This window comes from Mesorhizobium sp. P2_C7, assembly GCF_056404515.1.
In genome coordinates, this window is record NZ_JBFUDW010000001.1 from 674494 (window position 1) to 731820 (window position 57327).

At 64.1% G+C, this 57327-nt stretch carries 49 protein-coding genes (2 of these 49 cut by a window edge); 22 read left to right on the plus strand and 27 right to left on the minus strand.

Going from position 1 to position 57327, the window contains the following annotated elements; genetic code table 11:
• Positions 1–720: the 5' portion of a GntR family transcriptional regulator gene (locus tag AC1D2G_RS03220; RefSeq protein WP_477411972.1), read on the minus strand. It extends 63 nt beyond the left edge of the window; only the first 720 of its 783 coding nucleotides appear in the window; it begins with the start codon at positions 718–720; its stop codon lies beyond the left edge, outside the window.
• The gene (locus AC1D2G_RS03225; protein WP_477411974.1) at positions 717–1598 is read right to left on the minus strand and encodes a glucosamine kinase nucleotide-binding domain-containing protein; all 882 of its coding nucleotides are present in this window, start codon (positions 1596–1598) and stop codon (positions 717–719) included. The genes AC1D2G_RS03220 and AC1D2G_RS03225 overlap by 4 nt, the downstream gene beginning before the upstream one ends.
• 198 nt (positions 1599–1796) lie before the next feature.
• On the opposite strand from AC1D2G_RS03225, the gene AC1D2G_RS03230 reads away from it, so the two are divergent.
• From AC1D2G_RS03230 to AC1D2G_RS03255, 6 genes are all read left to right on the plus strand, one after another.
• Positions 1797–2756: an N-acetylmuramic acid 6-phosphate etherase gene (locus tag AC1D2G_RS03230; RefSeq protein WP_477411976.1), complete on the plus strand. Its 960-nt coding sequence runs from the start codon at positions 1797–1799 to the stop codon at positions 2754–2756.
• A gap of 2 nt (positions 2757–2758) precedes the next feature.
• Positions 2759–4018: an ABC transporter substrate-binding protein gene (locus AC1D2G_RS03235; protein ID WP_477411978.1), complete on the plus strand. Its 1260-nt coding sequence runs from the start codon at positions 2759–2761 to the stop codon at positions 4016–4018.
• A 256-nt stretch (positions 4019–4274) separates the two neighbouring features.
• A complete protein-coding gene (locus tag AC1D2G_RS03240) occupies positions 4275–5204 on the plus strand; it encodes a carbohydrate ABC transporter permease (protein ID WP_477411980.1) in 930 nt (309 codons plus the stop codon).
• Positions 5205–5214: 10 nt separating this feature from the next.
• Positions 5215–6054 (plus strand): carbohydrate ABC transporter permease, encoded by an 840-nt coding sequence (locus AC1D2G_RS03245; protein WP_477411982.1) that lies wholly within the window; start codon positions 5215–5217, stop codon positions 6052–6054.
• Positions 6051–7112, plus strand: a complete 1062-nt coding sequence (locus AC1D2G_RS03250; RefSeq protein WP_477224937.1) for a Gfo/Idh/MocA family protein — start codon at positions 6051–6053, stop codon at positions 7110–7112. Before AC1D2G_RS03245 ends, AC1D2G_RS03250 begins: the two co-directional genes overlap by 4 nt.
• Before the next feature lie 15 nt (positions 7113–7127).
• Positions 7128–8126, plus strand: a complete 999-nt coding sequence (locus AC1D2G_RS03255; RefSeq protein ID WP_457150532.1) for an ABC transporter ATP-binding protein — start codon at positions 7128–7130, stop codon at positions 8124–8126.
• 105 nt (positions 8127–8231) lie between these two features.
• Here the strand turns inward: AC1D2G_RS03255 and AC1D2G_RS03260 are convergent, their stop codons facing one another.
• From AC1D2G_RS03260 to AC1D2G_RS03280, 5 genes are all read right to left on the minus strand, one after another.
• Positions 8232–9077 carry a fumarylacetoacetate hydrolase family protein gene (locus AC1D2G_RS03260; protein ID WP_477411984.1) on the minus strand — a complete coding sequence of 282 codons (846 nt, stop codon included), beginning with the start codon at positions 9075–9077 and terminating at the stop codon, positions 8232–8234.
• 25 nt (positions 9078–9102) lie between these two features.
• On the minus strand, positions 9103–9834 hold the full coding sequence (locus tag AC1D2G_RS03265; RefSeq protein WP_477411986.1) for an SDR family oxidoreductase: 732 nt from the start codon (positions 9832–9834) through the stop codon (positions 9103–9105).
• A 278-nt stretch (positions 9835–10112) separates the two neighbouring features.
• On the minus strand, positions 10113–12485 hold the full coding sequence (locus AC1D2G_RS03270) for an aldehyde dehydrogenase family protein (protein WP_477411988.1): 2373 nt from the start codon (positions 12483–12485) through the stop codon (positions 10113–10115).
• Positions 12486–12550: 65 nt separating this feature from the next.
• Positions 12551–13606 (minus strand): deoxyribose-phosphate aldolase, encoded by a 1056-nt coding sequence (deoC, locus tag AC1D2G_RS03275; RefSeq protein WP_184872888.1) that lies wholly within the window; start codon positions 13604–13606, stop codon positions 12551–12553.
• 244 nt (positions 13607–13850) lie between these two features.
• A complete protein-coding gene (locus AC1D2G_RS03280; RefSeq protein ID WP_095083643.1) occupies positions 13851–14678 on the minus strand; it encodes a ferredoxin--NADP reductase in 828 nt (275 codons plus the stop codon).
• A gap of 220 nt (positions 14679–14898) precedes the next feature.
• Here AC1D2G_RS03280 and AC1D2G_RS03285 point away from each other — a divergent pair, with 220 nt between their 5' ends.
• From AC1D2G_RS03285 to AC1D2G_RS03300, 4 genes are all read left to right on the plus strand, one after another.
• Positions 14899–16983, plus strand: coding sequence for a hydantoinase/oxoprolinase family protein (locus AC1D2G_RS03285; RefSeq protein ID WP_477411990.1), 2085 nt, complete (start codon positions 14899–14901; stop codon positions 16981–16983).
• Positions 16984–16999: 16 nt separating this feature from the next.
• A complete protein-coding gene (locus tag AC1D2G_RS03290; protein ID WP_477412431.1) occupies positions 17000–18742 on the plus strand; it encodes a hydantoinase B/oxoprolinase family protein in 1743 nt (580 codons plus the stop codon).
• Between the two features lie 116 nt (positions 18743–18858).
• Positions 18859–19635, plus strand: coding sequence for an ABC transporter substrate-binding protein (locus AC1D2G_RS03295; protein WP_457150539.1), 777 nt, complete (start codon positions 18859–18861; stop codon positions 19633–19635).
• 68 nt (positions 19636–19703) lie between these two features.
• Positions 19704–20819: an aminomethyl transferase family protein gene (locus AC1D2G_RS03300; RefSeq protein WP_477393216.1), complete on the plus strand. Its 1116-nt coding sequence runs from the start codon at positions 19704–19706 to the stop codon at positions 20817–20819.
• Between the two features lie 68 nt (positions 20820–20887).
• Here AC1D2G_RS03300 and AC1D2G_RS03305 read toward each other — a convergent pair whose 3' ends face one another.
• Entirely contained in the window at positions 20888–22723 is a 1836-nt protein-coding gene (locus AC1D2G_RS03305) for a BTAD domain-containing putative transcriptional regulator (RefSeq protein WP_477411992.1), read from the minus strand.
• Positions 22724–22909: 186 nt separating this feature from the next.
• Between AC1D2G_RS03305 and AC1D2G_RS03310 the strand changes: the two genes are divergently transcribed.
• A complete protein-coding gene (locus AC1D2G_RS03310; RefSeq protein ID WP_477411994.1) occupies positions 22910–23116 on the plus strand; it encodes a hypothetical protein in 207 nt (68 codons plus the stop codon).
• A gap of 119 nt (positions 23117–23235) precedes the next feature.
• Here the strand turns inward: AC1D2G_RS03310 and AC1D2G_RS03315 are convergent, their stop codons facing one another.
• From AC1D2G_RS03315 to AC1D2G_RS03325, 3 genes are all read right to left on the minus strand, one after another.
• Positions 23236–23892, minus strand: coding sequence for a methionine ABC transporter permease (locus tag AC1D2G_RS03315; RefSeq protein ID WP_477411996.1), 657 nt, complete (start codon positions 23890–23892; stop codon positions 23236–23238).
• Positions 23873–24961: a methionine ABC transporter ATP-binding protein gene (locus AC1D2G_RS03320; protein ID WP_477411998.1), complete on the minus strand. Its 1089-nt coding sequence runs from the start codon at positions 24959–24961 to the stop codon at positions 23873–23875. The genes AC1D2G_RS03315 and AC1D2G_RS03320 overlap by 20 nt, the downstream gene beginning before the upstream one ends.
• A 90-nt stretch (positions 24962–25051) precedes the next feature.
• Positions 25052–25906, minus strand: coding sequence for a MetQ/NlpA family lipoprotein (locus AC1D2G_RS03325; protein ID WP_477412000.1), 855 nt, complete (start codon positions 25904–25906; stop codon positions 25052–25054).
• On the opposite strand from AC1D2G_RS03325, the gene AC1D2G_RS03330 reads away from it, so the two are divergent.
• Positions 25905–26057: a hypothetical protein gene (locus tag AC1D2G_RS03330; RefSeq protein ID WP_477412002.1), complete on the plus strand. Its 153-nt coding sequence runs from the start codon at positions 25905–25907 to the stop codon at positions 26055–26057. The genes AC1D2G_RS03325 and AC1D2G_RS03330 overlap by 2 nt on opposite strands.
• 99 nt (positions 26058–26156) lie before the next feature.
• On the opposite strand, the gene AC1D2G_RS03335 is transcribed toward AC1D2G_RS03330, so the two are convergent.
• Positions 26157–27644: an aldehyde dehydrogenase gene (locus AC1D2G_RS03335; RefSeq protein ID WP_477412004.1), complete on the minus strand. Its 1488-nt coding sequence runs from the start codon at positions 27642–27644 to the stop codon at positions 26157–26159.
• A gap of 81 nt (positions 27645–27725) precedes the next feature.
• Entirely contained in the window at positions 27726–29174 is a 1449-nt protein-coding gene (locus AC1D2G_RS03340) for an APC family permease (protein WP_095083626.1), read from the minus strand.
• Between the two features lie 169 nt (positions 29175–29343).
• On the opposite strand from AC1D2G_RS03340, the gene AC1D2G_RS03345 reads away from it, so the two are divergent.
• Genes AC1D2G_RS03345 through AC1D2G_RS03370 form a run of 6 tightly spaced genes read left to right on the plus strand, consistent with a single transcriptional unit; the run spans position 29344 to position 35806 of the window.
• A complete protein-coding gene (locus tag AC1D2G_RS03345) occupies positions 29344–30114 on the plus strand; it encodes an IclR family transcriptional regulator (RefSeq protein ID WP_477412006.1) in 771 nt (256 codons plus the stop codon).
• Complete coding sequence (locus AC1D2G_RS03350) at positions 30114–31400, plus strand: Tm-1-like ATP-binding domain-containing protein (protein WP_477412008.1); 1287 nt, start codon at positions 30114–30116, stop codon at positions 31398–31400. Before AC1D2G_RS03345 ends, AC1D2G_RS03350 begins: the two co-directional genes overlap by 1 nt.
• An 8-nt stretch (positions 31401–31408) precedes the next feature.
• Positions 31409–32065 carry an HAD family hydrolase gene (locus AC1D2G_RS03355; protein ID WP_477412433.1) on the plus strand — a complete coding sequence of 219 codons (657 nt, stop codon included), beginning with the start codon at positions 31409–31411 and terminating at the stop codon, positions 32063–32065.
• Between the two features lie 20 nt (positions 32066–32085).
• Positions 32086–33435: an aminotransferase class III-fold pyridoxal phosphate-dependent enzyme gene (locus AC1D2G_RS03360; protein ID WP_477412010.1), complete on the plus strand. Its 1350-nt coding sequence runs from the start codon at positions 32086–32088 to the stop codon at positions 33433–33435.
• Positions 33436–33464: 29 nt separating this feature from the next.
• Positions 33465–34787, plus strand: coding sequence for an aminotransferase class III-fold pyridoxal phosphate-dependent enzyme (locus AC1D2G_RS03365; protein WP_477412012.1), 1323 nt, complete (start codon positions 33465–33467; stop codon positions 34785–34787).
• The gene (locus AC1D2G_RS03370; protein ID WP_477412014.1) at positions 34784–35806 is read left to right on the plus strand and encodes a phosphotransferase enzyme family protein; all 1023 of its coding nucleotides are present in this window, start codon (positions 34784–34786) and stop codon (positions 35804–35806) included. The genes AC1D2G_RS03365 and AC1D2G_RS03370 overlap by 4 nt, the downstream gene beginning before the upstream one ends.
• A gap of 18 nt (positions 35807–35824) precedes the next feature.
• On the opposite strand, the gene hpaH is transcribed toward AC1D2G_RS03370, so the two are convergent.
• The 5 genes from hpaH to AC1D2G_RS03395 form a co-directional block, all read right to left on the minus strand.
• Entirely contained in the window at positions 35825–36625 is an 801-nt protein-coding gene (hpaH, locus tag AC1D2G_RS03375; RefSeq protein ID WP_477412016.1) for a 2-oxo-hept-4-ene-1,7-dioate hydratase, read from the minus strand.
• Positions 36622–37494 (minus strand): fumarylacetoacetate hydrolase family protein, encoded by an 873-nt coding sequence (locus AC1D2G_RS03380; RefSeq protein ID WP_477412018.1) that lies wholly within the window; start codon positions 37492–37494, stop codon positions 36622–36624. Before AC1D2G_RS03380 ends, hpaH begins: the two co-directional genes overlap by 4 nt.
• A 232-nt stretch (positions 37495–37726) precedes the next feature.
• A complete protein-coding gene (hpaD, locus tag AC1D2G_RS03385; protein ID WP_477412020.1) occupies positions 37727–38707 on the minus strand; it encodes a 3,4-dihydroxyphenylacetate 2,3-dioxygenase in 981 nt (326 codons plus the stop codon).
• A 16-nt stretch (positions 38708–38723) separates the two neighbouring features.
• Complete coding sequence (gene hpaE / locus AC1D2G_RS03390; RefSeq protein ID WP_477412022.1) at positions 38724–40241, minus strand: 5-carboxymethyl-2-hydroxymuconate semialdehyde dehydrogenase; 1518 nt, start codon at positions 40239–40241, stop codon at positions 38724–38726.
• An 11-nt stretch (positions 40242–40252) separates the two neighbouring features.
• Positions 40253–40639 carry a 5-carboxymethyl-2-hydroxymuconate isomerase gene (locus AC1D2G_RS03395; protein ID WP_477412024.1) on the minus strand — a complete coding sequence of 129 codons (387 nt, stop codon included), beginning with the start codon at positions 40637–40639 and terminating at the stop codon, positions 40253–40255.
• 222 nt (positions 40640–40861) lie between these two features.
• Here AC1D2G_RS03395 and hpaR point away from each other — a divergent pair, with 222 nt between their 5' ends.
• On the plus strand, positions 40862–41257 hold the full coding sequence (gene hpaR / locus AC1D2G_RS03400) for a homoprotocatechuate degradation operon regulator HpaR (RefSeq protein ID WP_245331082.1): 396 nt from the start codon (positions 40862–40864) through the stop codon (positions 41255–41257).
• A 29-nt stretch (positions 41258–41286) separates the two neighbouring features.
• Here hpaR and AC1D2G_RS03405 read toward each other — a convergent pair whose 3' ends face one another.
• Both AC1D2G_RS03405 and AC1D2G_RS03410 read right to left on the minus strand, forming a co-directional pair.
• Complete coding sequence (locus AC1D2G_RS03405) at positions 41287–41796, minus strand: flavin reductase (protein WP_095083603.1); 510 nt, start codon at positions 41794–41796, stop codon at positions 41287–41289.
• 6 nt (positions 41797–41802) lie between these two features.
• Positions 41803–43347, minus strand: a complete 1545-nt coding sequence (locus tag AC1D2G_RS03410) for a 4-hydroxyphenylacetate 3-hydroxylase N-terminal domain-containing protein (RefSeq protein ID WP_477412026.1) — start codon at positions 43345–43347, stop codon at positions 41803–41805.
• 93 nt (positions 43348–43440) lie between these two features.
• Here AC1D2G_RS03410 and AC1D2G_RS03415 point away from each other — a divergent pair, with 93 nt between their 5' ends.
• Entirely contained in the window at positions 43441–44310 is an 870-nt protein-coding gene (locus AC1D2G_RS03415) for a helix-turn-helix domain-containing protein (protein ID WP_477412028.1), read from the plus strand.
• A 46-nt stretch (positions 44311–44356) separates the two neighbouring features.
• Here AC1D2G_RS03415 and AC1D2G_RS03420 read toward each other — a convergent pair whose 3' ends face one another.
• Together AC1D2G_RS03420 and AC1D2G_RS03425 are read right to left on the minus strand one after the other, a co-directional pair.
• Positions 44357–45754, minus strand: coding sequence for an RtcB family protein (locus tag AC1D2G_RS03420; RefSeq protein WP_477412030.1), 1398 nt, complete (start codon positions 45752–45754; stop codon positions 44357–44359).
• A 1148-nt stretch (positions 45755–46902) separates the two neighbouring features.
• Entirely contained in the window at positions 46903–48462 is a 1560-nt protein-coding gene (locus AC1D2G_RS03425) for a vWA domain-containing protein (protein ID WP_477412032.1), read from the minus strand.
• 207 nt (positions 48463–48669) lie between these two features.
• Between AC1D2G_RS03425 and rtcR the strand changes: the two genes are divergently transcribed.
• Positions 48670–50268, plus strand: a complete 1599-nt coding sequence (gene rtcR, locus AC1D2G_RS03430) for an RNA repair transcriptional activator RtcR (RefSeq protein ID WP_477412034.1) — start codon at positions 48670–48672, stop codon at positions 50266–50268.
• A gap of 63 nt (positions 50269–50331) precedes the next feature.
• Here the strand turns inward: rtcR and AC1D2G_RS03435 are convergent, their stop codons facing one another.
• A complete protein-coding gene (locus tag AC1D2G_RS03435) occupies positions 50332–51840 on the minus strand; it encodes a winged helix-turn-helix domain-containing tetratricopeptide repeat protein (protein WP_477412036.1) in 1509 nt (502 codons plus the stop codon).
• 261 nt (positions 51841–52101) lie between these two features.
• Between AC1D2G_RS03435 and AC1D2G_RS03440 the strand changes: the two genes are divergently transcribed.
• Positions 52102–52356 (plus strand): DUF1127 domain-containing protein, encoded by a 255-nt coding sequence (locus tag AC1D2G_RS03440; RefSeq protein WP_477412038.1) that lies wholly within the window; start codon positions 52102–52104, stop codon positions 52354–52356.
• Between the two features lie 182 nt (positions 52357–52538).
• Here AC1D2G_RS03440 and AC1D2G_RS03445 read toward each other — a convergent pair whose 3' ends face one another.
• The 4 genes from AC1D2G_RS03445 to AC1D2G_RS03460 form a co-directional block, all read right to left on the minus strand.
• The gene (locus AC1D2G_RS03445; protein ID WP_477412040.1) at positions 52539–53519 is read right to left on the minus strand and encodes a 2-dehydropantoate 2-reductase; all 981 of its coding nucleotides are present in this window, start codon (positions 53517–53519) and stop codon (positions 52539–52541) included.
• Positions 53520–53521: 2 nt separating this feature from the next.
• The gene (locus AC1D2G_RS03450) at positions 53522–55048 is read right to left on the minus strand and encodes an acyl--CoA ligase (protein WP_477412042.1); all 1527 of its coding nucleotides are present in this window, start codon (positions 55046–55048) and stop codon (positions 53522–53524) included.
• Between the two features lie 90 nt (positions 55049–55138).
• The gene (ggt, locus tag AC1D2G_RS03455) at positions 55139–56725 is read right to left on the minus strand and encodes a gamma-glutamyltransferase (protein WP_477412044.1); all 1587 of its coding nucleotides are present in this window, start codon (positions 56723–56725) and stop codon (positions 55139–55141) included.
• Between the two features lie 29 nt (positions 56726–56754).
• Positions 56755–57327, minus strand: the 3' portion of a protein-coding gene (locus AC1D2G_RS03460) for an ABC transporter permease (RefSeq protein ID WP_457151103.1). It continues 228 nt past the right edge of the window; the window shows 573 of its 801 coding nt (coding positions 229–801); the start codon falls outside the window, past its right edge; its stop codon occupies positions 56755–56757.

Here is a 57327-nt window from a genome sequence, read left to right on the forward strand (position 1 = left end):
GCCTCTGTAGATGGAACGGGTGAATTCGATCACCTTGCCGCTCGCCAGATAGGAAATGCGTTCGATGTGCAGGCCGGCAATGCCCGGCGGCACCTCGAGCAGGCGCGCGTCGCCGTCGCCGAGGTTGGCGGCGGAGATGCGCTGCACCGCCCGCACCGGCCGGTTGCCGGTCAATTCCAGCGCCGCATAGAGCGAGGAACCTATTCCCGCCGGGTCGGGCAGCACGCTGGCCGACAGCGAGGCGCGTTCGATCGCCAGCGGCGTGTCGTTGGCGATACGCAGGCGCGCCACCCGCGCCACCAGTTCGTTCGACGACAGGCCGAGCACCATCATCTCGTCGGGCGAGGGCGCGTAAAGGCCGCGGTCGAGCCAGGCCGAACGCACCGCCATGCCGCGCCGCGCCATGTCCTCGGTAAACGAGGTCAGCCGCGACAGCGACTGCTCGACGCGCTCCATGCGCGGCGCCACGAACGTGCCGGAGCCACGGCGTTGCACCAGGATGCCGCCCTTGACCAAATCCTGCACCGCCTTGCGCACGGTGACGCGCGAAATGTCGGCCTTGCTGGCGATGTCGCGCTCCGAGGGCAGTGCGTCGCCCGGTCCGATCAGGCCGCGATTGACGGCGTCCTCGATGCTTTTCCTGAGTTGCAGATAAAGTGGCGCACCACTTTGCGACGACTGTTTCAGCATGGCGAAGATCTGGTCGGCGGCATCGTTCATCGAGCCGCCTCCGCTGTCCCGGCGAAAAGCCGGGCCGCCATCTGCACGGCGCCGCCCAATGCATCGCCGATCGGCGGCTTCAGCAGCGCCCGGTAACGGGCCGACAGCCGCGGCGCGTATAGCGGCGCCAGCCCGCCGAGCAGGCACAGCGGCGCGTCGTCCGCAAGGTCGAGCGCGCCGAGTGCGGCTTCGACATCGGCGACCACCCTGTCCAGGATCCAGTTGGCAACGCTGTCGCCCTTTTCGGCATGCTCGAACACCTTGGGCGCGAACCCACCAAAATCGCCGGGCTTGGCATTGGTGGTGAATTCGACCACGTCCTGCGGATTGTTGCGGAACACCGCCAGCATGCTGTGCGTCAGCGGCGAACCTTCGCGGACGCCGTCATAGGCAAGCAGCGTCTGTTCGAGCAGGTCGCGGCCGATGCGGGCGCCGCTGCCCTGGTCGCCGACCTGAAAGCCCCAGCCACCGATGGCGCGCGACTTGCCGTTCTTGCGCGCCATATAGGCGGTGCCGGTGCCGAGGATGGCCATGGCGCCGTCGCCGGAGCCGACGGCACCTTCCAGCGCGATCTCGGCGTCGGTCTCGACGCGGCTGATGCTGAACGGCAGGATCGCTTCGAGCTGCTGCCGGTAGGTGCCGACATTGGCGCCGGCAAGGCCGAGAATGGCCGGTGTCTGCGGGATCTGCTCGGGATCCTGCCCGGCGGCAATGAACGCCTGCCGTGCCGCCTCGACGATGTTCGACCGGGCGCCGGTGAGATCGGTGCGGATGTTTGCGGCGCCGCTCTTGGCGCGGCCAATGACGGCACCATCCGCGGTTGCCAGGGCGGCCCTGCAGCTGGTGCCGCCGCCATCGATACCGAGCACGAAATTCACGCGATTTCTCCTCCAGGCGGATAATACCAATAAAATACCAATAGCCAAGAGTTAATTTCCGTTTCAAAAAGATTAAGCCGTATTTTATTGAAAAACCTAGGCATTTCGTCGGCTGAGCAATTTCCGACCAGCGAATTCGTTAATGCATGTGGACAAGTGGTATTTTTTTGGTATTGTTTCCGCATTGGAGGAACCGGGATGGCCGAAACGCGCACCGAAGCGCTTCACCAAAATGCCGAGGGGCTGGATATCCAGGCCCCGGACGCCATCCTTTCTTATTTGGCCGACGCGCAGATCGAGGCTGCAAAAGTCGTGCGCCACGCCATTCCCTCCATCGCCAAGGCGGCCGAGATCATCGCCGGCAGGTTGAACGGCGGCGGCAAGCTTGCCTATGCCGCGGCCGGCAGTTCAGGCCTGATGGCGCTGGCCGATGCGCTTGAACTTCCGGGCACCTTCGGCATTCACCGCGACCGCATCGCCATCCTGATCGCCGGCGGCGACGAAGCCTTCCGGACATTGGCCGGCGGTCCAGAGGACGACACCGAGGAGGCGGCAGCAGCCGTCATCAATGCTGGCATCGGCAAGGGCGATTGCCTGATTGCCATTTCGGCCAGCGGCACGACGCCCTATGCGGTCCGGGCCATGGAGGAAGCCGCCCGTCGCGGGGCCGCCACCATCGGCATCGCCAACAACCGGGACTCGGCCCTGCTGCGGCAGGCCGAAACCGCCATCCTGCTCGAAACGCCGCCGGAACTGATTGCCGGCTCGACGCGCATGGGCGCCGGCACCGCCCAGAAGATCGCGCTCAACATGCTGTCGACGCTGACCGCCGTCCATCTCGGCCATGTGCATGACGGCTACATGGTCAACCTGATGGCCGACAACATCAAGCTGCGCGACCGGGCGGCTCGCATCGTCGCCGCCGTCAGCGGGCGCGGCAGGGACGAAGCGGCGCGCCTGCTCGAGAAGAGCGGCGGCGCGGTCAAGACCGCCATTCTGCTCGCCGCCGGCGCCGACAGCGCCGATGCGGCGGAGAAACTGCTGGAAGGAACCGGCCAGAAGCTGAGGCCGGCGCTTTCCGCGATCGAGGGGAGCAAGGGGCGCGCTGCCTCTGTTCTCATCAAAACCGAACCTGAAAAAGGTCAACAGGGAGACTGAGCATGACAACGAAACTACTGACGGCACTGCTTCTGGGCACCAGCATTCTCGGCTCGGCCGGGGTGGCTAATGCTGCAGACGTAACGCTCAACATCGAAAGCTGGCGCGGTGACGACCTTGCCATCTGGAAGGACAAGCTGATCCCGGCCTTCGAAGCCAAGAACCCGGGTATCAAGGTGGTGTTCGCACCGTCGGCGCCGACCGAGTATGACGCCGCCCTTGGCGCCAAGCTCGCCGCCGGCTCGGCGGGCGACCTGATCACCTGCCGCCCGTTCGACAAGTCGCTTGAACTGTTCAAGAAGGGCAACCTTGCCGACCTCTCGGCGCTCTCCGGCATGGAGAACTTCTCGCCGGTGGCCAAGTCCGCCTGGGAGACCGACGACGGCAAGGCGAGCTTCTGCGTGCCGATGGCCTCGGTCATCCACGGCTTCATCTACAACAAGGACGCCTTCGACAAGCTCGGCATCAAGGTGCCCGAGACCCGCGACGAGTTCTTCGCCGCACTCGACAAGATCAAGGCCGACGGCACCTACATCCCGATGGCGATGGGCACCAAGGATCTCTGGGAAGCCGCGACCATGGGCTACCAGAACATCGGCCCCAACTACTGGAAGGGCGAGGACGGCCGCGCTGCCTTGATCAAGGGCGACCAGAAGCTGACCGACAAGGACTGGGTCGCGCCGTATGAGGAACTGGCCAAGTGGAAGCCGTATCTAGGCGACGGCTTCGAAGCACAGACCTATCCGGACAGCCAGAACCTGTTCACGCTTGGCCGCGCCGCCATCTACCCGGCCGGTTCGTGGGAAATCGGCCTGTTCAACACCCAGGCCCAGTTCAAGATGGGCGCCTTCCCGCCTCCGGTCGAGAAGGCCGGCGACACCTGCTACATCTCCGACCATACCGATATCGGCATGGGCCTGAATGCGGCGTCGAAGAATGCCGATGCGGCCAAGACCTTCCTGTCGTGGGTCGCCTCGCCGGACTTCGCCACCATCTACGCCAACGCGCTGCCGGGCTTCTTCAGCCTGAACTCCTCGCCGGTGAAGATGGCAGACCCGCTGGCGCAGGAATTCGTTTCCTGGCGCGGCAAGTGCAAGTCGACGATCCGCTCGACCTACCAGATCCTGTCGCGCGGCACGCCGAACCTCGAAAACGAGACGTGGGTTGAATCGGCCAACGTCATCAACGGCACCGACACCCCGGAAGCTGCGGCCAAGAAGCTGCAGACCGGCCTCGACAGCTGGTACAAGCCGGCGAAGTAAAGAGCTCAGGCAACGAGATCGGCCGGGCGTACGCCTGGCCGGTCTCGGACTACCCTGGTTCTTCAGATTGCGACCGTTCAGATAGCGATTGTCGGCACCGCCTCTCGGCCTTACCCTTGCTTTTCTTGGGGAAGGCTAGCTGATCAGTCGCAGGCCTTTGTTCTTGCCGCACCGGGCAAGAATGTTCGGGCCGTGCATCGAGGCATCATCTAGATCAACACCCATTTGGAACCGAGAGACGGCGGGGACCGAACTCATGGCCGCAGACACACGACCGAAAAGACCGTTCCGTTGGCACATTGGCGTCTTCCTGGCGCCGGCGGTGCTTGTCTATACGGCGATCATGATCCTGCCGCTGGCCGGCACGCTGCAGCTGTCGCTGTTCCGCAACATCGAGCAGCACCAGGTCTTCGTCGGGCTGGAGAACTTCCGCACGCTGTTCGGCGACCCCAACTGGTCGGTGAATTTCTGGAACGCGCTGAGAAACAATGTCTGGTTCTTCATCATCCACATGCTGGTGCAGAACCCGATCGGCGTCATGCTGGCTGCACTTCTGTCCAGCCCGAGGCTGAGATTTGCCGCCTTCTACCGCACGGCGATCTTCGTGCCGACCATCCTGTCCTTCGTCATCGTCGGCTTCGCCTGGAAGCTGATCCTGTCGCCCCTGTGGGGCGTGGCGCCGCATCTCCTCGATCTCGTCGGCCTGAAAAGCCTGTTCACGCCGTGGCTGGGCAAGGAAGAATACGCGCTGACGGCGCTCAGTCTGATCTCGGTATGGCAGTTCGTCGGCATCCCGATGATGCTGATCTATGCTGCCCTGCTGTCGATCCCCGAAGAGGTGATCGAGGCCGCCGAATGCGACGGCATCACCGGCATGTCGCAGTTCTGGAAGATCAAGCTGCCGCTGATCCTGCCGTCGATCGGCATCATCTCGATCCTCACCTTCGTGGGCAATTTCAATGCCTTCGACCTGATCTACACCGCGCAAGGCGCGCTCGCGGGGCCGAACTATTCGACCGATATTCTCGGCACTTTCCTCTACCGCGCCTTCTTCGGCTTCCAGCTGCAGGTCGGCGACCCCAACATGGGCGCGGCGATCGCCACGATGATGTTCCTGATCATCCTCGGCGGTGTCTGCGTCTATCTCTTCCTCGTGCAGACGCGCCTGCGTCGCTACCAGTTCTGAGGAGCAAGAGATGAGCACCGCCACCCATTCCCTGCCCCGCACCATCGGCGCCCACGCGATCCTGCTGACCTATACGGCGATCGCGCTGTTTCCCGTGATCCTCGTCATCATGAATTCGTTCAAGTCCCGCGCCGGCATCTTCGGCGCGCCACTGACGCCGCCGACGCCAAAAACCTTCGACCTGATCGGCTACACCACCGTCATCGGCCAGGGCGATTTCATCCACTATTTCCAAAACAGCCTCGTCGTCACCGTCGCTTCGCTGTTCTTCGTGCTTCTGTTCGGCGCCATGGCCGCCTTCGCGCTGTCGGAATACCGGTTTCGCGGCAACTCGTTGATGGGGCTCTATTTGGCGCTCGGCATCATGATCCCGATCCGCCTCGGCACCGTCGCCATCCTGCAGCTGATGGTGGCGAGCGGGCTGGTCAACACGCTGACGGCGCTGATCCTGGTCTACACCGCGCAAGGCCTGCCGCTCGCCATCTTCATCCTGTCGGAATTCATGAAGCAGGTATCCGACGACCTGAAGAACGCCGGCCGCATCGACGGCTTGTCCGAATACACCATCTTCTTCCGGCTGGTGCTGCCGCTGGTCAGGCCATCGATGGCGACCGTCGCCGTCTTCACCATGATCCCGATCTGGAACGACCTGTGGTTCCCGCTGATCCTGGCGCCGTCGGAAGAGACCAAGACGGTGACGCTCGGCGCGCAATTGTTCCTCGGCCAGTTCGTCACCAACTGGAACGCCATCCTGGCCGCACTCTCGCTGGCGATCATGCCGGTGCTGATCCTCTACGTCATCTTCTCGCGGCAGCTGATCCGCGGCATCACCTCGGGAGCCGTCAAGTGAGTTCGCAGACACCCCTTCGCGTCGTCGTCGCCGGACTTGGCAATATGGGCCGCAGCCATGCGCTGGCCTATCACACCAATCCGGGCTTCGAGATCGCCGCTCTGGTCAACCGCTCCGACGTGCCGCTGCCGGAAGGGCTTTCCGGCTATGGCATCAGGCGCTCCTTCGACGAGGCGTTGCGCGACGAAAAGCCCGATGTCGCCTGCATCGCCACCTATTCCGACAGCCATGCCGACTATGCGGTGAAGGCGTTCGAGGCCGGCTGCCATGTCTTTGTCGAAAAGCCGTTGGCAACGACGGTGGCCGATGCCAAGCGCGTCGTTGCGGCGGCAAAGGCCAACGGCAGGAAGCTGGTGATCGGCTACATCCTGCGCCATCACCCGTCCTGGATCAGGCTGATCGCCGAGGCGCGCAAGCTCGGCGGCCCCTATGTCTTCCGCATGAACCTCAACCAGCAATCCTCCGGCCATACCTGGGACACGCACAAGCAGTTGATGCAGACGACGTCACCGATCGTCGACTGCGGCGTGCACTATCTCGACGTGATGCTGCAGATCACCGACGCCAGGCCGGTCGAGGTGCGCGGCATGGGGTTGCGGATGAGCGAGGAGATCGCGCCGTCGATGTACAATTACGGCCATCTGCAGGTGCTGTTCGATGACGGTTCGGTCGGCTGGTACGAAGCCGGCTGGGGTCCGATGATTTCGGAAACGGCCTTCTTCGTGAAGGACGTCATTTCGCCCAATGGCTGCGTGTCGATCGTCATGAAGGAGGGTGTGAAGTCCGATGACATCGACACCCACACCAAGACCTCGACCATCCGCCTGCACAGTGCCGCGACCGGCCCGGACGGCAAGTTCGCCAAGCCGGACGAAATGCTGTCGATGGCGGGCGAGCCCGGCCATCAGGATCTCTGCGATCTCGAACAGGCCTTCGTATTGAAGGCGATCCGCGAGGATATCGATCTCACCAGGCACATGGACGACGCGGTGAAATCGCTCGCCGTCTGCCTTGCCGCAGACGAGAGCGTGCGCAGCGGCGCAGCCGTCAAACTCTAGAACAGGGACGAAGCCGTGGGCTCGCTGAACATCGAGAACGTGAAGAAGGCCTTCGGGCCGGTCGAGGTGCTGAAGGGCATCAACCTCGAGGTGACGGACGGCGAATTCGTCGTCTTCGTCGGCCCGTCGGGCTGCGGCAAGTCGACCTTGCTCCGGGTCATTGCCGGACTGGAGGATTCGACCTCGGGCCGGGTCGTCATCGACGGCCAGGACGTGTCCGTCACGCCGCCGGCCAAGCGCGGCATCGCCATGGTGTTCCAGACCTATGCGCTCTACCCGCATCTGACGGTGAAGAACAATATGGGCCTCGGGCTGAAACAGGCGGGCACGCCGGCGGCCGAGATCGACCGCCGCATCGGCATTGCCTCCTCGATGCTGTCGCTGGAGCCCTATCTCGAAAGGCGGCCGGCCGAACTTTCCGGCGGCCAACGCCAGCGCGTCGCCATCGGCCGCGCCGTGGTGCGCGAGCCCAAGCTGTTCCTGTTCGACGAACCATTGTCTAATCTCGATGCGGCGCTGCGCGTCAACACGCGGCTGGAGATCGCGCAGCTGCACCGTCGGCTGAAGGCGACGATGATCTACGTCACCCACGACCAGGTCGAGGCGATGACGCTGGCCGACAAGATCGTGGTGCTGAACGCCGGCAGGATCGAGCAGATCGGCGGCCCGATGGAACTCTACAATTCGCCGGCGAATGAGTTCGTCGCCGGCTTCATCGGCTCGCCGAAGATGAACTTCGTCGACGGCGCCAGGCTTGGTGAAACCGCCAAGACCATCGGCGTGCGGCCGGAGCATCTGACCGTCGATCCGAAATCCGGCGCCTGGAAGGGCACGGTCGTCCACGCCGAGCATCTCGGAGCCGACACCAATCTTTATCTCGACTGCGAGAAGGCCGGCCTGATCACCGTGCGCATCTTCGGCGTCTACGACGCCGAACCGGGCGCCACGCTCTATGCGACGCCGGACCCGGCCAAGACCTATCGGTTTGGCGCGGATGGGAAGGTGCTGAAGTAATATCGCTGCAGAGGGCAGCGTTGGTTCCCTTCTCCCCGTTACTATACGGGGAGAAGGTGCCGGCAGGCGGATGAGGGGCGTCGCAAACTTATCGAACTTAAGTGCTCAAGCGTCAGCCTTGAACGTCTGCTTCTGCTGGCCCAGGCCCTCGATGCCGAGCTCGACAACATCACCGGCCTTCAGGAACACCGGCGGCTTCATGCCCAGCCCGACGCCGGGTGGCGTGCCGGTCGAGATGATGTCGCCGGGGTGTAGCGACATGAACTGGCTGAGGTAGGAAACAAGGTATGCCACGCCATAGACCATGGTCTTGGTCGAGCCGTTCTGCATCGTCTTGCCGTTGACGGTCAGCCACATCTTGATGTTCTGCGGGTCGGTGACCTCGTCCTTTGTCACCAGCCACGGGCCGATCGGACCGAAGGTGTCGCAGGACTTGCCCTTGGTCCACTGGCCCTGCCGCTCGGCCTGGAAGGCGCGTTCGGAGACATCGTGGGCGACGCAATAGCCGGCGACATAGTCGAGCGCGTCGGCTTCGCTGACATATTTTGCCGTCTTGCCGATGACCACGGCCAGTTCGACTTCCCAGTCGGTCTTCACCGAGCCGCGCGGGATCAGCACGTCGTCGTCCGGCCCGACGATGGCCGAGCTTGCCTTCATGAAGATGATAGGCTCCGGCGGCACGGTGGCGCCGGTCTCGGCGGCGTGGTCGGAATAGTTGAGGCCGATGCAGATGAACTTGCCGGTGCCGGCAACGCAGGCGCCGATGCGGGGCTTGCCGGAAACCGCCGGCAGCGACTTCGGATCGACCTTGGCCAGCGTCGCCAGCGATGCCGGATCGAGTGCCTTGCCGCCGATGTCGGCGACATGGCCGGTGAGATCACGGATCGTTCCATCCGCATCGAGCAGGCCGGGGCGTTCGCTCCCCGCCTCGCCATAGCGCAGCAGCTTCATGGTATGTCTCCTCAGTCGGTTTGGTTCAGATCGACCAGCCGCCGTCGATATTATAGGCCTGTCCGGACGTATAGGTAGCGCCGGCCAGATAGACGGCGAGATCGGCGATTTCCTCCGGCGTGCCGAGCCGGCCCATCGGCTGGCGGGCGATGAAGGCGGCGCGGGCGGCATCGTAGTCGCCCTGCGCATGCATACGGTCCTGCAGCGACGGGCTCTCGACCGTGCCGGGGCAAATGGCATTGCAGCGAATGCCCTTGGCGACATAGTCGGCGGCGATTGCCTTGGTCAGGCCGATGACCGCGGCCTTGGTGACTCCATAGGCGAAGCGGTTCGGCACGCCCTTGCCGGCGCCGGCAACCGACGACATGTTGATGATCGATCCGTCGCCGCGCTCGAGCATGCTGGGCAGCACCGCCTTGATGGTGCGTATCATGGCGCGGACGTTGAGGTTGAAGGCGAAATCGAGATCGGCGTCCTTCATCTCGAGGATCGAGCCGGAATGGACGAAACCGGCACAGTTGAACAGCACGTCGACCTTGCCGATCTCGGCAAAGGCGGCGTTGACGGCCTCGTCRTTGAGCACATCGAGCTTGCGGGTCTTGATGTCGGAGGTCTTGGCGAGTTCCGCCAGCAGCGCCTCGTTGATGTCGGTGGCGTAGACGACGGCACCCGCCTTGGCGAAGGCCAGCGCGCTCGCCTTGCCGATGCCTTGCGCCGCTGCCGTGATGACAACGACCTTGCCTGCCAGATCCGCCATGCTCTTCTCCTCGTCCGCTTGGGATCGTCCGGGTCTACCGGTGGTCGGCCACGGCGTCATGGGCCAGTCGGACGCCATCATGCGGCCTGCGCGCCGGTCAGCCCACAGATAAAGATGTTTTTTCTCGTTAAAGAACATGCATCCGGGCGTCAAGTCCGAACACGATCACCATCGCGGCAGCGGCGTCGAAACTGCCCAAAGCACACGACGCGCTTTGGTTCCCTGTCTTCATCCATGTCGTGTCCCAAAACCTGCTGACGCTTTTTGGGCGACATGCATCAGTCGCCGTAAGGCACCCAGACGTTCTTGACCTCGACGGCGCGGCGCAGGAAGGCATCGCCGGCCGCCTCGTCGGACGCCCAGTCGAGGCCGCGGCCATTGCCGCTCCAGACGCGCTTGAGGTTGCCGATCGACTCGGCTTCCGCCTTGGCGCAGGTGTCGGCATCAGCAAACACCCAGAGCCCGTCGACATCGTCATGCTTGGCCAGCACAGCGGCGAGTTCGGCCGTGCGGCCGGTGACGATGTTTATGGCGCCGGCCGGAACGTCGGAATATTCGATGACCTGATAGAGGTCGGTGGCGACCAGCGGGTATCGCTCGGACGGCACCGCGACCACGGTGTTGCCCATGGCGAGCGCCGGTGCGACGAGCGAGATCAGGCCAAGCAGCGGTGACGCGTCGGGGGCGACGACGCCGACAACGCCGACCGGTTCGTGCAGCGCCAGCGTCACGGCGCGTGCCGGCGGCTGGTGAACGCGGCCCTCGAATTTGTCGGCAAGGCCCGCATAGAGGAACAGCCGTTCGATCGACTGGTCCACCTCGTCGCGCGCTGCCTTGGGCGTAGCGCCGGTCAGCTCGGTGAGGCGGGCGGCGAACTCGCCGGCGCGGCCGGAAAGATTTTCGGCCAGATAGTAAAGCACCTGCGAGCGGTTGTACGCCGTCGCCTCCGGCCAGGCTTTGCAGGCCCGGGCGGCCGAAACGGCATCGCGGATATCTTTGCGGCTGCCGAGACCGACCTCGCCGGCGAGCTTGCCCTTGGCGCTGGCGACAGCCAGCGAATAGTTGCCGTCCGGCCGCACCTGCTTGCCGCCGATGAACAGCTTTGCCGTGCGGTCGATCGTATCGCCGTCGGATTGCTCGGCAGGTTGCGCAGAGACTGCCGCCGGCTTGATCACCGGGCCAAGTGGCAATTTGGCCGTCAGATATTCGAACATGCCTTCGCGCCCGCCTTCGCGGCCGAAACCGCTCTCGCGGTAGCCGCCGAAACCGCAGGCGGCGTCGAACATGTTGGTGCCGTTGACCCAGACAACGCCAGCCTTCAATTGCGGCGCGACATGCAAGGCGAGGTTGACGTTCTCGCTCCACACCGAGGCGGCCAGCCCATAGCGCGTGTTGTTGGCAAGCTCGATCGCTTCCTCGGTGTTGCGGAAGGTCATGGTCGCCAGCACCGGCCCGAACACTTCCTCTTGCGCTAGAATGTTAGCCGGCGAAATGCCGGTGGCGAGCGTCGGCAGGTGGTAGTAACCCGACGTTGGCAGCGCGGCGTCCGGCTGCCAGCACACGGCGCCCTGTCTGGCGCCCTCGGCAACCAGGCCCTTGACCCGGTCGAGCTGTGTGGCATCGACCAGCGGGCCGATATCGGTGTTCTTGTCGAGCGGGCTGCCGACCCGCAACCGGCTCATGCGTGTCTTGACCTTGGCGATGAGGGCATCGGCGATGCCTTCCTGCACCAGCAGCCGGGAACCGGCGCAGCAGACCTGGCCCTGGTTGAACCAGATGCCATCGACCAGGCCTTCGACGGCGCTGTCGAGATCGGCATCTTCGAAGACGATGAAGGCCGACTTGCCGCCAAGCTCCAGCGACAGTTTCTTCCCTGACCCCGCCGTGGCTTTCCGGATGATCTTGCCGACTTCCGACGAACCAGTGAAGGCGATCTTCTGGATGCCGGGGTGGTTGACGATGGCCGCACCGGCCTCCGGGCCGCCTTGGACGATGTTGACGACGCCCTTCGGCACGCCGGCACGTTCGCAGATTTCGGCGAACAGGATGGCGGTCAGCGGCGTGAATTCGGCCGGTTTCAGCACCACGGTGCAGCCGGCGGCGAGTGCCGGCGCGATCTTCCAGGCCAGCATCAGCAGCGGAAAATTCCACGGGATGATCTGGCCGACGACGCCGACACCCTTGTGGCCGGGGAAATCCCTGTCCAGCGCCTGCGCCCAGCCGGCATGGTGGATGAAATGGCGGATGGCCAGCGGCACGTCGATATCACGGCTTTCGCGGATCGGCTTGCCGTTGTCGATCGATTCCAGCACCGCGAACAGGCGCTGGTGGCGCTGCATGGCGCGGCCGATGGCATAGAGCACTTTCGCCCTGATATAGCCTGAAGACGCCGACCATTTCGGCAGCGCCTTGGCCGCGGCCGAAGCCGCCGCGTCGATTTCGGCGGCATTGGCGTCCGACACTTTGGCCAGCAGCTTGCCGGAGGAGGGCTCACTGGTCTCGAATGTCTTACCGCCAGAAGCGGCTTTCCAGTCGCCGCCGATGAACAGCGCCTTGCCGAAGTCGCGCGCCGCAAGCCAGGCGTCGGCCTCGTTGCGGGCTTCCGGCGCCGGGCCGTACTCCATGGCGTGATAGCGGTCGAGAATGTTCATGGGGTTCCTCCTTCACCTCCCCTCGTGGGGAGGGTCGATCGGCAAAGCCGATCGGGGTGGGGCGTTCAAGCCATCGCGTGGCGATGATTGGCCGAATAGTGCCCGGTCAGATGGTGTTCGAGCTGGCGCTCGATGTCGGTCAAAAGGCTCGAGGCGCCGAAGCGGAACAGCTCGGGCTCCAGCCATGGCCGGCCGAGTTCTTCCTTCATCAGCACTAGCCAGTCGAGCGAGGCTTTTGCCGTGGAGATGCCGCCAGCCGGCTTGAAGCCGATGAGATAGCCGGTCTCCTCGAAATAGGCGCGGATGGCGCGAACCATGGCGAGGCCAACCGGCAGCGTGGCGTTCACGCTTTCCTTGCCGGTCGAGGTCTTGATGAAGTCGGCGCCGGCCATCATAGCGACCATCGAGGCGAGCATGACATTGCGTAGCGTGGCGAGGTCACCGGTGCCGAGGATGACCTTCAGATGCGCGTCCCCACAGGCCGCGCGCATCGAGACGATCTCGTTGTAAAGCTCCCGCCACTTGGCGCCGAACACCAGCCCGCGTGGAATGACGACGTCGATCTCGTCGGCGCCGTCCTTCACCGAGGCTTCGATCTCCTGCAGGCGGGTGGAAAGTGGGGCAAGGCCGTGCGGGAACGCGGTGGAAACGGCGGCGACGTGGATGCCGGTGCCGCGCACGGCATCGACCGCCGTGGCGACGAAGGGATGGTAGACGCAAACGGCGGCCGGGCGAATGACCTCGCCCGCAATACCGAGACCCTCGACGATATCGCGGCGGAACGGATTGATCGCCTTGGCGCACAGCCGGCGCACGCGCTCTTCGGTGTCGTTGGAATTCAGCGTCGTCAGGTCCATGCAGGCGACGGCGCGCAGCAGCCAGGCCGCCTGATTGTCGGCCTTGATAGAGCGCCGCTTGGTCAGGCTCGCGACGCGGCGTTCGAGCGCCGAGCGGTTGACGCTGCGCACCGACTCCATGAAGCCGAGGTCGAGCTTCATGCCGGGGTTGCGCGCGATGCGATGGTCCAGCGGAACGGGGGTATTGGCGGCGGCGCGCGCCGGCAGTGGCGTCACCTTCGACGCGCCGGCACCAAGCTCGGCTTCGCGGATTGTGCTGCTCATCTCCTGCCCTTTCATTCAGCGACTTGCGCCGAAGATAGCCCGTGAATTGACGCTTCACGAGTCCCTTAATGCATGCCGCCCAAAAGTGCGCAGCGGTTTTGGGACAACGGCATGCATCGACAAAAAACAAAAAGCGCGTCGCGTAAGGCGACGCGCTTTTGCGCTCATAGCTTAAAAAGGCCGCGAAAGCAGCTAGTTTTTTGACCGAAAGGTCAAAACTTGATTTCTGAGTGTGTTGGTCAGCTCAGCCGACGAAGGCGCGTTCGACGACAAAACTCGCCGGATGATGCAGCGAGCCCTCCTCGAAGCCGAGGCTTTCGGCCAGCTCCTTGACGTCCTTCAGCATGTGCATCGAACCGCAGATCATGATGCGGTCGGTTTCCGGATTGAGCTTGTCGATGCCGAGATCGGTATAGAACTTGCCGGATCCGATCAGCGCGGTGATGCGGCCCATGCGCGCCGAGTCTTCGCGGGTCGTCGAATTGTAGAGGGTGACACGGCCACCGGTCAGCTCGCCGATCAGCGGATCGCTTTCGAGCCCGGCGACCAGCTCCTGGCCATAGATGAGCTCGGCAGTGTCGCGGCAGGTGTGAGTCAGGACGACCTGCTCGAACTTCTCATAGGTGTCGGGGTCGCGCAGCAGGCTGGCGAAGGGCGCGATGCCGGTGCCTGTCGAGATCATGAACAGGCGTTTTGCGGGCGTCAGCGCGTCAACGACCAGCGTGCCGGTCGACTTCTGGCGCATGATGACGGTGTCGCCGACCTGGATCTTCTGCAGTTCCGAGGTCAGCGGGCCGTCCGGCACCTTGATCGAGAAGAATTCCAGCTCGTCGTCCCAGGCCGGGCTCGCCACCGAATAGGCGCGGAACACCGGCTTCTCGGCATTGGGCAGGCCGATCATGACGAACTCGCCGGAACGGAAGCGCAGCGACTGCGGCCGGGTGATGCGGAACGAGAACAGCCGGTCCGTATAGTGCTTTACCGAGACGACGGTCTCGGCATAGACATTGGCCGGAATCGGAAACTGCAGCGGGCGGGCGCCTGCGGTATTGAATGCGGTTGTGGTGTTCATCAAATCCAACCTTCTGGCCCAACTGCGAACGCGGGCACCAAACCTTCACCTGCGCGCCCGAACCGTTCAGGTTCCGGCGTGCTGCCTGCACACTCCAAAGCAGTAAGCTCTTGTGTCCGGAATTTATTAGTATACAAACGATATTTGCGTCAAGATACCGCCGCGAAACACCTTTCCAAACTGTGACATATCCGTAGTCCGCGCATTTCGGGTTTCGACAATGAAAGAGAATTTTTCGGTGCAGCAGCCGGATTCCCTGGGCAGCGTCGTCGCCGGTATCGATGTCGGCGGGACCTTTACCGACCTGCTTCTGATCGACGGCCGAGACGGTGGCCGGGTGCATATCGCCAAGACCCCGACCACAGTCGATAACCAGGCTTTCGGCGTCGTTTCGGCGCTCGGCGCCACCGGATTTCCGATCGACGGCATCGACCTCATCGTGCATGGTACGACCACCACCACCAATGCGGTGCTCGAACGCCGGCTGGCGAAAACCGGCATGATCACCACGCGCGGCTTTCGCGACGTGATCGAGCTTGGCCGGCGCACGCGGCCGCAGGCCTATGGCATGACCGGCAGTTTCGTGCCGATCATCCCGCGCAATCTGAGGCTCGAAGTCTCGGAGCGCGTCGAGGCGTCGGGCACGGTGCGCACGCCGCTCGATGAAGCCGAAATGCGCAACGCCGTGAGGGCGCTGATCGACGCCGGTTGCGAATCCCTCGTCATCCACTTCCTGCATTCCTACGCCAACCCGGCGCATGAGCTCCGCGCCGCCGAGATTGCCGCCGAGCTCTGGCCGAACGGCTACATCACGTCGGGCCACGCGCTGCTGTCGGAAGCGCGCGAATTCGAGCGCGGCGTCACCGCTTCGGTCAACGCCTCGGTGCAGCCGATCCTCGAGCGCTATGTCGAGCGGCTGCGCAAGGAGTTGGGCGCGAAAGGCTATGCCCGCGACTTCCTGATCATGAACGGCAATGGCGGCATGATCTCGGCCCGCTTCGTCACACGTGAATCGGCCAAGACCGTCATGTCCGGTCCGGCCTCGGGCGTCATCGCCGCCGCCTATACGGGAAAACGCGCCGGCTACGAAAACCTCGTCACCTACGACATGGGCGGCACCTCGACCGACGTGGCTCTGATCCGCAACGCCGAGCCGGCTGTCTCGAACGAGATCGAGATCGAATATGCCATGCCGATCCACGTGCCGATGGTGGCGGTGCACACGGTCGGCGCCGGCGGCGGCTCGATCGCCCGCGTCGACGCCGCCGGCCTGATCCAGATCGGTCCGGAAAGCGCCGGCGCCAATCCCGGCCCGATCTGCTACGGACGCGGCGGCCTCGAGCCGACCATCACCGACGCCAATCTGGTGCTCGGCCGGCTGGCCCCGAAGAAGCTGCTGGCCGTCGAAAACCCGGTCACAGTCGAGCGCGTCACCGGTATCTTCGAAGACAGGATCGGCAAGGCGACTGGCCTTTCCGGCGTCGAGGTGGCGGGCGCGGTACTGCGGCTCGGAAATATGAAGATGGCCGGCGCCATCCGCATGGTTTCTGTGTCACGCGGCCATGATCCGCGCGATTTCGCACTGTTCGCCTTCGGCGGCGCCGGGCCGCTGCACGCAACCGCCCTGGCGCGCGAACTCGGCCTGCCCAAGGTGCTGGTGCCGGCGCGGCCAGGTATCACCAACGCGCTCGGCTGCGTCGTCGCCGATCTGCGCCACGACTTCGTCAACACCGTCAACCAGCCGGTGGCGGTGCTCGACGAGACCCAGCTTCACGCTGTATTGGAACGGCACCGAAACGAAGGCGAGGAGCTCATCGGCAAGGAAGCGGTGAAGCCTGAGACGATCCGCGTCACTCACTCCGCCGACATGCAGTTCGTCGGCCAGACCCACATCATCAACGTGCCATTGCCATCCTCCTCGGTGACCCGGCACGAGCTGCAAACACTGTTCGAAAAGGCCTATTTCGCCCGCTTCAAGGTCGAGCTGCCGGAAATCCGCGCCAACCTCGTCAACCTCAACACTTCGGTGACGGGTGTGCGGCCGGCGATCGACCTGTCGCGCTTGATCGACCCGGCTGGGCGCGGAAAAACGCTCGACGAGGCACGGCGCGAGATCCGGCCGGTCTGGTATGGCGGGCGCTGGCACGACACCCCGGTCTACGCACGCGAAAAGCTGCCGCTTGACGCGGTCATCGAAGGCCCGGCGATCCTCGAACAGATGGATGCGACCACCGTGCTCGAACCCGGCGACCGCGCGCGTTCGGACGCCGACGGCAACATCATCATCGATATTGGCGAGGCCTGAGATGCCTGACATTGATATGGCAAAGCTCGACGCCATTACCCTTTCGGTCCTCCAGGCGGCCTTGCAGCAGGTCTGCGACGAGATGGACCTGACCTTCTCCCGCGCGGCATTCTCGCCGGTCATCGCCGAGGCCAACGACCGCTCCGATGGCATCTATTCGGCTGTCGATGGCTCGCTGATCGCGCAGGGGTCGCAGGGCCTGCCGGTGTTCGTCGGCGTCATGCAATACTCGACCAAAACGGTGATCGAGATGATCGCCGATGGCCGCTGCCTGCCGCCGGAGCCCGGCGACATCTACATCGTCAACGATCCCTATCTCGGCGGCACCCATCTGATGGATGTGCGCTTCGCCATGCCGGTCTACCGGGACGGCAAGATTTTCTGCTGGCTGTCCAACACCGGCCACTGGCCTGACATTGGCGGCTCGGTGCCGGGCGGTTTCTCGGCTTCCGCGACCGCGGTCGAACAGGAAGGCCTGCGGCTGCCACCGGTCAAGCTGTTCAAGAAGGGCGTACTCGACCCCGAAATCTACGCCATCATCTGCTCCAACATCCGCGTCGCCGACCAGCGGATCGGCGATATCCGCGCCCAGGCCGCCGCGTTGCTGATCGGCCAGGATCGGCTCAATGGAATCCTGGATCGTTACGGAGACGAAACCGTTGTCGTGGCGATCGCCGAACTGCGCCGGCGGGCCGCCGAACAGATGCGCGCCAACATATCCGCCATCCCCAATGGCACCTACCATTCCAAGGCCTTTGTCGATTCCGACGGGGTGGTCAACGAGCCACTGACCATCGCGCTGGCTGTCGAGAAACGGGGCGACACGCTGACCTTCGATTTCGCCGGCTCGTCAAAGCCCTGCGCCGGGCCGATGAACAGCGTGCTGGCGACGACCTTGTCCTCGGTCTACCTCGCCATGCGCCACATTTTCCCGGATGTGCCGATCAGCGCCGGCGCTTTCGAGCCGCTTGAGGTCAAGCGTCCGGAGGGCACGTTCCTCGACGCCAAATATCCGCGCCCCGTCTCGGGCTGCGCAGCCGAGGTCTCGCAACGCATCGCCGAGGCGGTGTTCGCGGCGATGGTCCAGGCGCTGCCGGACAAGGTGACGGCGGCACCCGCCGGATCCAGCGGCAATTTCGCGCTCGGCGGCAACGATCCGGCGCGCGGCCGCGACTACGTCATGTACCAGATCTCCGGCGGCGGCTATGGAGGCAATTCAGGCCATGACGGCCTGACCAATGGCTGCTCGACCATCGGCATCTCCAAGTCGCCGCCGGTCGAGATCATGGAACAGGCCTTTCCGGTGCTCTACCGCCACTACGCCTTGCGCGAAGGCTCGGGCGGCGCCGGCAAGCAGCGTGGTGGTTTTGGCCTCGCCTATGAGGTCGAGATCCTGCGCGGCGACGCCCGCGCTTCCTTCGTCATGGATCATGGCCGTTTCGGCCCGCAGGGCGCCCTCGGCGGCAAGGACGGCGCGGTCAACACGGTGACCGTCTTCCGCAATGGCGAGGAGCATGTGCCGCCACATCTGTCCAAGGAGCAGGATATCGCGCTTAAGGCGGGCGACCGTGTGCGCGTCGGCACGCCGGGCGGCGGCGGCTATGGTGATCCGATGGAGCGCGATGCCGATCTGGTGCTGCGCGATGTGGCGTTGGGATACTACACGTCAGCGGAAGCCAGCGAAAAATTCGGCGTTGTCCTGTCGGCGGGCGAGTTCGCCATTGACCGGAAGGCGACGGACGAGCAGCGCGCCGGCTAACACTGAAGGCGGCTTGGATCGCTCGCCGCGCCGTGATCGCCGCAGCACATGTCGTTTCCGTCTCCGCCGGAGTCACGAAAGCCCGTAGACTTCTCCGGTCAACGGAGATCTCGGACATGCGTCTTTTCGGTCGTTTCGTGCTTGCCGCCTCGGTCGCCCTGGTTCTCGCCACGGGTGCCGCATCCGCCCAGGACAAGAAGCTCAGGATCGGCACCGAGGGCGCCTATCCGCCCTTCAACTACGCCAATGCCGACGGCACGCTGGGCGGCTTCGACATCGACCTCGGCAAGGCGCTGTGCGCTGAGATGAAGGCCGAGTGCGAGTTCACCGTGCAGGATTTCGACGGTTCTATCCCAGCGCTGCAGGCCGGCAAGTTCGATGCGATCATCAACATCACCATCACACCGGAGCGGGCCGAGAAGGTCGAGTTCACCCACAAATACTACCAGACGCCGCCGGCCATCGCGGTGCCGAAGGATTCGACCATATCAGGCACATCGCCGGAGGACCTAAAAGGCAAGGCGCTCGGCGTGCAGACCGCGACCATCCACCAGAAATTCGCCGAGCAGAAATACTCAGGCTCGACCGTCAAGGCCTATCCGACCGGCGATGACGCCCGCACCGACATGGCCAACGGACGCCTCGACGCGATGATGGACGGCTCGATCATTCTGACCGAGTGGCTGAAGAAACCAGACGGCGCCTGCTGCAAGCTGCTTGGCACCTTGACGGCCGACCCGGCCATTCACGGCCCCGGCGTCGGCATCGCGCTGCAGAAAGGCGACAAGGAGCTGGCCGACAAGTTCAATGCGGCAATAGACGCACTGCGTGCCAACGGAAAATACAAGGAAATCAACGATAAATACTTTTCCTTCGACGTTTACGGCAGCTGATCCCGGCAGAAATTCCCTTCGGCAGCGCTGTCCGGCGCTGCCGATTTCTATGAATAATGGAGACTTTCTTGGCTGAACGGCGCTCCCCCTTCTACAGCAGCATCGTCGGACTAGGCGCGACCATGGGTCGGGTCGGTGGCGATTTCATCTCGGCCAAGACTTATTCCGGCATTGCCGACGAGCACCTGAACACGCGCAGGAATGTCGGCGTGCAGGATCTCAGCACCATGGGCAAGATGGACATCAAGGGGCCAGACGCCGAGGCGCTGGTCAATCATGTCATCGTCAACGATGCGGCGGCGATGAAGCCCGGCCAGGTCCGTTATTCCACCGTCTGCCGCGAGGATGGCGGCATCATGGACGACCTCACCGTGTTCCGTCTGGCGCCCGAACATTTCATGCTGGTGACCGGCTCGGTCAATCGTCTCAAGATGCTGCCGTGGCTTTTGCATCATGCGCAGGGGCGCAAGGCCTATGTCACCGACATCACCGCGGCCATCGCCTTCCCGACCATCCAGGGGCCGCGCTCGCGCGAACTGCTGAAGGCGTTGATCGCGGACGCCGATCTGGACGGGCTCAAGCGCTGGTCGTTCACCTCGGGACGCATCGATGAGACGAAGGTGCTGATCTCGCGCACGGGCGTGACCGGCGAGCTAGGCTTCGAACTGTTCGTGCCGGCCGACGAGGCGGCTTCGGTCTGGAACGCGCTGATGACCGCCGGCCGTGACTTTGGCCTGAAACCCTATGGCGTGCTGGCGATGTTCACGCTCGGACTGGAAAAAGCCTATCCGGCGCATGGCATCGACATGGACGAGACCCGCACGCCGTTCCATGTCGGCCTCGACCGCTGGATCAAGTTCGACAAGGGCGATTTCGTCGGCCGCGAAGCCTTGCTCAAGGTCCGCGACAAGGGCCTGGACGAGCAGTGGGTCGGGCTGATCCTCGACGGTGACAGGCCGGCCGCGACCGACGCCAGGGTTCTGGCCGGTGGCGAGGGCGCCGGCATCGTCACCTACAGCGACCACGGCTATTCCCTCGGCAAGGTGCTGGCGACCGCGCATCTGCGGCTGCCGTTCACGGCTGTCGGCACGGAACTCAGCATCGACATCGACGGCAAGCCGACCCGCGCGGTCGTGGCGCCGATACCGTTCTTCGACCCCGAGGGGGTCAGGCTGAGGGGCTAGCGCGGCTTGTTCCGGAAATCGCTCTTGGGCTTTCCTTTTGGGTTAAGGGTATGGCGGAAGGCCGACATTCATCCGTCGGGTATGCCGACAGCAAGCAGGTCTCTCCGAAGGTCCTCCAGGATTTTTGGGTTACGATACGGATCGATCAAGATGGTGCTCACGGTCGCACCGGGCCTTGCCGCCAGACACTGCCTGGCTGCGTGAGCGGCGAGATGCTCGTCACCCATTCTCAAATGACAGACCGCCAGAAACGCATAGGCCCAAAATGCATAGGAATTGAGATTCCGGTAGGAGGCTATCGCCTCAGGATACCGTCCGAGAACCAGGAGAACCTGTCCGCGTAGATCCCAGAACCAATCGTAATTCAGGGGATCACGGGCGATACAGACGTCCAGATCGGACAAAGCTTCCTCATGCCGACCGAGATAGCTCCAGCACAAGCCCCGTATTGCTCTCGCCCGGGTTTCGTTCGGATTAAGGTTCACACCCTGCTCGAGATGCAGCAACGCCTCCTCTAACTGTCCCATGAAGATGAGCGTGTGACCCACCGCTGTATGGCTCCATGCCTGTTTCGGTTCAAGTTTTAGAGCACGGCGACCGTGGGCAAGAGCGATCGTGAGCGTGTTCCCGTCCCCCTCAAGCAGCCATTTGCTTGTGAGTACGGTCGCCATCATTGCATGGATGGTAGCGACATTCGGGTCGAGCTCAATCGCCCTGGCAAGATAGGGCTCTGCTTCCAGAGTAGTGTCATAGCGAACCATCCGAACGCGAGCCTGAAGATACAGATCGTAGGCATCGAGCTGGGTGATCGGAAGGCGCCGTATCTTCTCCACACCCGAAGTTCGGATTGTGCCGACGACGGTGATAGCGACGCTTCTGGCGATCTCCTCCTGGAGCTCAAAAATATCTGTCAGCTCCCGATCGAATCGATCGGCCCAGATTTGATTGCCGGATCTGGCCTCTATGAGTTGCGATGAGATCCTGACCCTGTCGCCGGCCCGGCGAATGCTACCCCGAAGCAGGTAGTCGACGGACAACTGCTTCGCGATGGTGACGGCGTCGACAGTCCTTCCCTTGAACACAAAGGAGGAATTGCGGGCTATAAGATGAAGTTCACCGAATCGCCCCAGTTCGGTGATGATGTCCTCGGTGACCCCGTCGCTGAAATATTCCTGGCTGGCGTCGCTGCTCATATTCTCGAATGCGAGAACTGCAACGACTGGTCCGCGGCTTGATGCGCCGTCGGTTTGCGGTCTGGGCGTCTCGTCCATGCTCCTGCGCAATAGCCGAAGCTCGTCACCTGGCTCCAGGTTCAGCTCGCGCTTCAGCAACAGCTTGCACGCCTCATAATGCTTGATGGCGAGCGCGGCCTGACCCGAGGCGATATGCGCCCGCATCAGCGCGGCATGCGACGGCTCCCGCAGCGGATCAAGAGCGACCAGCCGTTCGCAAATTGCAACGCGCTCGATGCCGCTCTCCGATTCTGCCAGAAGCTCGAACACATTGATTGCCCGCAAGGACAGGTCGGCACGGACTTCGCGAAGCCAATCCTCGAAAGCGTTGTCAAACGTGCTCAACCCATCAAGAAAAGGTCCGGCATAGAGGGTGGCTGCCCGCCGAAGCTCGGCCGCATCACGGCTTGCGGATGCAGCGACGAATTCAGTCACGTCGATGGTGAAGAATTTCGGATTGAGCGCGACACGATCCCCGACCAGGGCCAAGGCATCCGCTCCCAACCCGGCAAAGTCCTTGCGGATAGCGGCCAGGGCCTGCCGTAGACTGTCCCTTGCCTGCTCCTCGCCTCGATCGCTCCATAGAAGAGCAGCCAGCTTGTGACGCGTCGCCTCCTGGTTCGGTGCTACGGCGAGAATGCCCAGAAGTGCTCTATTCTTCTTGGCAGCCACCTCCAAGGGTTTCCCCTGCGGCGACGTCAGGTGAAAACCACCCAGGAGATCGAGCCGCGCTGGGCTCATCGCGATATACTCTGAATTTCTGCTTTTTCCGCGATATTCACGAGCTTTTCACAGGCATCTCACGCCCCGCATTCGATGTTGCCTCTCGCAACTAACAACATCCGAGAGGAAACTCCAATGTCCATCGTCACCGAGGTTTTGGGAAAGGCAGGTAAAACGCTCACGAACGAACTGCCGAAGTGGCGTAAGGTCCACCTTGGTCGATTTTTGTACAGCATAGCAGCGGCATATGCCTCTGCGACCTGGAAGGCCTACGGGGCGGCTACTGGCCTTGGTGCGAATAGTCCCGGACGTCGACCTGACGACGACGTCGGCAACTACTGAACGTCTTCGTCCCAACGCCGCGACGCAGACCTCGTCCAAGCCAGATCGTCGGGCCTTGTGGTTCAGAAGCATCGCTATAGGTATGGAGGACAATTTCGTCCAGATCGTCGGCCTCGTCCTCACCCTCGCCGATCCAGCCTCGCCACCAGCCGGTCCCCTGCCCACTGGATGCCGCAGATCAGGATGATCAGCACGATCACCACGGCGATCATGACGCTGGTCTCGAAACGCTGATAGCCGTAGCGGATGGCGAGATCGCCGAGCCCACCGGCGCCGATGGCGCCGGCCATCGCCGAGGCGCCGATCAGCGTCACCAGCGTCACGGTGAAACCGGCGACGATGCCGGGCAGGGCTTCGGGCACCAGCACCTCGCGGATGATCGTCCAACGATTGCCGCCCATGGCGCGCGCCGCCTCGATTAGCCCGCGGTCGACTTCGCGCAGCGACACTTCGGCGATGCGCGCATAATAGGGCGTGGCGGCGATCGACAGCGGCACGATGGCCGCCCACGTGCCGATCGAGGTGCCGACGATCAGCCGCGTCACCGGGATCAGCGCCACCAGAAGGATGATGAAGGGCACCGAACGGAAGCCGTTGATGACGGCGCCGAGCGCGCGGTTCACCCATAGGCTTTCGGCGATGCCGCCGCGTTCGGTGGCGATCAGCGCCAGCCCCAGCGGCAGGCCGAAGACCAGCGAGATCAGGCCGGACGCGGCCGTCATCAGCACGGTTTCCCAGATCGAACGAAGCAGAAGCTCAAACAGGATTGGCGACATGGCCAAGCACCTCCACCCGCGCCTGGCGGGCCTTCAGGAATGTGATGACGGCGGCGAGATGGCTTGCATCGCTGCCAGGGACAGAAACGAACAGCGTCCCGACGGGCTGCTGCTGGATGTGGTCGATGCCGCCATGGATGAGGCGGAAGGGGCCTGGAACAGCAGTGGCGAGATCGGACAGCAATGGGCCGCGAGCCGCCTCGCCGGCCACGTCCACGCGCAGGACCGTCTCCGTGCCGGCCGACGGCAGCAGCCGGGCGGCCAGTTCGGCGGGCAGCTGCGGCCGGATGGCGCCGAGCAGGCTGCGTGTGATCTCGGAGCGCGGCTCGGCAAATACCGACCACACCGGCCCTTCCTCGACGATGCGGCCGGCATCGATCACTGCCACCCGGTCGGCGATCGAGCGGATCACCTCCATCTCGTGGGTGATCAGCAGGATGGTCAGCCCAAGCTGCCGGTTGATGTCTTTCAGCAAAGCGAGGATGGAGCGCGTCGTCTCCGGGTCGAGCGCCGAAGTGGCTTCGTCCGACAGCAGCAGCGCCGGCCGCGCCGCAAGCGCCCGGGCGATGCCGACGCGCTGCTTCTGGCCGCCCGATAGCGACGCCGGGTAGGTCTTGGCTTTCTCCGACAGGCCGACGAGGTCAAGCAATTCGGCGGCGCGCTGCAGCCGCTCGGCCTTCGGCCGGCCCTCTATCTTCAGCGGCAGCGCCACATTGTCCTCGACCGTCTTGGCCGACAAAAGGTTGAAATGCTGGAAGATCATGCCGATGCGCCGCCGCAGCGGCTGCAGATCGCGCTCGCCGAGCCGGCTAATCTCGCGGCCTTCGATGAAGACCTCGCCGGAATCGGGCCGCTCCAGCCCGTTCAGGCAGCGGATCAGCGTCGATTTGCCGGCGCCGCTGCGGCCGATGATGCCGAGGATCTCGCCCTTGCGCACCGTCAGCGAGATGCCATCGAGTGCCGCTGTCGCGCCAAAACGGCGCTTCAGGTCGACAAGGCGCACCACGTCCTGCGGTGTTGCGCCCGGCTGGTCCGTGGTCTCGGCGGTTGCGGCAAAATGCTGGTTCATGCGCGGATCCCCTAGAAATGCAATTGCGGCCCGCGCGTTGCGCGGACCGCTTTCCCGGTAAAAGCAGGCACGTCAGCGCCCGCATATCCCCTAGTAGGCGCTGAGGCCGGTGCCTTTGTAGACCTTGTCGAACTCGGCCTTCACCGCCTCGTTCTGATAGGACGCCACCAGCGTCTTCACCCAGGCCTCGTTCTCATTGCCGACCTTCACCGCGATGAAGTTGCGATAGGGATTGTCGGCGATGGGCTCCTGCGCAATGCGGTTTTCCGGCGTCAGGCCGCTTTTCAGCGCCCAGTCGGTGTTGACCACGGCGGCGTCGAGGTCCTCGACCGAGCGGCCGACGATGCCTGCGTCGAGTTCCTTGATCACCACCTTCTTGGCGTTCTCGGCGATGTCGGCGGTGGTGGCCAGAATGCCGGTGCCGTCCTTCAGCTTGATCACCCCCTCGTTCTGCAGCACGCGCAGCGCCCGGCCTTCGTTGGACGGATCGTTCGGCACGCCGATGACCGCGCCTTCGGGCAGGTCGGCGACTTTGGTGTACTTCTTCGAGTAGAGACCGATCGGCCAGACGCCGGTATAGCCGACGCGGACGATGTGGTAGCCTTGTGTCTTGATCTGATTGTCGAGATAGGGCTGGTGCTGGAAGGCGTTGGCGTCGATCTCGCCGCGCTCGAGCGCCTCGTTGGGCTGGGTATAGTCGTTGAACACTACGGTTTCGATCGCGAGACCCTTTTCGGCCGCCTGCGCAACAACGACGCGCCAGACATCCTCGTCCTCACCGCTGATGATGCCGACCTTGATCGCCTTCTTGTCCTCGGCGAACGACGCATGAGGCGCCATCAGGCTGCCGATGGCGACAGCCGATGCGAACAGCAGAGCAAGGCCACTGCGCCGGTTGAGGGTTGACCAAAGGGAAGATGGCAAAGTGTTCTTGAAGTCAGTCATGATTGATCTCTGCGGTTGTGAAGTCATGGCAGCCAGGCGGATTGCCGAGCCTTGGTCACATCATCAGAAATTCTATCGATTTTATCAAAGAACGCGTTTCGCCGTTCTCGTCAAAGCCGGGAATATTCTCTCAAAAATTTCAGGAGAGTGAGCACAAGACGCCGCCTGACCGACCGCGGCGGGGCCTACAGTCGATCCCGGCGCGCCCTGAGAGGGAGGCAGATTCCAAGAGAACCGGCTGCCGCCGGTCTCAGAGAGCGATCCAGGCAGTCTTGAGGTCGAGATATTTCTCCAGCGCGTGCAGCGACTTGTCGCGGCCGAAGCCGGACTGCTTGACGCCGCCGAGCGGCACGGTGATGTCTGCGCCGCCATAGGTGTTGACGTGGACGACGCCGGCATTGATGGCGCGCACCATGCGATGCGCGGTGGAAAGGTTGGCTGTCCACACCGCCGAGGCCAGCCCATATACGGTCGAATTGGCAAGCCGCACCGCCTCCTCCTCGGTCTCGAAGCGCATGACGCCGAGCACCGGCCCGAACACCTCCTCGCGGGCCAGCTGCATGTCCTGCGTCACGTTGTCGAAGATCGTCGGCGCCATGTAGCTGCCGCCGGTCTCGGCGAGAATTCGTTCACCGCCGGTGACCAGCCGGGCGCCTTCGGCCGCCGCCCGGTCGACGAAGCCGAGATTCTTGGCCAGCTGTTCGGAGCTCGACACCGCGCCGACGTCGCTTGAGAGATCAAGCGGATCGCCGACCTTCAGCCGCGTGGTCGCCGAGAGCAGCTCGTCCATGAAGCGGTCATAGACTGACGCCTGGACGAGCAGGCGCGAGCCGGCGACGCAGACTTGGCCGGAATTGCGGAAGATACCATTGGCCGAGACGACCGCCGCCTGCTTCAGGTCCGGGGCGTCGGCAAAGACGATGTTGGGCGACTTGCCGCCGAGTTCGAGGAAGACCCGCTTCAAATTGGAACGCGCGGAATATTCGAGCAGCCGCCGACCGACAGGCCCCGACCCGGTGAAGGCGATGGCGTCGACATCCATATGCAGGCCGAGCGCTTCGCCGGTGACCGCGCCGCGCCCGGTGACGACGTTGAACACACCGGCGGGGAGTCCGGCCTCGCTGGCCAACTCGGCCAGCCGCAGCAGCGTCAGCGAAGCGATCTCCGGCGGCTTGACCACCACGCAATTGCCGGCGGCGAGCGCGGGCGCGATCTTCCAGGCGCCGATCATCAGCGGAAAGTTCCACGGCACGATGACGCCTACGACGCCGAGCGGTTCCTTGTGGATCAGCCCGAGCACGTTCTCGGCCGTCGGCGCGATCTCGCCATAGATCTTGTCGATCGCCTCGGCATAGTAACGGATGGTGCCTGCCGCCGAGAGCGGTTCGGCCTTGTAGGCCATGCCTATTTCTGTGCCATTGTCGCGGACGCCGAGCACGGCCAGTTCGTCGGCATGCTTTTCGACCAGCTCGGCGAGTCTTGTCAGCACCTTCTTGCGGAAGGCGGGTGCCGAGCGCGACCACGAACCATTCTCGAAGGCCTTGCGCGCCGACTTGACGGCACGGTCGACGTCGGCGGCATTGCCGTCGGCTATGCTGGCGAAGGGCCGGCCGTCGATCGGCGACGTCACCGGCAGACTCGCGCCGCTCATGCCATCGATCTGTGCGCCATCGATGAACAGGCGTCGCGCCCCGATCTCCGTCTTGCGCAACGTGTCGATGGCATCCTGGCTGATCATTGTGTTCTCACTTCTGGAGTTAAGCAGTACGAGGGGCGGCTTGGCGCGCCGCCCCTTGCTTCCCTCGATCCTGCGTCCCGCTCAATCCTTCAACGGCTGGCCGAGATTTTCGAAGGCGACCGGATCGCGGCTCTTCAGCGCGCTTGCCAGCAGCAATCCGACAATTGCTGCAATCAGCACCAATCCCGGCAGGAACACGCCAAGGAAGCCGCCGGCGCCTGACAGGCTGCCGAAATTGATGACGATCAGGTAGATGATGACGACGAAGGCGATGAAGGTCAGACCGGGCAGGATGGTGGTCTTCAGCGCATTCTCCCGGGCAGCCGGATTGGCACGGAAGAACATCACCACGGCCAGCGACGCCACCGCCATCATGACGATGACGCCGAGCGTTGCGACATTGGTCAGCCACGAAAACAGCGCCAGCACCGGATCGAGGCCGAGCACGGCGAACAGCCCGACGACGATTGCCGCCAGCACGCTCTGGATGACCGACGCGACATGCGGGCTCTGATGCACCGAATGGGTCACGCCGATCGTCTGCGGCAGAAGCTTTTCGCGGCCCGAGACGTAGATGTAGCGGGCAACCGCATTGTGGAACGCCAGCACGCCGGCAAACAGGCTCGACACGAACAGGATGCTCATCGCATGCGACAGCATCGTTCCGGCGTAACGGTCGGACAGGCCGAACAGGAAGGTCGTCGGATCCTGCAGCCCCTGCAGCGCCGGCAGCAGCTTGTCGACACCGGCGCCGACCGCCATCAGCCATGCCGTGACCATGTAGAAGACGCCGATCAGCAGCACGGAGAAATAGGTGGCGCGCGGAACCGTGACCTCGGGGTCGCGGGCTTCCTCGGCATAGATGGTCGTCGCCTCGAAACCGATGAAGGCGGCAAAGCAGAACAGGATGGCGATGGCCGGTGCACCTGATGTGATCTGGCTCCAGCTGAACGGCGCCGCCGACAGGCCGCTATCGCCGCCGGTCTTGAGGATGGCGATGTCGAGGACCAGTACCACCAGATATTCGCACAGGACCAGCACCGTCAGGATCTTGGCCGACAGGTCGACTTGGCGATAGCCGAGCACGGCGACCAGCGCGATGGCGATGAAACTCCATACCCACCAGGGCAAATTGATGCCCCAGCCGGCAAACAATCCGGCCGTCGCTGCGCCGAGCAGGCCCATGACGCCGATCTGCATGGCATTGTAGGACAGGATGGCGATCAGCGCCGTGGCGCCGCCGGCCAGGCCGCCGAGCCCACGCGCCGCATAGGCGTAGAAGGCGCCGGCATTGCCGACGTGACGCGACATCGTCACATAGCCGACCGCGAACAACAGCAGCAGGATGGTCACGATGAGATAGGTACCGGCAAAGCCGGCGCCGTTGCCCATCAGCATGCCGAGCGGTGTGCCGCCGGCTACCGCCGTAAGGGGTGCCGCCGCCGAAATCACCATGAAGGTGATGGCGCCGACGCCAAGACTGTTCTTGCGCAGCCTGTTGGCCGGCGCCTGCTCCGTAACTGCTGACATTGGTCCCTCCTGTATGCGAACCCTTGGGTCCGCTGGCCAATTGGCCTGTTCCATCTGCTCTGAATGCCGGTTCATTATTTGAACCCTTATTTTGAATATAGACTTGCAAACAAAGCCGATGCCTGTCAAGTTAATTCACACGTTAAATGATTAGTCGAAGGAGGCGAAGTTGGGTACGGTCGGCAAGGCGATCTCACTTCTGGAGCTGTTCACCGTCGACGAGCCCGAACTCGGACTGTCCGATCTGGCGCGCCGGTCGGGCTTCGACAAGGCGACGACGCGACGGCTGCTGGTGGCGTTGAGCGGCCATGGCTTCGTCGAACAGGATGCCGCCACGCGGCACTATCGCCTCGGCGCAGGCCTGTCGCGTCTGGCCCGCATCCGCGAGGCGCGCTTTCCCTTCCTGCAGACAGCGGTTCCCCTGGTGCGGGACCTCGCGGCGTCCACAGCCGAGACCGTGCATCTTTCGGAATTCGGCGTCGATGCGCTGGTCACCGTCCATGTCGAGCATCCGGCCTGGGCAAACCGGGTCAATATCGATATCGGCCAGCTTCTCCCGCTGCACTCAACCGCCTCCGGCATCGCCTATCTGGCCTTCGCCCGCGACGAGACTGTCAAGGCATGCCTGACGGGCTCCCTCAAGGCCTTCACGACGCATACGCTGATCGAGCCGGCCGCCATCTCCACATCCATCGCCGAGACGCGCGATCGCGGCTATTCGATCTGCGACCAGGGTTTCGAGGAAGGGGTGATCAGCGTCGCGGCGGCAATCCGCGCGGCGGACGGCTTTGCGCTCGGCACCATCGCGGTGGCCGCGCCGAACGCCAGGACGACGCCGGCGGCGATCGCGGAACGGGGACTTGCAGTGATGGCCGCGGCACGGGAGATTTCGATGCGCCTCAACGGCGAAAACCTGCAAACGCTGAGGAGGCAGGCGTGATGTCGGCAGAGACGACGACAGTGCCCCGCATCCTGGTCATCGGCACCGGTGACACCAAGGCCGACGAGCTGCGCTTCATGAAGCAGTGCATCGAGGCATCGGGCGGCAACGCGGTGATGATGGATGTCAGCGTGCTGGGCGACCCGCCTTACAGCCCGGATCACGACAAGCATGCCGTTGCGCGCGCCGTGGATGTGACGATCGCCGAGATCGTTGCGAGCGGCGACGAAAACACCGCCATGACATTGATGGCCGGCGGCGCCGTGCAGCTGGCGCGCAAGCTATATCAAACCGGCGAGATCGATGGCTTCATCGCCATCGGCGGCTCGATGGGAACCGACCTGGCGCTCGACGTCGCGCTTTGCCTGCCGCTCGGTGTGCCGAAATTCGTCGTCTCGACCATCGCCTATTCGCATCTCATCCCGCCCGAACGCGTCGCGCCCGACCTGATGATGATCCTGTGGGCGGGTGGGCTTTATGGCCTCAACACCATCTGCAAGGCGGTTCTTTCGCAGGCCTGCGGCGCGGTTGTCGGCGCGGCCAGGATCATGCTGGCGTCGCGCGCCACGGCTCCCGCCATCGGTCCGACCATCGGCATGACCTCGCTCGGCAGCAGCTGCCTGCGCTACATGAAGACGCTGAAGCCGGCACTGGAGCAGCGCGGCTATGATGTCGCCGTATTCCACACCACTGGAATGGGCGGCCGCGCCTTCGAGTCGATTGCCGGGCAGGGGCATTTCTGCGCGGTGTTCGACTTCAGCCTGCAGGAAATCACCAACCATCTCGCCGGCTCCGTCGTCAGTTCCGGCATCGACCGGCTGGAGAACGCCGGCGCCCGCGGCATTCCGCAGATCGCGGCGCCCGGTGCGGTCGACATGGTCGATCTGCCGACCTGGCAGGATTTGCCGGCTAAGTTTGCGCGACGCCCGTTCCACGCTCACAACAGGCTGATCGGTTCGGTCACCGTCGATGCCGACGACCGCCGCCAGGTCGCCAGAACCATCGCCGCCAAGCTCGGCGCGGCGAAAGGGCGCGCCGCCTTCATCCTGCCCTCCGGCGGCATCCAGGAATGGGACATGCCGGGCGAGCCGCTCTACGAACCGGAGGCTCTCGCCGCCTTCGCCGACGAAATGCGCAAGGCTATGCCTGCTGGCGTGGAGTTCCACGAGATCGACGCCCACATCAACAGCGACGACTTCGTCGGCAAGGCGCTCGAGATCTTCGACCGATGGGTCGAGGAAGGCATTGTTCCGCGCGGTGCGCCAGCCAAGGGAGAAGCCGCTTGAGCGTTCCTTTGGCTCAGGCGTTGGTCCTGGATTTCGGCGGTGTCGTCACCCGGACGCTGTTCGAGACCCATGCCTTGACCGAACAGGCGCTCGGCCTTGAGCCGGGAACGCTGCAATGGCGCGGGCCGTTCGATCCGGACAGCGATCCGCTCTGGCGCGCGATGCAGGCCGACGAGATCAGCGAGCGCGACTACTGGCGTACGCGCACAAGCGAAGTCGGCCGGCTCGTCGGCGAGGACTGGCAGGCAATGGAAACCTTCGTCCAGCGTGCGCGCGGGGCGGAGCCGCAAAAGGTGGTGCGGCCGGAGGCCGACAGCGCCATCCGCGCCGTCCATGCGGCGGGCTTTCGCCTGGCGATCCTGTCCAACGAGCTCGACCTCTTCTACGGGGCCGACTTCCGCCGGCGGCTGCCGCTGCTCGGCCTGTTCCACACAATAGTCGACGCGACCTATACCGGCATCCTGAAGCCCGATCCGCGCGCTTATGCCTCCGTCACCGAGGCGCTCGGCCTGCCTGCCGAGGCTTGCGTCTTCGTCGATGACCAGAAGCGCAATGTCGATGGCGGCCGTGCCGCCGGCATGCGCACCGTTCATTTCGACGTTGCGCGGCCAGCACTTTCCTATGCCGAAGCCCTCGGCCATTTCGACCTCGTCCCAGCCGTCTGAGACCATTTGCGGAGCCTGCCATGCGCGACATCAATTTCCTCACCGAGACAAACGCCAAGCCGATCTGGCATCCCATGGCGCATCCGGCCGAGATGCGGGCCAATCCGCCGAAGATCATCATGAAGGGCGAGGGGGTCACCGTCACCGACATCGATGGCAGAAGCGTGCTCGACGCCGTCGGCGGCCTGTGGAACGTCAATCTCGGCTACAGCTGCGACCCGATCAAAAAGGCGATCGCCGACCAGCTCAGTGCATTGCCCTACTATTCCGGCTTTCGCGGCACCTCGACCGGACCGTCGATTGAACTAGCCTACGAGCTCAGTGAATGGTTCGAGCCGGAAGGCATGGTGCGGACCTTCTTCACCTCGGGCGGCTCGGATTCGGTCGAAACCGCGCTGCGACTGGCCCGGCAATACTGGAAGATCCGCGGACAGGGTGATCGAACAAAGTTCCTCGCCCTGAAGAAGGGCTATCACGGTACCCATTTCGGCGGCGCCTCGGTCAACGGCAACGCCAATTTCCGCCGCAACTACGAGCCGCTGCTGCCCGGTGTCTTCCACATCCCGGCGCCGTGGACCTTCCGCAACCCGTTCGACGAGACCGACCCGGCGCGGCTGGCGAAACTGTGCGCCAGGGCGCTGGAGGACGAGATCGCCTTCCAGGGTGGCGACACCATCGCCGCCTTCATCATGGAGCCGGTTCTCGGCGCCGGCGGCGTCATCGTTCCGCATGAGAGCTTCATGCCGCTGGTGCGCGAGATCTGCGACCGCCACGAGATCCTTTTGATCGCCGACGAGGTGGTCACGGGCTTCGGCCGCTCGGGCGCATGGTCGGGCTCCAGGCTGTCGGGCGTGAAGCCGGATTTCATGACCATCGCCAAGGCGATTACTTCCGGCTATTTCCCGCTCGGCGCCACCCTTATCGGCGCAAAGGTTGCAGACGTCTTTGAAGCCGACAAAACCAGCTTCGGCTCGATCGGCCACGGCTACACCTATTCCGGCCATCCGGTCGGCTGCGCGGCGGGGCTGGCGGCGCTTGCGGAAACCAAACGCCTCCGCCTGGACGAGAACGCGGCCGCGCGGGGCATCGAACTCGCCGCCGTGCTGGAAGGGCTGAAGGCCAGGCACGCCATCGTCGGCGATGTCAGGTACAAGGGCCTGATGGCGGCGCTCGAACTGGTCTCGGATCGCGCCACCAAGAAGCCGGCCGACAAGAAGACCATGGCCGTGGTTTCGGAGGCGGCCTACGAAGCCGGCGTCATGCTGCGCGTTTCGGGCAACAACATCATCCTGTCGCCGCCGCTGATCATCAGCGCCGCCGATGTCGCCAGGATCGGCGAAGCACTGGAGGCAGGCCTGTCTAAGGTCTGACGCGGTTACAACGGAGTTTCGGTACGCAGATGGCCTATTCGCGGGAAAAAGCGGGGCAGCAAAATGAGGGTGTTGAGGCGCTGGTTAGCCGGCGTTCCCGGCTGCTCGGCGCGAAATCGCAATTGTTCTATGACGAGCCCGTGCATCTGGTGCGCGGCGAAGGCGTCTGGCTCTATGACGCCGACGGCCGCAAATATCTCGATGCCTACAACAATGTCGCGCATGTCGGCCATTGCCATCCGCACGTGGTCGAGGCCCTGTGCCGGCAGGCAAGCCTGCTCAACACCCACACGCGCTATCTGCACACCACCATCCTCGACTATGTCGAGCGGCTCACCGCGACCTTCGATGCCAGCCTGTCCACCGCCATCCTGACCTGCACCGGCAGCGAGGCCAACGACATAGCGTTGCGCATGGCGCAGGCCGCCACCGGCCGCATGGGCATCATCGCCACCGACGCCACCTATCACGGCAACACGGCAGCGGTTTCGCAGCTCAGCACGCGCATGCCGCCGGTCGGTGGCCGCGCCCGCCACGTCAGGCTGGTGCCGGCGCCCGACAGCTATCGCCATCCGGAGGCGATGGCCAACGGCAAGGCTTTTGGCGACGCCGTGCGCGAAGCCATCGCCTCGCTCGAGCAGGACGGCATCGGCCTGTCCGGCATCATCCTGTGTCCGCTGCTCGCCAATGAAGGCTTCCCGGCGCTTCCCAACGGCTTCTTTGGCGAAGCCGTGGCGGCGGTGCGCGAAGCCGGCGGCCTGGTCATCGCCGACGAGGTGCAGCCCGGCTTTGGCCGCACCGGCAGCCATTTCTGGGGCCATCAGCGCGCCGGTTTCGTTCCCGACATCGTCACCATGGGCAAGCCGATGGGCAACGGCCACCCGGTCGCCGCCGTGGTCACCACCAGTGAGATCCTCGCGACCTTCCGCGACGCTTTCCGCTACTTCAACACTTTTGGCGGCAACCCGGTTTCCTGCGTGGTGGCGAATGCCGTTCTCGATGTTCTGGAGCAGGAAGATCTCGTCGCCAACGCACGCGATGTCGGCGCCTATGCGCAGGGCCTGCTGCGCCCGCTGGCCGATCGCCACGAGTGCATCGGCGAGATCAGGGGCGCCGGGCTGTTTTTCGGTGCCGAGCTGGTTCACGACCGCAAGACGCGCGAGCCGGCATCAGACATTGCCGAGCAAGTCGCCAACCGGATGCGCCATCGCGGTGTGCTGATGGGCAGGACCGGCATCCACGGCAATGTGCTGAAGATCCGCCCGCCCATGCCGTTTTCCCGCGACGATGCCGCCTTCCTGATCGGCGCGCTCGACGAGGTGCTCGATGAAGTTTGCGGAGTGCCGGCGTGAACGCTGTTTCCGTGCCGTCCGAACCGGAAGATGCCGCCACCGTCACTGAACTGGCGCGGCACGCGCTCCAGCATTGGGGCATCCGCGTCGGTGAGCCCGAGCTGCTGAAATTCCGCGAGAACGCGGTGTTTCGGGTCCGCTTGCCCGATGGCCAGCCGGCGGCCATGCGCGTTCACCGGCTTGGCTATCATTCAGACGCCGCGCTGCGCTCGGAACTGCAATGGATGTCCTTCCTGCAGTCGGCCGGCGTCGCCACGCCGTCTCCGCTCGCGGCGCTGAGCGGCGACCTGTTCGTGCCAGTCGATACCGGCACATCGGCGCCGCCTCGCCAGGTCGACTGTCTCAGCTGGCTGGAAGGCCGCGCCGTTGGGGCGCGAGGCGTGCCGCTGGATTACACGCCCGAGCAGGCAAGGCAGATCTTCACAGCGATCGGGCGAACCATCGCGCATATGCACAACGTCACCGGCGCCTGGACGCCGCCCGCCGGCTTCACCCGCCATGCCTGGGATTTCGACGGCTTCTTCGGCCCGGCCCCGACCTGGGGCCGCTTCGAGACCTCGCCCTTCCTCGACGATCTTCGCCGCGAGCTGGTTTTCCAGGCGCGGGACAAGGCCGTGAAGGCGCTGTCGGAGCATGAACGCAGCGCCCGTAATTTCTGCATCATCCACGCCGATCTGGTGCGCGAGAACGTGCTCGTCCACGACGGCGCGATCCGCATCATCGATTTCGACGATTGCGGCTATGGCTGGCACATGTACGATCTTGCCGTTGCCCTCTACCAGAACCGCGAGGAGGCGATCTATCCGCTGATCGAGGCCGCCCTGCTCGACGGTTATCGGCAGTTGCGGGGACTGACGGCGCAGGACATCGCCGCACTGCCGCTGTTTTCAGCGTTGCGCGCTTTCGCCTTCCTCGGCTGGGTGCAGAGCCGCGTCGAAGGCGACATCACCAGGGATGTCGGCATGCGCATGTCGGCCATCGCAGCCGATGTGGTGATCGACTATCTGCATGGTGAGTGACCGGCGCTGGCCTGCCGGTCAGGCGAAGTGAATGCTGACCGTGCCTGAACTGCCGAAATCGGCGACGATGGTGTCTCCGGGCCGCGCCTCGACTGGCCGCACGAAGGACCCCGAGAGAACCACCTCGCCGGCCGCGATCGACATGCCGTAACGGGCGAGCCTGTCCGCCAGCCAGGCAATGCCCATCGCCGGATGGTTGAGCACGCCGGCGCCAAGCCCGGTCTCCTCGACCTCGGCATTGCGCGAGACGATGGCGCCGATCCAGCGCATGTCGGCAACCTCGGGCCGCTGCGGCCGGCCGCCGATGACGATGCCGGCATTGGCGGCATTGTCGGAAATCGTGTCGAAGAAGGTGCGCGTCTTCTTCGTCTCCGCATTGACGCGCTCGATGCGCGTGTCGAGGATTTCGAGCGCCGGCGTGATGTAGTCGGTGGCGTTGAGCACGTCGAAGAGGGTCACGCCGGGACCCTTGAGCGGCGCTTTCATGACGAAGGCGATCTCGGCCTCGACACGCGGCTGGATGAAGCGGCCGGCGGGAATCGTCGCGCCGTCGTTGAAGAACATGTCGTCGAAGAGCACGCCCGAATCCGGCGTGTCGATGGCCAGCGCGTACTGCATCGCTTTGGAGGTCAGGCCGATCTTCCAGCCCTTCGGTTTCAGCCCGGCATCGATCTTGCGCGTCACCAGAGCGGCCTGCACGCGATAGGCGTCCTCCATCGTCGCCTCGGGGAAGTCGAGGCTGAGCAGCCGGATCTGGCGGCGCGAACGCTCGGCCTCGAACAGCCGGTTGGCGGCGTCTTCCACTTGCTCCGGGGTCATGTCGCTGCCTCGTCGACGACGCTGTTGTGCAACACGCCGATGCCGTCTGCCTCGACCTCGATCACATCGCCCGGATTCAGCCAGACCGGCGGGTCGAAGCGCGCGCCGGCACCGGTCGGCGTGCCGGTGACGATGATATCGCCAGGCACCAGCGTGGTGAAGGTCGAGATGTAGGCGATGATCTTGCGGAAGGAAAAAATCATGCGGCTGGTGCGGTCCTGCTGGCGCAGCTCGCCATTGACCCGGGTGGAAAGCGTAATGTCGGCGATCTGCGCCTCGTCCGTGAACGGCACCAGCCAGGGACCGATCGAGCCGCTGCGGTCGAAATTCTTGCCTTGCGTGACGTTGAACTTGGCATGGCGCACCCAGTCGCGGATGGTGCCTTCGTTGCACAGCGAGAGTGCAGAAATGTGGCCGAGCGCGTCGGCTTGCGCGATCCGCCGGCCGGCCTTGCCGATGACGATGACGACCTCGCCCTCATAGTCCAGCTGCGGTGAATCCGGCGGCCGCACCAGCGGCGCGCCATGGCCGACGAACGAGCGCGGGAAGCGGATGAACAGCGACGGATTCGCAGGTGCTGCCTGGCCGTCCTTGTACTCCTCGTTGCGGTCGGGATAGTTGACGCCGACGCAGATGATCTTTTCCGGTGATGGGATCGGGATGTCGTAGGCGATGGCGTCGAGCGGGAAATCGGCGGCGAAGGCGTCGGCCTCTTCCGCCAGGCGCAGCAAGGCGCCGGCCTCGATCACTTCGCGCAGCGTCGGCCACTGGCCGTGGCGGGCGGACAGGTCGACGACGCCCTTGCCAGTGATCGCGCCATACCGTGCCTTGCCGCCGACGGTGAAGGTGGCGAGCTGTGCCCTGCTCATGCTGCACCTCCGGTGGGCTTCTGCTGGTTTGGAGCTTTACGGCGCCCCCCTCTGTCCTGCCGGACATCTCCCCCACGAGGGGAGAGATTGGATGTCACCTCCGCTTTCGCCAATTTCCGACGCTGCAAGAAAGGCGCCGGCCGAGCGGCCAGCCGATCTCCCCCCAAATGGGGGAGATGTCCGGCAGGACAGAGGGGGGCGCGAAGGGACGCAGACATCATTTTCGAAACACTCACGGCGCCACAATCGGCGAAGCCGTCAGATCCGGCTGGCGCGCCGCAACCCCGGCAAATCTGCTACCCTCCTCGAACCAGCTTTTCGGGGCCGGCGCGCCCCACAGCGTCTGGCGCTGCGGATCCTTGAGGTCCCATTTGATCGGCTCAAGGTCCGGGTCGACCGTCTGGTAGTCCGAGCAGTAGATCTCGATGCGATGGTTGTCGGGGTCTCTGATATAGAGGAAGAAGGCGTTGGAAATGCCGTGCCGTCCAGGCCCGCGTTCGATGTTCGCGAGATAGCCGGTCGTCGCCATCAGGTCGAGCAGGTCGATGATGTTGAGCGGCGTCGGCACCCAGAAGGCGACGTGGTGCAGGCGCGGCCCGATGCCGTTGGTGAAGGCGATGTCGTGGACGCCGCCCTTGCGGTGCGTCCACGCCGCCCACAGCTTTCCGCTGCTCGCATCCTCGGTGTATTCGGTGACGCGGAAGCCGAGCTCGTTGTAGAAGGCGACGGACTCGTCGACATTGGGCGAGAAGCAGTTGAAGTGATCGATGCGCAGCGGCTTGACGCCGTGATAGAGCGCATATTTCTGGTGGATCGGCGGCAGCCGGTCCATCTGGGCATAGAACTCGAGCGGAATGCCGTGCGGATCGCGGGTGCGGAAGGTGCGCGACTGGTAGGGCCGCTCGACCCATTCCACCGGCAGGCCTTTTCCTCCAAAGAAATGCTCGGCCTTATCGAGGTCCTCCTCGGAGAACAGCTTGAAGCCGAGGTCGCGCGCTTCGGCCGTAGGGGCCTTCTTCAGGACGATGCAATGGTGCCCGCGCTCCTCCAATGCCCTGAGATAGATGGTATCGGCGGTCTCGTCGGTGACCTGCAGGCCGAGCGTGTCGACATAGAAGGCGCGGGACCTGGCGAGGTCGGTGACGGCCAGTTCGACATGGCTGAGGCGCACGATGTTGAATTCAGGGTATAGATTGGGCTTGGGCAAGGGCATTTCTGATCTCCTCCGGTCAGCCGCCGAGTTTCTGGATCGCGTGCGCGGTCGTGGCGAAGGCTATGTTCTTCGTCTCCATGTAGAAGTCGAAGGAATGGTCGCCACCGTCGCGGCCTATGCCGGAATTCTTGACGCCGCCGAACGGCGTCGGCAAATGGCGCACATTCTCCGAATTGACCCAGATCATGCCGGCGTCCAGCGCGTCGGTGAAGCGGAAGGCGCGGGTGACGTCCGACGTCCAGAGATAGCCGGTCAGGCCGTATTGCGTGTCGTTGGCCAGCGCCAGCGCTTCCGCCTCATCCTTGAAGGAAATGGCAGTCAGCACCGGCCCGAAGATCTCTTCCTGGGCAATGCGCATCCTGTTGGTGGCGCCGATGAACAGCGTCGGGCTGACATAGCAGCCGCCGCCCGGGCCGGCGAACTTGCCGCCGCCGGCGGCGACCACCGCGCCTTCCGATTTGCCGATCTCGATATAGGAGAGCACCTTTTCCTCGTGCACCGGATGGATCAGCGGGCCGACCACCGTTGCGGGGTCAAGGGGATGGCCGATCTTGATGCGCTTTGCCTTCTCCGCCACCAGATCGGTGAATTCGTCGTAGACCGACGCTTCGACCAGCAACCGTGACGAGGAGGTGCACCGCTCGCCGTTCAGCGAATAGATCATGAAGACAGCGGCGTCGGCGGCGCGCTCCAGGTCGGCGTCGGCGAAGACGATCACCGGATTCTTGCCGCCAAGCTCGAAATGGACGCGCTTCAGCGTGTCGGCGCCTTGGCGCATGATCATCGAGCCGGTGCGGCTTTCGCCGACGAAGCCGATCGCTTTGATGTCGGGATGCTCGGTCAGCGCCTTGCCGGCGTGCTCGCCGAGGCCGTTGACTAGGTTCCACACACCTTTCGGCAGGCCGGCTTCTTCGGCGATCTCGACCAGCAGGCGGGCGGTCAGCGGCGAGAATTCAGCCGGCTTATGAACCACGGTGCAGCCGGCGGCCAGCGCCGGCGCGATCTTCCAGGTCGACAGCATGAACGGCGTGTTCCACGGCGTGATGATGCCGACCGGGCCGATCGGCACCCGTGTGGTCATATTGACCTGGCCCGTGGTTCGCAGCGTTTCGCCGTCGCGCGCCTCCGGCGCACGGTCGGCGAAGAAGCGGAAATTCTCGGCGCCACGCAACGCCGCCTTGGCCATGAACTTCAGCGCCTGGCCGGTGTCCATGCATTCGACGAAGGCGATCTCCTTGGCGCGCGCTTCGATCGCGTCGGCTATTTTGTGCAGCAGCTTCTTGCGCGCTTCGCCCGGCATCGCGGCCCAGGCCGGAAACGCCGCCTTCGCCGCCTTGGCGGCGCGGTCGATGTCGACGGCACCGCCGCGCGCGACATTGGCTAGCGGCTTGAGGTCGACCGGCGACAGCGTTTCGAACGTCGTGCCGTCGAGCGCCGGCACCGCTTCGCCGCCGATCTGGTTCAGCACGCCGTCGCGCTTGAAACGGGCCAGATAGGCCTCGGCCTTCTTCAGATTATCTTGCAGGTCGGACATCTCAGCTTCCGTCACTTGCCGCGCAGTCGCGGGTGGATTGCGTTCTTCTTCCAGCTCAGCACCGGGTCGATTTCCCGGATCTCGAGCGACAGGGCGAAATGCGGTGTCTCGAACAGCGCGGCAAGGTGCTCGCTCACCGCCGCGAAGACGGCTTCGCCGGTCCGCTTCTTCTCCTCGGCGCTGCGCCCGATTCCGATGCGAAACGACATGTCGAGGAAGGCGTTTTCCGGCAGCCTGTCGGCCACCGCATAGGCTTCGGCGCGAAAAGCCCGCACCCGCACGGCGCCGGTTTCGAACAGCCCGGTATCCAGCACGGCGCGCAACACCAGTGCGCACAGCTCGCCCATATCGACCTTGGCATCGAGATTGGCCGAATACTCGATGGAGAAGTGCGGCACCGCGTTTCGCTCCCCAATCACTTGTCTTGTTGTAGTTAACGCGTTAATTACATGAGGCGCCCATGAAGTCAAGTCTTGCATCGGCCTTGGCGCAACGATACGGGGATGGCTGGAACGGGCTTTCGGTGGGCGGACTCGGCTAAAGGAAGGCCTGTTTTCGATCGCAAGCCAGCGTGGGAGGCTTTTTTCTTGCTGCCTGAAAACACCCGTCGTTCCCTGCCAATGGCGCTCCTGCACGCCCGCGAAGTGGTGATGGCGCGGTTTCGTCCGATGCTCGCGGCGCACGATGTGACCGAACAGCAATGGCGCGTGCTCCGCGTGCTGAGCGAAGCCGGCCCGGTCGAGGCGACCGAGCTTGCCGATCGCGCATCGGTGTTGCCGCCCAGCCTGACGCGCATCATCAAGGCGCTCGAGGGGCGCAGGTTCATCACCCGCAACAAGGCCGAAGGCGACGGCCGCCGCGTCGTGCTGACAATCGCCCCGGCTGGTTCCGCCCTGATCGATGCGCTCTCACCCGAGCGTCGCGTCATCTATGACGACATCGAACAGCGCTTCGGCCACGACAGGCTGGAAAAGCTGCTCGACCTCCTGGAAAACCTCATCGACGGCGAGAGCTGACCGTTCGGTCCGGGCGGTTTCGCTAGGGCTCACCCGCCAAAGCTGCCAAGCCGCGTCGGCTGCGTATAGTTGCGGTCGACATAGAGCAGCGCCGAGCCGCCGCTGCCGTGCCGGACATCGATGACCCGGCCGATCATGACATTATGCGTGCCGACGATATGCACATCCTCGATCTCGCAATCGAAATTGACGATCGCATCCGACAGTGCCGGCGTGCCGGACGTGAGCGTCTGCCAACGTGCCGCCGAATAGCGTGCTTCCATGTCCCTGGTCGCGCCCGCGAACTTTCCCGCAAGATGCATGTGGTCATGGGTCAGCACGTTGACGCAGAAGCGCCGGTTGGACAGGAACATGGCGGCCTGCGTCGACCGGCCGTTCATGCACACCAGCAGCGTCGGCGGCTCGTCCGAGACGCTGCACATGGCGGTGGCGGTGAAGCCGCCGCGTCCGGCCGGGCCGTCGGTGGTGACGATGTTGACGGGCGCGCAGACCCTCGCCATGGCGTCGCGGAAATCGGCTTTCGAAATCTGCGTGGCCATCTGGGTTCACTCAGCCGACGAAGCAAGCGGATTGAACCAGGTATCTCCCGTCCAGCCGTTCTCGTCATAGTCGGCCATGCAGGTGTCGACCAGCTCTTCCATCGCCTTCAGCCGCCCGCCGCGTTCGGCGCCCTTCAGCACCTGCAGCCGCACCTCTTCCGGCGCCCCGGCATAGTTGAGCTCGTAGAGTGCGTGGCGGCCGCCGAATTCGGTGCCGGTCGCGTCCCACAACAGCTTCATAATCTTGATGCGCTCGATATGGCCCATGTCGTTTGAGCCGCGCACATACTGCGCCAGATATTTGTCGATCTCGGGATTGTTGAAATCGCGCACCGACGACGGCAGGTAGATCAGCCCCGAGGCGATCGCCCGGCGCACGGTGTCGATGACGCGCGGATAGGCTTCCGACATGAAAGTCCGGTAGGCAAGGGCGGCTTCCAGGTTGGGCAGCACCGCGCCGTTCGCCCACGGGATCGGGTTGTAGGCCATGGCATTGGAAAAGCTCCAGAACATATGCCGCAGTGCGATGACCTCGCCCAGCGCCGCCTGGTTGCCGCGGAAGGCATCGCCGCCAGTGGCGCGCAGCGCCTTTGCCAGCAAGCCGGCGAGGAAGTCGAGCTTGACGGCGAAACGCGTGCAGCCCTGGAAGCAATAGCCGTGCATGAAGCCGGAAGCCGGGTGGAACGACAGGATTTTCTGCGCGTCGCGCAGCACCAGCACGTCCTCCCAGGGGATGAAGACGTTGTCGAGCACCAGGATCGCGTCGTTTTCGTCGAAGCGCGACGACAGCGGATAATCGAAGGGTGCTGCAACGGTATTGGCCGTCTGCTCGTAGGAGACGCGGCAGAACATTTTTATCCCCGGCGCATTCATCGGCACGATGAACATCACCGACAGCGACGGATCCTCGGTGACCGTCGCCGAGCCCTGCGCCAGGAAATTGTAATGGGTTAGCGCCGAGGACGTCGCCACCACCTTGGCGCCGGACACGGTGATGCCGGCATCGGTTTCCCCAGTGATGTGGACGAAGACGTCCTTCACCTGTTCGGCCGGCTTGTGGCGGTCGATCGGCGGATTGACGATGGCGTGGTTCATGAACAGCGCCGCTTCCTGGGCACGTTTATGCCAGGACAGCGCGTTGTCCTTGAACGGCCCATACCAGTCGGCATTGGCGCCAAGCGTGTTCATCAGCGCCGCCTTGTAGTCGGGCGTGCGCCCCATCCAGCCATAGGACATGCGTGACCACTGGGCGATCGCTGCCTGCTGGGCGACAAGCTCTGCGGAGGATTTGGCGACGCGGAAATATTTGTGGGTGTAACCGCCCGAACCGGTGTCCGTCGGCGAGGTCAGCGCGTCTTGCTGCTTGGTGTCATGCAATGCATCATAAAGGCGCGCCAGCGACCGCGCCGAATTGCGCATCGCCGGATGCGTTGTGACATCGGCAATGCGTTCGCCGTTGATATAGACCTCGCGGCCGTCGCGCAGGCTCGCCAGATATTCGGCCCCGGTGAACGGACGCCCCTTGTCGGCACGGAAGTCTTCGGATCGCATGATGTTCCTCCACTTGCGGTGACGACTGTAGCGCCGCAGCCGGGGATCGGTTATGGACGGAACCGCAAAACCGATTGGACTTTTTCCGGCGCCATGAGCCAGAGTTCCATCCCTGACTTCTTCGTCTACGGCGAGCCGGTGCGGCCGCTCGACGTCGGTTTCCTGCATGTCGAGACGGTGCTTGCCCGCAGCAACATCCATCTCGGCGAGGTCGCCGCGCACAAGCATCCGCAGATGGGCCAGATCACCTACTGGACCAGTGGCTCAGGCACCTACCGCATCGAAGAGCGCTCCTGGGACTTTTCGGCGCCCGCCGTCAGCTTCGTGCCAAGCAATGTCGTGCATGGCTTCTCGATCGGCCCAGGCACCGATGCCATCGTCGTTTCGGTCGCCGATGACGCGCTCGCCGCCATTGCCGGCCAGAGCTTGCTGCCGCTGGACAGGCCGGTGTTTACCGACGGCCCGCCGCACCATGCCGCGTGGAAAAGGCTGGCAGCGGTGCTGGAGATGATCGCTGCCGAATACGCCGAGGCGCAAGCCGGCAATGACAAGATGCTGCCGGCGCTGATCGCCGTCGCACTCTCCCACATCGCCCGTCTCGGTCCCGACGGGACCACCGCCACAACCTCTTCCGAGGCTTCGCTGGCACTAGGCCTGCGGCGGCTCGTCGACGTGCATTTCCGCGACAACTGGCCGGTCGACCGCTATGTCGAGACGCTGGCCACGACACCACATTTGCTCGACAAGGCCGCCCGCGCGGTGCTGGGCACCGGCGTCAAACGGGTGGTCAGCGAGCGGCGATTGCTGGAGGCCAAGCGGCTGCTGCTGTTCACCGTGCGCACGATCGAGGACATCGCGTACGAGATCGGCTTTGACGACCCGGCCTATTTCTCAAGGGTCTTCCGCGAACGGGTCGGCGAAGCGCCGGCCGCCTGGCGCCGCAAGCAGTTGCGGGAGCCTTGACCGGGTGATCTGGATGCGGGCCTTGCGGCCCGCATCCATTTTCTGGCTAGCGCCCCTGTTGCAGGCGCGCTTCCCGTTTCTTGCGCCAGGGCGCATTGGCCTCCCAATCGCCGGCCATTATGCAGCCATGGGGCAGAACCTCGTCGACGACCTCCGCCAGACCGAAATGCTCGATCTGGCGGCGCATCGAGGCGGCGTTCTTGTAGGCGCTAGGCAACTCCGAAATATCCGTCACGCCGGAGAAGAAACGGGCATCGATGCCCTTCGTCTCCTGCGCGAAGATATCGGCGTCGCTGCGCCCGGCCTGCATGCGCCGGTGCTGGGTACGCGAGAAATTGCGCCCGGCGCCATGCGGCGAGAAGCCAAGTCCGTGCGCCGCGTTCTTGCCGCGCACGATCAGCACTGGCTCCGCCATGTTGAGCGGGATCAGCGTCAGATCGGTCGCATCGTCGGCCCAGTCGTCGAAGGCCGGCGTGGCCCCTTTGCCGTGGTAGAACAGTCCGTCCGAACGGCGGAAGACGAAGTTGTGCTCATTCCAGAACCGGTCCGACACCTTCGCCGACAGGCGCTCGGCCGCCAGGTCGTGGATGAGCATGTGGTTGCCCTTGGTCCATTCGCGGATCGTCTGCAGGGCCTCCCAATACTCGTCGCCTTCCTTGGTGTCGGCCGGAATCCAGGCATTCTGCGGCAAGGTTTCCGGAGACAGGATCTTGCGAACACACTCGGCGATCTTCATCCCCTTGCTGTACAACCGCGCGCCCGGAGAGCGCGAGCCGTGATGGGTGACCAGCGCCGTTTCGCCGCTCGACTTCAGCGTGCCGACATAGGCAAAATGGTTGCCGTCGCCCTGCGTGCCGAAATGCTCGATCGCAGCACTCGTGAGATCGCGCAGCAAGGGGTTGGCCTCGAAGCGCTCGAAGACCTCCTTGGCCGGCCGGATCTGCTGGCCGCGCGGACGTCCGCCCGGCCCGAAATGGGTGACCGCGTGGACGGCATCGAGGAGTGCGGCGGGCGCCACGCCAGGAAACACCGAGATCGCCATCGAGCAGCAGATATCGGCCGAATGCATGCCGGGGTGGATGCCTTCCGACACGGCGACGCCGCCAACCGGAATGGTGCCCGACGGACCAGTCGGGCAGGCATCCGGCATGATGGCGCCCGCACGAATGACCGGCGTGCGCATCAACTCGGCCATGCTGCGCGTCACCGCTTCGACATTGGCGACCTCATCAGGCGTTTCCGCCTCGATGTTCAGATGCAGCGGCATGGAGGCGACAGCATGCAGCGGCAGCGCCGGCGCGAAAGCACGCGCGGCCTCCAGCGCGTCGCCTTGCGATCCGCCACCCTCCAGCACCGCGTTGGCGGCGACGAGCGCCTTGCCGAACCATTTGCCTTGCGGCATTCCGGCGTCGATCAAATCCTGTCCACTCAAAATCTCGGTCATGTCTTTCACTTTCGGTACATCTGCTGCCCTGCGCATTGCGGACGGACGACAAGGGAGTACGAGACTTTTTTCCGCCACTTCGCAAGGTGCGAAGGAGGGACACGAACCCTCACGCCTTTCGGCACCCACAAAAGCGGGCTGCGTCTGCCTGTAGTCTCGTTAGCATTCGTCCTTTTCATTTGGTCTGGCGACAAGGATCGGCAGGACAATGACTGAGCTACTTTCCGTCCCAAAGGGATGGAAGGGATGGCTTGAACATCCGACCTTCCGCCGCTTTCACCGCGGACGCTCTATCCCTGTAGTCCTGCCTGCATTCGCCATTCATTTTCCTTCTCCGGGCGGCGACGAGTCGATGCGAGAATCCAACCGATCAACTGATCGGCGGGCGGAATCGAACCAGACACCAATGTAGTCCCGCAGGCATTCGCCCTGTTCAATCGGCTGGCGACAAGGATCGGCAGGACGGTGACTGCGCCACCCCGCTCCGTGGAGCGAGAGAGTGATTTGAACACCCGACCTCCCGCCTTTTGGCGGGCGCGCTACCTGTAGTCCTGCCTGCATTCGCCATTTCTTGAGCATGATCTTTCCCGAAAACCGGAATCCACTTTTCGGGATCATGCTCTGATCTGTCGCCGCGGCGACTAGGGATGATGAAACCTGGGAGTCCCGCTCGTGCCAGAGAGCGCCTGCGAGGTGAGGAGTCGAACCTCACGGAGCATCCCGTTCCTTGGTACAGTAGTTCCATCCGGCATTCGCCGCGGCTGTTTCTTGCGAGGGTGACGACAAGTCTGTTGTGAAACTGCCTTTCTGCTCTGCCGACTGAGCTACGGAGCCGATTGGCAGCTCCGGCGGGAATCGAACCCGCGACCCGAAAGTTAGGATGTAGTTCCACAGGCATTCGTCACGCTCTCAATTTCTCTTCTCCTTTTCCAACCACGACCGAAGCCGTGCAAAAAGTCGTCGGACATGACGACAAGGTTTGACGAAACGTCCCGCTCTGACCGCTGAGCTACGGGTCCATAGTGGCGGACCCGACGGGATTCGAACCCGCGACCTGGAGGTGAACAGCCTGTAGTTCCATCGGCATTCGTCATGCCCTGATGACCTTTGTTTGTTGGTCCCGGCGGGCGCGCCGCCGGGACCATTGTCTAGAGTTCGACCGCCTCGATTGTGCGCACCCAATGATCCGGGTCACCGTTCGAGGACAACATCGTCCCGATCACGTCGAAGACGCGGTCGGAGAAGCCGCCGACATTCAGGATGTCGGCCTGCGGCTTGGCCTGCGTCGTCGTGTACGGCTGGATGTCGACGCAGACCAGCTTGGCTGCCGGGTTCAACGCCTTCAGCTTGCGCCATTCCTGCATCGTCACCGTGCCCTGATGTGCATGCGCGGACGCATCCACCCAGGACTGGTTATCCGACACGAACACCACCAGGTCGACTTTCGCCTTCTCCCGCACCAGCCGCGCCAGCGGAGCCGAACAATTGGTCCCGCCACCGCCGATGGCGGCAAGCTTCGCGGCGTTGGTCATCACCGTGTCACGAGCGTTGAGGCTGATATCAACCACATCGTTCTCGAACGGCAGGACCCGGGCCGTTGGGTTGCGGCGCAGCATCGCGGCGGCCACCAGGGTAGCCACGTCGATACAGCGCACGGCCGACGTCGCGCCCTTGCGATACCCGGTCGCCGGCGAGCCCATGGAGCCCGAAACGTCCGGGCACACGACCACGTTGCCGTTGATCAGGGGAACGTTGCCGAGCGCGATTTCCATCGCGTCCTGCAGTGCGTCCCTGACCATGCCGGGCACGTTCGCATCGGTCATGGTGAACGCCACCATGAGCTGATACGGGAACACCCGGGCGCGCCGGATTTCCTCCGGATCACGCAGACGCGTCGCCAGCCTTTCCGCGAACCCGTCCACTTCGAACACGCCGTTGCGGGCGAAAGTGTTCAGGTTCTGCCGCAGCATCTGCCATCCGGCCGTCTCCGCGATCTGCACCCAATGCGCTGATGTCAGCGGCATCGAGGTCAGCATCTGGAACGGCACTTCGGGCACAGGCAGCGACGGATCGCGCTTGAACGCCTCGAAAGCCTTCACCACCTCCGGCAAGGCCGCGAATTCATGCGGCTTACCGATCAGGTAGCCATAAAGCGCCTCACGCGACGCCGATTTCGGCTTCGGGTGAACCATCTTGATGACATCGGCCAGCGACGGATCGTTGCCGACCGCGGCCCGCATGATCTCAAAGTCGGCCGCCTGCTCGAGCCACGCCTGGACAAGGCGTTTCGGCCGCGTGCCGAGCGACTTACGCCCGGTGGCGCCGGAACGCATTACCTGCACGAAAGTGCGCAGCATCTTGCCGTTCCTGACGATGCGCCCGAACGCACGGTTGAACTCGTCACCCTGCATGCAGGAGAGAACGGCCAGCAGGAACGCCGGCATATCCTTCATGTAGCCCTGCTCGAAGGCGTGGACGGCGGTGCGCGCCAGGAATCCCGGCTCGACCTGCCAGGCGAGCTTCAGCACCTCGTCCAGCTGCTCACGCGGTTCGGCATAGAAGGTCGCGTTGAACGTTCCCGTCGCCGCCAGCTGCGCCAGAGCCTGGTGGGGCGACAGGCGGTAAGCCTGGGCGCCCTCATGGTTCTTGGCGTCAGCCGGCGGGAGCAGCTTTCCTGCAATCGTCGCAAACACGGATTTGTTCGCCATTGTTCTCATCCTTCATTTCACACCAGCATCACTACAAGCGGCGTGCCAGTTCGAAGCGCGAGCGGGTCCCGGTTCGCTTAGTTTGCAGTAACTAATTGATTTTATTAGAAAAGAAAAATCAAGCGCAAATCTCCTTGGCTCTGGCGTCGTCCAGGCATGTGTCTGTATAGTGATCTAGAAATCTCAACATTTATAATATAGGATAAAATGAAAAGACGCGTTGCGATTGGCATTCTCGGAACGACGCTCGATGCCGGCCGGACCGATGACCGCTGGCGAAAATGGCGGCCGACGGTGGCGCTGTGCCAGCAACCGGGGTTGTTCATCGATCGGCTGGAGCTCATTCACGGGACTCAGTCGCGGCAGCTCGCCACGCAGGTCATCGCCGACATCGAGCAGGTCTCGCCCGCCACCGAGGTGCGGCCCCATCTCATCAGCATGCGGGATCCCTGGGATTTCAGCGAGGTCTATACTGGCCTGCGCGATTTCGCCCGCGGCTATGCATTCGACCCTGAGAAGGAAGACTACCTCGTCAACATCACCACCGGCACCCATGTCGCGCAGATATGCTGGTTCCTGCTCACCGAGGCGCACTTCATCCCGGCGCGGCTGCTGCAGCTTTCGCCACGCAAGCAGGGGCGCGACGAGGATGTCTCCGGCAGCCATTCGATCATCGATCTCGACCTGTCCCGCTACGATGCGATCGCCACGCGCTTTACGGCCGAACACGACGAAGCGACATCGTTCCTGAAATCGGGCATTGCCACCCGCAATCCGGCGTTCAACCAGATGATCGACCAGATCGAGAAGGTGACGATCCGCTCGCGCGCGCCGGTGTTGCTGACCGGTCCGACGGGGGCAGGCAAGTCACAGCTGGCTCGGCGCATCTACGAACTCAAGAAGGCGCAGCGGCAGGTCTCCGGGGCCTTCATCGAGGTCAATTGCGCGACGCTGCGCGGCGATCAGGCGATGTCGACGCTGTTCGGCCACGTCAAGGGTGCCTTCACCGGTGCTCAAAACGAGCGTGCCGGATTGATGAAGTCGGCTAACAAGGGCGTGCTTTTCCTCGACGAGATCGGCGAGCTCGGCCTTGACGAGCAAGCCATGTGCCTGCGCGCCATCGAGGAAAAGCGCTTCCTACCGGTCGGCGCCGACCAGGACGTGATGTCGGATTTCCAGCTTCTCGCCGGCACCAACCGCGATCTTTCGATCGGTGTGAAGGAGGGCAAGTTCCGCGAGGATCTGTTTGCGCGGCTGAACCTGTGGACGTTCCAGCTTCCGGCGCTGCGTGACCGCAAGGAAGACATCGAGCCGAACCTCGAATTCGAGCTGCGTCGCTTCAGTGAGCGCGAGGGCCAGAACGCCACCTTCAACAAGGAGGCGCGCGAGCTCTATCTCAGATTCGCCATCGCGCCCGAGGCGGTGTGGCGGGCGAATTTCCGCGATCTCTCGGCATCCGTCACCCGCATGGCGACGTTGGCCCCGCATGGCCGCATCAATGAGGACACCGTACGCGATGAGGTCGATCGTCTGACCGTCCTGTGGCGTGCCGGTGATGCCGGCAATCGCGAAGCCATTGTGGAGGAGGTTCTCGGCAAGGACCACCAGGCCCAGATCGACATGTTCGACCGGGCGCAGCTGGCCACGGTGTTGGAGGTTTGCCGGGACAGCAATTCGATCAGTGCGGCTGGGCGGAAACTGTTTGCCGTCTCGCGGCTGCAAAAGACCAGCGGCAACGATGCCGACCGGCTGCGCAAGTATCTCAGGCGCTTCGATCTCAGCTTCGAGGACATCGCTCGGAAATGATCGATATCATGCACGCCCTTGCGCACACCAATAGTCCCGGTCGCCTTCGATCGCGCCGGCGCGTCAGTCCGGAAGACCGGCCTTGCGGAAGCCATCGACGAAATGCTCAAGCGTCGCTGCGTCGCGGAAGGGCTCTGTCGTGGCCCAGTGCCGGGTCGTGAAATGCGGGTTGCCGACGAGGAACAGTTCGACCTCCGCGCGCGCTTCGTCGAGCCGGCCCAGTTGCGCGAGGCTTGCCGCCAGGAAACGGCGTGAGCTTGTCCGATAGGTCTCGTCCCGGCGCAATGTCTCGACAGCGGCTTCGTAATCGCGGGCCGCATATTGCGCGGCGCCGAGCGTCAGATAGTACCAGCTTGGCGGAATCGGGTTCAGGCGGAACGCTTTGCGAATATGCTCGAGGGCCTCCTCGACCCGCCCGGCCAGCGCCGCGATGTCGGACAGAGCCGCCCAGGCGTCGGCCTCGTTCGGGTCGAGCTCGAACGCCCTGGCGAACTCGGCATTCGCATCAGTGAAGCTGCGCTCATAGGCAAGCAGGTAAGCCAGGACCCAGCGGCAGCCGGCATCGTTGGGATCGATCGCCACGGCCTTACGCGCCAGTTCCAGGGCAACGCTACGGGAAGACTCACTTGGTCCGCCGGAATGCACCGATCCCATCCAATGGTTCATGGCAAGCCAGCGATACGCCTCTGCATATTCCGGATCGAGCGCCACCGCGCGCGTCAGCATCAGATGCGCTTCCTGCGCCATCTGCGGCGAATCATCCATCAGCTTGCGCGCCCGCACGCAGAGATCGTAGGCCTCGAGATTTCTGGGCCGGTTGCGTGGCGGTGGTGCGCGCAGCCGCCCGAGCAGCGCCTCCACGATCTTGGCCGTCACCTCGTCCTGGACGGCAAAGATGTCTTCCAGGCCGCGATCGAAGCGTTCCGCCCAGAGATGATCGCCACTCACAGCGTCGACCAGCTGTGCGTTGATGCGCACGCGCCCCGCGGCGCGTCGTGCGCTGCCCTCCAGCAGATAGTGGACGCCAAGATCGCCAGCGATTTCGCGCACGTCCATCGCCTTTCCCTTGTAGGCAAAGACCGAGTTGCGGGCGATGACGAACAGGCCGGATATCCTCGACAGGTCGGTGATCAGGTCTTCCGTCAACCCATCCGCGAAGGAGTCCTGCTCGGGATCGTTGCTGACATTGACGAAGGGCAGCACGGCTATCGATGGTTTGCCGGGTAGCGGCAAAGGTTTTCGCTTCGCGTCACCAAGCTGTTCGATGGCCCCCGTGAAGCGGTAGCCGACGCGTGGAACGGTGGCGATCCATTCGCCGCCATCCCCAACCGGGCCAAGCAGCTTGCGCAGCTGCGCGATCTGAACGGTGAGGTTGCCTTCCTCGACCGCAGTGCCCGGCCATGCGGCGTCCATCAATTCGGCCTTGCTCAGTATGTCGCCGGGCCGTCCGACGAGCGCCGCGAGCAACTTGAGCCCGCGGTAGCCGACGGCAACGGGCACATCGTTCCGAAGCAGCGTTCCCGCACCGGAATCAAGCACGAACGGACCAAAGGCAAAGCGCGATCCCTGCATACGGCGCATCTATAGAGCAATTACAGGAACAGTGTGAAACGGTTTTCCTGGGGAAAGCGCGTAGCGGTTCCCTCAGGGAATTACGTCAAAACAAAGAGTTAGGGCAGGTTGCCGGTTCCGTGAACCGGTGGCCGGCTCTACCCATTTGGAACTTTTGAGAACTATTTGGGAAGGCTTAATTACGGCGCTGTCCGTAACCTGCAGAATTCGGCCTCTTTCAGGTCGAGGGCCTCCGGACCCTCAAACCATATGGAGGTTGTCATGACCAACATTCTTGAATTTGCCCCGCACAAGACAGCGCTGTCGGGAACGCCCGTGGCGCCAATGGCGCATCGGCATCTGACGACCCTGCAGAGCATTATTGCGAGCTGTCACGATCGGTCCTGGCGCGAGCGGGTCCGCTTTCGCTGGGAGCTTGCGCAGATGGCGAGGGACAATCCCTATCTGATCGACGATATCGGTCTGACGGACCGGCAGGTCGAGGCAGAGCTCGCCAAGCCGTTCTGGCAACGATAGCGCGAAGACTGAAAGGGCACCCGATCGCGGCCATGCCATTCGTCATGCTGGCGGCATTGGCTGGGCTGGCCAGCAGTTGTCGGGCGGCGCGGCATCGTCGGCGAACTTTATGCGCGGCTTCTGAAGCCGGCAGCGAATGATTGACCGGCAGCGAGGGACTGATAGCAATCGATCCGGGCGGTTCAGGAATAGCAGCCGCGCTCGATGGCCAGCCGCCGCACCAGCGCCAGCACGGCATCGATGGTGGGGGTCGGCTTGTCAGTTAGCCGGCCAAGTTCCTGCACCGCGCTGACCAGCGCGTCGATCTCCATCGGCCGGCCGCGTTCCAGGTCCTGCAGCATCGAGGTCTTGTGCTCGCCGACATCGCCGGCGCCCTTGATGCGCCGGTCGACGGCTATGGGAAAACGCACGCCGAGACTTTCGCCGATCGCCTGCGCCTCCAGCATCATGGTGCGGGCAAGCGTTCGGGTTGCCTCGTCGGCAACGATCGCCGCCAGCGTGCTGCCGGTCAGCGCCGAGATCGGGTTGAAGGAGAGATTGCCCCACAGCTTGACCCAGATTTCGCTGCGGATGTCGTCGCGGACTGGAACCTGCAGGCCTGCCTTGACCATCTCCTCGGCCAGAAGCGTGACCCGTTCGCTGCGCTCGCCGGAGGGTTCGCCAAGCGAGAAGCGTTTGCCCTCGACATGGCGGATCAGGCCGGGCGCGTCGACCTCGACGGCGGGATAGACGACCGAGCCGATGACGCGCTGCGGCCTGATCCGCTCCCAGATATTGCCGCCGGGGTCGACCGTGCTCAGCCTGGTGCCTTCGAGCGGCCCGCCCACGCCATGGAAATACCACCATGGCACGCCGTTCTGCATGGTGACGACGGCTGTGTGCTCCCCGAGCAGCGGCGCGATCTGGTCAAGCGCCGGGGTCAGCGAATGGGCTTTCAGCGCCAGCACGACGATGTCCTGCACGCCGAGTTCCTCGGCCTTGGCGGCGGCTCTCACCGGCGCCACCGATTCCTCGCCGTCCTCGATCAGGCGCAGGCCGTTGGCCTTGATCGCTTCCAGATGCGCACCACGTGCGACGATCGACAGGTCGGTGCGGCCGGCGATCGCCAGCTTGGCGGCGAGATAGCCGCCGATCGCGCCGGCGCCGAAAATGGTGATCTTCATCGTCAAAGCCCGAGTTTGGCGGCGAGCCCAATGCGCTGCAGCTTGCCCGTCGCGCCCTTGGGGATCTCGTCCAGGATCAGGATCTTGCGCGGCACCTTGAAGTCGGCGAGCCGTGTCGCGGCGTGAGCGCGGATGTCGCTCTCGGTGGCGCTCATGCCTTCGCGCAGCACCACGGCCGCCGCCACCTCTTCGCCGAGCTTGTCATGGGGCATGGCGAAGGTCACCACCTGCGCCACCGCCGGATGGTCCATCAGCACATCGTCGACCTCGAGCGGCGAGATCTTTTCGCCGCCGCGGTTGATGATCTCCTTCAGCCGGCCGGTGACGCGGAGATAGCCGTCCTCGTCGAGCACGCCCTGGTCGCCGGTGTGGAACCAGCCATGCGCGAAGGCCGTGGCATTGGCATCCGGGTTCTTCTCGTAGCCTGCCGTGACATTGGGTCCGCGAATGACGATCTCGCCGGTCTCGCCGGCTTCCATCAGCCGCCCGTCGGGCGCCATCACCGCGACCTCGGGCCCGGCGCCTGCGCCGACGCTGCCCGGCTTGCGCAGGCCCGGCGGCAGCCGGTTCGACGCCATCTGGTGGGCGGCCTCGGTCATTCCGTAGGATTCGATCACCGGGCAACCGAAGGTCGCTTCGAGTTCCGCCATTACTTGCGCCGGCAGCGACGCCGAGGACGAGCGGATGAAGCGCAGGCGCGCCGCCGCCAGCACGTCCGCATTGCGCGCCGCCCGCGGCAGGATCGCCTGGTGCATGGTCGGCACCGCGGTGTACCAGCTCGGCCTGGCATCGCTCAGCCATTGGAAGAAGCGCAGCGCGTTGAAGCCCGGCGTGCAGTAGATGCTGCCGCCTGATGCCAGCGACGACAGCACCGCCGCGATCAGCCCGTGAATGTGGAACAGCGGCATGATGTTGAGGCAACGGTCATCGGCGGTCAGGCCAAGCGTTGCGCCGATATGGCTGGCGGAGGCGGCGATGTTGGCATGGCTGAGCGGCACCAGTTTTGGGCGCGATGTCGTGCCCGACGTGTGCAGCAGCAGCGCGATGTCATCATCCCCTGCCATGTCGGGCGCCGCCTGCGGACCAATCGCCGCGCCCTCGATGGTGAAGGAGCCGGCAGGCGCGTCGGCTTGCACGACAAGCCTGAACACGCCGATGCCGAGCCGTTCGGCGACCGCCACGGCCGGGCCGGTCTCGTCCTGCGCAACGAGGATCGCCCTGGCGCCGATATCGGTCAGGTAGAAATCGAGCTCGTCCGCCCGGTAGGCCGGATTGAGCGGCGCCGTGGAGGCGGCTGCCGCCACCGCGACGAAGGCTGTGGCCATCTCCGGCCCGTTCGGCAACACGATCGCCACCCTGTCGCCCCGGCCGATGCCGAGCGCATGCAGCGCGGCAGCCGTGTCGGCGATCAATTCGCGCAGTCCGCGATGCGTCAGCGTGGTTCTCTCGGGCGCCGAAATCGCCGGCGCATCATCGGCGCCGGCAACGAGACGACCGGAAAGCTCTTTGGGATTTGCAATATTGGTCATGATCACCGACTGGATTTCGAACGACTATTGGCGGGAGCTCCGCTGACGGGCTTGCCTCGATATGGATACGTCATTGGACAACGGATCGCTTCAGTAGCCAAGCGCCAAACCATCCTTGCGCGGATCGGAGGCCCCGGTCAGCGTTCCCTTCTCCCAGTCGATCAGCACCACTTGCCCGCCGCCCAGCGGGTGATGCGGCTCGGCCACGCGATGGCCGCGCCGGCGCAGGCCCTCGATTGCTTCGGCGGGCACGTTGCGTTCGGCCTCCACGGTATCATCATTGTAGAACACCCGAGGCGCATCCAGCGCTTGCTGCGGGTCCATGCCGAAATCGAGCATGTTGGTCAGCAGATGGACATGTCCGAACGGCTGGTAGCCGCCGCCCATGACGCCGAACGGCATCACCACGCGGCCATTCCTGGTTGCCATGCCGGGCATGATCGTATGCATCGGCCGCTTGCCGGGCGCGATGGCATTCGGATGAGCCGGGTCGAGGCGGAAGCTCGAGCCGCGGTTCTGCAGCACGACTCCGGTCTTCGGCCCGACGACGCCGCTGCCGAACGAATAATAGGTCGAGTTGATGAAGGAGACCGCGTTGCGGTCGCGGTCGACGATGGAGATGTAAACCGTGTCGCTGCCTGGCAGGTCCAGGCGCGGCAGATGCGTCATGGCACGCTCGTGGTCGATCTCGGCACGCAGCCGGTCGGCATAGGCGCTGGACAGGAGTTGTGCCACCGGCACCGGGACATGATCCTGGTCGCCGACGAAGCGGTCGCGGTCGCGATAGGCCAGCCGCCCCGCTTCGATCTCCAGATGCAGGCGCTCGGCGCCGTTGGGGTCGAGCCCGCCGAGCTTGAAACCCGACAGCACGTTCAACATCAGAAGCGCCGTCAGCCCCTGATTGTTCGGCGGCATCTGGTGAATGTCGTGGCCGCCATAGGAGGTGCTGACCGGCGCCACATAGTCGCCCCTGGTCGCTGCGAAATCCTCGGTCGAATGCAGTCCGCCCAATTCATTGAGCCGGCGCACGATATCGCCGGCAACAGCACCTTCGTAGAACCCGGCGCGGCCGTGTTTGGCAATTATCCGCAACGTGGCGGCGAGTTCCGGTTGCCGGTGGACATCGCCGGCCTTCGGCGCCTTGCCGCCGGGCAGGAAGATGCGCGCTGCATGCTCGTCGGCCGACAGATCGGTCTCCGGTTCGGCCCAGTCGAAGGCGACGCGGTCATGCACGACATAGCCGTTCTCGGCATAGTGGATGGCCGGCGCCAGCGCCTCGGCAAGGCCCTTGCGGCCATGGTCCTCCAGCAACCGGGCCCAGGCGTCGACGGCACCCGGCACGGTGACCGCGTGCGGTCCCTGCAGCGGCATGCAGTTGAAGCCTTTTTCCAGATACCAGTCGACCGTCGCCTTGGCCGGGGCGCGGCCGGAGCCATTGAAGGCCAGCACGTCGCCTTGTCCCGCCGGGCAGTACAGCACGAAACAATCACCACCGATGCCGGTCGACTGCGGCTCGACGACCGCCTGCACGGCGGCGGCGCAGACGGCGGCATCCATGGCGTTGCCGCCGGAGCGCAGCATCTCGATTGCGGCAAGCGTCGAAAGCGGGTGCGACGTCGCGGCAACCGCTTCCGTGGCACGGACCGGCGAGCGGCCGGGAAACTGAAAATCACGCATTCTGTCTGGATATCCCATGGTCACTTGAATCAATTCCTGCGCCCGAACATCTGCCCAACCGACAACAGGACGACCGACAGCACGATCAGGCAGGTCGAGATGGCGGCGATCGTAGGGTCGATCTGGTCGCGCAGCGCGTTGAACATGCGGCGCGTCAATGTCGTCGTATCGCCGCCCGATATGAACAGCGAAACCACCACTTCATCGAAGGAGGTGATGAAGGCGAACAGCGCGCCCGAGACGATCGAGAAGCGGATCTGCGGCATGGTCACCTGCCAGAACGCGGCGACGCGTCCGGCGCCCAGGCTGCGCGCCACCCGTTCCTGGTTCATGTCATAGGAGCGCAAGCCCGACAGCACCGTCAGCACCACCAGCGGCAAGGCCTGCACTGTATGCGCGATGACCAGGCCGGTCAGCGTGTTGTTGAGCCCGATCCGCGCATAGAGAAAGAAAGTGCCGATGCCGATCAGGATCACCGGAACGATCAGCGACGCCGTCAGCAGCGCGTTGATGGTGCCGTTGAAGCGCAGCGTGCCGCGGTTGATCGCATAGGCGGCGGCGGTGCCGAGCGGCGTCGCCACCAAAGTCGTCATGATCGCCAC

What these genes read in the sequence shown, in the direction of transcription:
- AC1D2G_RS03420 (WP_477412030.1), bottom strand. Translation starts at nt 45,754, where the DNA reads ATGACCGAGATTTTGAGTGGACAGGATTTGATCGACGCCGGAATGCCG.
- AC1D2G_RS03425 (WP_477412032.1), bottom strand. Translation starts at nt 48,462, where the DNA reads ATGGCGAACAAATCCGTGTTTGCGACGATTGCAGGAAAGCTGCTCCCG.
- AC1D2G_RS03350 (WP_477412008.1), top strand. Translation starts at nt 30,114, where the DNA reads ATGTCGGCAGAGACGACGACAGTGCCCCGCATCCTGGTCATCGGCACC.
- AC1D2G_RS03380 (WP_477412018.1), bottom strand. Translation starts at nt 37,494, where the DNA reads ATGAGCAGGGCACAGCTCGCCACCTTCACCGTCGGCGGCAAGGCACGG.
- AC1D2G_RS03365 (WP_477412012.1), top strand. Translation starts at nt 33,465, where the DNA reads ATGGCCTATTCGCGGGAAAAAGCGGGGCAGCAAAATGAGGGTGTTGAG.
- AC1D2G_RS03245 (WP_477411982.1), top strand. Translation starts at nt 5,215, where the DNA reads ATGAGCACCGCCACCCATTCCCTGCCCCGCACCATCGGCGCCCACGCG.
- AC1D2G_RS03410 (WP_477412026.1), bottom strand. Translation starts at nt 43,347, where the DNA reads ATGCGATCCGAAGACTTCCGTGCCGACAAGGGGCGTCCGTTCACCGGG.
- ggt (WP_477412044.1), bottom strand. Translation starts at nt 56,725, where the DNA reads ATGCGTGATTTTCAGTTTCCCGGCCGCTCGCCGGTCCGTGCCACGGAA.
- AC1D2G_RS03415 (WP_477412028.1), top strand. Translation starts at nt 43,441, where the DNA reads ATGAGCCAGAGTTCCATCCCTGACTTCTTCGTCTACGGCGAGCCGGTG.
- hpaD (WP_477412020.1), bottom strand. Translation starts at nt 38,707, where the DNA reads ATGCCCTTGCCCAAGCCCAATCTATACCCTGAATTCAACATCGTGCGC.
- AC1D2G_RS03270 (WP_477411988.1), bottom strand. Translation starts at nt 12,485, where the DNA reads ATGAACATTCTCGACCGCTATCACGCCATGGAGTACGGCCCGGCGCCG.
- AC1D2G_RS03280 (WP_095083643.1), bottom strand. Translation starts at nt 14,678, where the DNA reads ATGAACACCACAACCGCATTCAATACCGCAGGCGCCCGCCCGCTGCAG.
- AC1D2G_RS03295 (WP_457150539.1), top strand. Translation starts at nt 18,859, where the DNA reads ATGCGTCTTTTCGGTCGTTTCGTGCTTGCCGCCTCGGTCGCCCTGGTT.
- AC1D2G_RS03235 (WP_477411978.1), top strand. Translation starts at nt 2,759, where the DNA reads ATGACAACGAAACTACTGACGGCACTGCTTCTGGGCACCAGCATTCTC.
- AC1D2G_RS03240 (WP_477411980.1), top strand. Translation starts at nt 4,275, where the DNA reads ATGGCCGCAGACACACGACCGAAAAGACCGTTCCGTTGGCACATTGGC.
- deoC (WP_184872888.1), bottom strand. Translation starts at nt 13,606, where the DNA reads ATGAGCAGCACAATCCGCGAAGCCGAGCTTGGTGCCGGCGCGTCGAAG.
- AC1D2G_RS03260 (WP_477411984.1), bottom strand. Translation starts at nt 9,077, where the DNA reads ATGAAGCTGCTGCGCTATGGCGAGGCGGGGAGCGAACGCCCCGGCCTG.
- AC1D2G_RS03445 (WP_477412040.1), bottom strand. Translation starts at nt 53,519, where the DNA reads ATGAAGATCACCATTTTCGGCGCCGGCGCGATCGGCGGCTATCTCGCC.
- AC1D2G_RS03325 (WP_477412000.1), bottom strand. Translation starts at nt 25,906, where the DNA reads ATGACTGACTTCAAGAACACTTTGCCATCTTCCCTTTGGTCAACCCTC.
- AC1D2G_RS03335 (WP_477412004.1), bottom strand. Translation starts at nt 27,644, where the DNA reads ATGATCAGCCAGGATGCCATCGACACGTTGCGCAAGACGGAGATCGGG.
- hpaR (WP_245331082.1), top strand. Translation starts at nt 40,862, where the DNA reads ATGGCGCTCCTGCACGCCCGCGAAGTGGTGATGGCGCGGTTTCGTCCG.
- AC1D2G_RS03285 (WP_477411990.1), top strand. Translation starts at nt 14,899, where the DNA reads ATGAAAGAGAATTTTTCGGTGCAGCAGCCGGATTCCCTGGGCAGCGTC.
- AC1D2G_RS03310 (WP_477411994.1), top strand. Translation starts at nt 22,910, where the DNA reads ATGTCCATCGTCACCGAGGTTTTGGGAAAGGCAGGTAAAACGCTCACG.
- hpaE (WP_477412022.1), bottom strand. Translation starts at nt 40,241, where the DNA reads ATGTCCGACCTGCAAGATAATCTGAAGAAGGCCGAGGCCTATCTGGCC.
- AC1D2G_RS03340 (WP_095083626.1), bottom strand. Translation starts at nt 29,174, where the DNA reads ATGTCAGCAGTTACGGAGCAGGCGCCGGCCAACAGGCTGCGCAAGAAC.
- AC1D2G_RS03435 (WP_477412036.1), bottom strand. Translation starts at nt 51,840, where the DNA reads ATGCAGGGATCGCGCTTTGCCTTTGGTCCGTTCGTGCTTGATTCCGGT.
- AC1D2G_RS03320 (WP_477411998.1), bottom strand. Translation starts at nt 24,961, where the DNA reads ATGAACCAGCATTTTGCCGCAACCGCCGAGACCACGGACCAGCCGGGC.
- AC1D2G_RS03440 (WP_477412038.1), top strand. Translation starts at nt 52,102, where the DNA reads ATGACCAACATTCTTGAATTTGCCCCGCACAAGACAGCGCTGTCGGGA.
- AC1D2G_RS03330 (WP_477412002.1), top strand. Translation starts at nt 25,905, where the DNA reads ATGATTGATCTCTGCGGTTGTGAAGTCATGGCAGCCAGGCGGATTGCC.
- rtcR (WP_477412034.1), top strand. Translation starts at nt 48,670, where the DNA reads ATGAAAAGACGCGTTGCGATTGGCATTCTCGGAACGACGCTCGATGCC.
- AC1D2G_RS03230 (WP_477411976.1), top strand. Translation starts at nt 1,797, where the DNA reads ATGGCCGAAACGCGCACCGAAGCGCTTCACCAAAATGCCGAGGGGCTG.
- AC1D2G_RS03450 (WP_477412042.1), bottom strand. Translation starts at nt 55,048, where the DNA reads ATGACCAATATTGCAAATCCCAAAGAGCTTTCCGGTCGTCTCGTTGCC.
- AC1D2G_RS03315 (WP_477411996.1), bottom strand. Translation starts at nt 23,892, where the DNA reads ATGTCGCCAATCCTGTTTGAGCTTCTGCTTCGTTCGATCTGGGAAACC.
- AC1D2G_RS03405 (WP_095083603.1), bottom strand. Translation starts at nt 41,796, where the DNA reads ATGGCCACGCAGATTTCGAAAGCCGATTTCCGCGACGCCATGGCGAGG.
- AC1D2G_RS03290 (WP_477412431.1), top strand. Translation starts at nt 17,000, where the DNA reads ATGGCAAAGCTCGACGCCATTACCCTTTCGGTCCTCCAGGCGGCCTTG.
- hpaH (WP_477412016.1), bottom strand. Translation starts at nt 36,625, where the DNA reads ATGACCCCGGAGCAAGTGGAAGACGCCGCCAACCGGCTGTTCGAGGCC.
- AC1D2G_RS03360 (WP_477412010.1), top strand. Translation starts at nt 32,086, where the DNA reads ATGCGCGACATCAATTTCCTCACCGAGACAAACGCCAAGCCGATCTGG.